We start from the raw sequence: 57,464 nt of genomic DNA, 5'->3' as shown, positions 1-57,464 counted from the left end.
TTCTATCAACCCAAACCTTTCAAATAAAGAAATTATGGATATGATCAAAGGTACCAGCTTGGATCTCGGGAAAGCAGGAAAGGATATTTATTTTGGTGAAGGACTGATTGATATTGTCCAAGCCCTCCAACAAGCAAAACAAGGTGCGGAATCTAAAAGTGGGTAACCCCCACTTTTTCTTTTTTCATTCATATTCCAGATGATTTAGGAAACGATAAAAAAGAAATTGGCATCGTTTATATTGGAGGAAGAAAATTGTCTAATACTGGATCTCTACAACGAAGTGAGTATCGCCTCATCATCGCTGCACTCTTACTCATTGTCATTTTTGTTTCTCCATATTTTATCCTTGGAGAGAATGCTCATTTACGAGTCCATGACAATTTAGACTCAAACCTGGCTTGGTATCGAGTTTTAGCCCAAAGCAATCAAATCCTCGGACCAGTTGATGTGAACATCCCCCAAATAATCAATGGGCAGCTCCAAAGAGGGGCATTTGGAACAGAATATAGTGGAATTGTTTGGTTACATGTTCTTTTTCCACCTATGGTTGCCTATGGGCTAAGCCAATTGATCACTAGAATTTTTGCATTTATCGGGATGTACTTGTTATTAAAAAAACATTTTCTATCAAGTAAGGATTGGTCATGGATTCGAGTTGGAGTTTCATTAGCCTTTTCCCTTACACCTTTTTGGCCATCTGGAATGCTAAGTACCCTTGGGATGCCTTTAGCACTTTGGGCACTGCTTAATATTCGTGCAGGGGAGAAATCATGGGTGAACTGGTTGACATTGACCGTACTCCCATTCTATGCAAGCATCGTTCTTGGTTTTTTCTTTTTTATAAGTGCAATGGGAATCCTTTGGATTGTTGACTTTGTGCGTGGGAAGGGATGGAATCTTCGTTTTTTATGGGCACTCATCTATTTTACCTTGATTTTTATGATGGTTGAATACCGATTAGTGTACTCCTTTCTTTTTATGGACGATCCAAACAGTCGAGATGAATACTTTCATGCGCGCTTATCATTTCTTCGTGCGTTACGACTTTCCTTAAAAAATTACGTCCTGGGTCATACCCATGTCATGAGTGTTCACGGTCTAATCATTTTGCCAGTTACCCTACTTGCATTGAATATTGTGTTGTTAAAGAAAAGCTGGAAACAAGAGAAAGTTTTTCTTTACTTACATCTTTTAAATGCGGTCTTGTCGATTTGGTATGCATTTTGGTTTTATAAAGGCTGGGTTCCTTTAACGGAACGGTTTCACTTTCTAAATACGTTTAATTTTGCAAGATTCCATTTTCTTCGACCAATGGTGATCTACATTTTATTTGCTCTTTCGTTAAAAATTTTGTGGGAATACAAACCGAATTGGAAGCGAGCAAGCTTATTATTCTTGGTTGCCCAATTAGCTGTTGTGGCCTCTTTTAATGAAGAAATTGTTTATAAAAAGAAGCCCTCCTTTCAGCAATTCTTTGCAGAAAAACAATTTGAGGATATCAAAACCTACATAGGAATGCCGCAAGACAAATACCGTGTTGCAAGTATCGGTCTCCATCCTGCCATCGCTCAATTTAACGGGTTTTATACCCTTGATACTTACAATAATTTTTATCCTCTTTCCTATAAACATCAATTTCGAGAAATTATCGCGAAGGAGTTAGAAAAGGATCAAAAATTACGTCAATATTTCGATGAATGGGGCGGACGCTGCTATCTCTTTTTGGATGAACTTGGCAAACACTATATGTTTAAAAAGACCTCCAAAAAAGAAATTAAGAAAATGGAACTCAATATGAAAGCATTTTACGACATGGGAGGCAGGTATATTTTTTCATCCTTGCCTATCAAAAATGCTTCAAAAAATCATCTTGAACTTGAGCAAACCTTCGATTCACCAGAATCTGCTTGGAGGATTTATTTGTATCGAGTGTCGATTGCTCAATAAAAAACTATAAGGGGGATTCATCATGAATGCACCAACACTTGCTATCGTTGTCCCTTGCTACAATGAAGAAGAAGTTCTTCCCGAATCGATGAAGCAGCTTCGAACCCTTTTAGATGAGCTTATTACAGACAAACTGGTTTCAGAAAAAAGTAGACTTTTGTTTGTCGATGACGGCAGCAAGGATCAAACATGGTCCATTATTTATAAAAAAGGGCTGGAAGACAATAAGATTAAAGGGCTTAAACTAGCTCGAAATGTCGGACACCAAAATGCATTACTGGCTGGCCTGTTTGCAGCAAAAGGGCAATCAGATTGTCTTGTTTCGATAGATGCTGATTTGCAGGATGATATCTCTGTCATTCGCGAGTTTCTGAATCGGTATACGGAAGGATATGAAATTGTTTATGGTGTCCGAAAAGAGCGCAAGACAGACACCCTTTTCAAAAAACATACGGCACAAGGATTTTATAAATTGATGCAATTCATGGGTGTGAACCTTGTTTATAACCACGCCGATTACCGGTTAATGAGTAAACGAGCCGTTAAAGTACTTGAACAATTCGATGAGAGCAATCTTTTTTTACGTGGGGTTGTCCCACTTGTTGGCTTTCAATCGACGTCTGTATTTTACGATCGAAAAGAACGAATGGCAGGGGAAACGAAATACCCATTACGGAAAATGCTCTCGTTTGCCCTCGATGGCATTACATCCTTTAGCGTCACACCGATTCGCTTTATTTCCTTAATTGGGTTGCTCTCTTTTTTTGTTAGCCTTTTCTTTGGCGGATATTTCTTTTATTTAAAATTTAGTGGCCAAACCCAAACAGGTTGGACTTCACTGATTACGTCAATTTGGTTAATTGGCGGACTGCAATTGATTGCTTTAGGTTTTATTGGGGAATATATCGGGAAAATCTATAAGGAGACGAAGCGACGTCCGAAGTTTGTTGTGGATATTGATACTTTTAATCTTGCTGTTCCGGCTGACGAGCCTTTTGCTCCGGAAGAGGGTGAACTCTTGATTGATTACAACCCACTTTCTGAAACCAACTAACACCTTTATTCGTTTTTTGCTTGTCGGAGTCATTAATACGCTTGTTGGTCTCTCAAGTATATTTATATTGCTGCATGTAGTCGGTTTTTCCTATTGGCTTGCGACCTTTGTTGGCAATTCGCTTGGAGCCGGAGTCAGCTATATGTTGAACAAACGATTCACTTTTAGTAGCAAAGCAATGTATGGTAAGAGTATTCCATTGTTTGTTTTAGTGATTTTAAGCTGCTACTCTCTTTCTTTTTCGATGAGTAAGCTCGTTGCAGGATTCATTTTTGTGCACTATCCAAACGAGGTGGCTGTTTTACTAGGAACATGCCTTTATACAATGATGAACTATCTCGGGCAAAAATATATTGTATTTTCATAGGATAAGCACTTTGACTTTGGGAAACTCAAATGAGGGCCCCCATTGTAGGAGTGCTTTTTTCATTTTCTTATTACTACCTAAGATAACAACACACCTTAATTTTCTCTAGTAAAATATTGTAAAATGAATCTTTAGCCCCTTTTCGAATATTTAATCCCTTTTACCATTATCTATAGTGATCTTTTATAAACCCTGTTGAATATGAAAGGAACGATGTATTTTTATGAATAATTATCTGATACCAAATAGAAATGGTGTTGGCCTTGTATATAAAAAGGGCGGGGCTGGCTGCCTATATATGGGAGCGGGAGTTGGACTAATCGCCTCTATTGTCGTATTAATCATCGCAGGTACTCTTGGTACATTTAAAGGATTTATTGGGATCATTATTGGTGTAATCGGTGTCCTATTTACAGGCGGTGCCATCCTAAGACTAGTCTCTGTTCTATCAAAAAGTAAAGTCTTAATTAAAGTTGAAGATGGTCATTTAATTAACCTTAAAAATCGTGTACCTTTAGCTGATATTACGGATGTATTTTACGGATGGCATGCTGAAAAGTTAAGCGGTGGCGTATTCCAAAACCTCGTTGTCACCACAACAAATGGAAAAAAACACTACTATTCTTACTATAATTTAATTCCTGATCATGTCATGAAACAATTAGTCGAGGAATATATTCTGCCAAATGCAAATCCTACTTGTAAGAGTGAGAAAAAACGGAAAAATTCTAGTGAGATACTTAAATTATAGAGGGCTAAAAAGAGACGCATCCTATTTTTGTCTAATTTGAAATATGTAACAGATGACTTTATGAAAGTAAAAAAAGCACTTTGGTTAAGTGCTTTTTTTCATGTTTTTTATGGTTTTCTGAAGGAAGATAACACCCATGCTTAAAAAAATGACCATGAGGATTGCCGGTAAATGGTTCTTTTTAGAAAGATTAGCCGGGTCGATGTCAGCACGAGTGCCCATGGCTTCCTTTGGCATATCCATTTTAAGTTGCTTCGCCGCGAGTTGACGCCCATCTTCCCCAAGGACCTGAAGCACTCCTTGGTCATTCATTGCCAGTTGAACGTCTTCATTTTTCTTTTGTGTGTATGGAAGTGGTTTATTGAGACGATAGCTTTCATTCTGCTCACCGTAAAACTTCTCGCTTGAAGCTACCTCTGCTACCTCAAAATTTTCAAAGCCATAGTCTAAAAGTGCCACTGTATCCTCATAGGCGTACTCGTCCCGTTCTGCCTTCAATACAATCGCAATCAAAGATAAATCACCTTGTTCTGCCGATGTTGAAAGAGTGTATCGCGATTCTTGTACAAAACCAGTTTTTCCACCTGTAATTCCTTCATAGGGAATTTCGCCTCTAAGCAATAAATGATGGCTAAAGAGAGTGGTATCCCATGATTCTCCGTCCCACGCTAATTCCTTTGTTCCAAAAATCTCACGGAAAACGGGATTCTTTAACGCATATTTCGTAATTAAAGCAAGGTCATATGCGGTTGTGTAGTGATTTTCATCATAGAGACCGTGTGGGTTTGTAAAATGAGTCTGTTCGACGCCAATTTTTTCTTTTAAATATTGATTGAGTGAGTCTGCAAAAGACTCTATGCTCCCATCAAGATGTTCTGCGATGGCAACTCCGGCATCATTTCCGGAATTAATTAATAAACCTTGAATAAGATGTTTTAATGTCACCTGCTCCCCCTCTTTAAGGTACACGCGAGTACCTTCCGTTTCATAGGCGTTCGCACTGACAGATACAACATCATCTAAATTTCCTTTTTCAATCGCATAGATGGCCGTTGCCATTTTCGTTAAACTTGCAGGATACATTTGTGCATGACTATTTTTCTCATATAGGATAGAACCAGTATTTGCATCTAATAAAATGACTGCATCACTCTTAATTGCAGGTGCCCCATTCTCAGCACCTTCTGCATGAACTTGAAAAGGCGAAAGAGAGGTCATTAGAAATACTAGAACTAAAACAAAATAAAACTGTTTCATTTCTCTTCTCCCCTTGAGACAAAGCTCCTCACTTACGCGTCTCAGCTATGATTTCTCTCATTTGTGGGACAAGGTACCTGTCCCCTAGTCCCACACGATTTTACAATTACAGGTATTCGTTTGTCAAATTGATTTTCTGACGGGAGCTCTGCAGTTCAGCAACCAAGTAGAACCTTCCCAGAGGATTTAGACATAGAAAAGACGTTGGTACGATTTTTACCAGACGTCTACCTTTTCAATTATTTATGGTAAGTGTAAATGGAACTCCACTCATGGATTATATTTGTTGCCAAAAGTGCTTCTTGAGCAAGCTTTTCGGCTTTCTTCATAAGTTTCTTTTCATCTAAATGTCCCTCAAAATTAGGATTTACTTTGTAATACATGAAGGTGTTTGTATCATTTTGACGAAACCGAACAAACCCCACAAAATCCTTTTCTTTATAGACGGAATAAAAATAATCAGTGGACTTTCTAAACAATTCAAAATCAGTCCAATTGATGATCTGATATCCTTCTGCCTCTGTCATTGGGACAAGGTGTAAGTCTATAGTAACATCTGTAAAAATGTCTGTAACTTGAAAGTGTTCCACCACAATGATGGTATCTTCGTTAAGCTCGTATCCATCAATCTCTAGTGGTTTCTCCCAGCTAAAAATATGATCCTCGATAAATTGATCCAAAGTGGAATTTTCCCCTTTTGCAATACGTTCTCCCACTTTACCTTGAATTTCACCAAATCGAATTTCATAAAAATCGGTGATTTTGAGATTTGCTTTATGCTCATTTCGCTTTGTAAACACCTGAATAATATCACCAATTTCACTCTTTTCCTCGTTTGGTAATTGATCATACCAAACTTTTGGAGTACAGGTGACTGTTTTCACACCTCGAAGGACCTCTTCAAGAAGTCTTTCATCATATTCATCTCGACCCCAAAAATCGATTCGTTTCATCCAAATCACCTCTTCCCACTATATTGAATTATATAATGGAAGGTTTGAAAGAAACAACCTAAAAACTTGGTAAGCGCCATGAATATACTTATTTTTAAGGATATTATTAAAAGTTGGTTAAATGTATAGGCATTAGATTATTGCCCACATCCGTTTTTGTAAAAAAATTACACATATAGTTTTTTTTTCATCACATGAGAATGGTCGTTTTTACACAAATTAAGAAAGGATTTTTGAAAGGTGAACACCTTTTGATAATCCAAAAAATTCGTCTGGGAGGTACCACATGCAAAACAACAATCAGCAAATTCCAGCACAGGCTCAATCTGCTTTAAATCAGATTAAACAAACAGCTAAACAATTAGCCCAAACAGAGCAAATGAATGCTCAACAATTCCAACAAAGCTCACCACAAGCACAACAGGCTGCCCCTGGATTTGCAGGACGTGAATTGAATGCTGCTCAGCAATTAAATCAGATAGAGCAGACCGCACAACAGCTCCAACAATCTGTTGGGCAACAACAGTTCACTTCAACTGGTTCCTCTTTCAGTACCGAATTTGCTAGCGAAACAGATGTAGCTGAAGTTCGAAAACAGAACCAGCAATCACAAGCTAACAAAAATCGCTAGTTGCCCTTTTCTATAACACCTCCACACTATGTGGAGGTGTTTTTAAGAATTGTCTAGGCACCACATAAAAGGTTCTAAATGACTCATACTACCAAATGAAAAGTTAAGAATGGAGATGAAGGAATTGGGTAGAACAAAGCGTGGAAATGCAAATGCACAGCGAAATAATAATGTCAAAAAAGGGAACAGAATCAGTGAAGAACTTGTTGAATTTGCATCCTATACAGAAGTAGAAGCAGAAAAACAAAATGTTCAAAAGAAGAAAAAGAAATAGAAGTAAGAAGGTCAAGGGTTCGCCTTGACCTCTTTTTATGTGATTACTGCTATCGCGCAATTATTAAAAATAAAACGCAATTCCTAAAAATAACGCGCAATTCTCGTTTGCTAAAGCGCAATTCCTAAAAATAAAGCGCAATTAGACTAAATTAAAGCGCAATCACGTTAACTGGATCTATAAAATACGGAATTTTTTTCTCGAATCATGCAGGATTGTGGCTTTTTTTATTGAATTAAAACTCTATTCTAATAAAAGGAGCTAAACAAATGAACAAAGAACGAAAAGTTTCTAAGGAAATTGAAAAGTTAAAAGCCATACGAATCCGCATACCAAAATCTCATCCTAAATATGAACTCGTTGAGGAACGCCTACGGATAAGGATGAGCGGATATAAAGGTGAAAAATCATTGGATTACTATTTAAAGTTCCTTCCCGAAAAACAATACAGGATTCTAAACGGACTTCGCCTTCCCGATAAATCAACGAACACCCACTTCGAGATTGATACCCTCCTTCTTTCAAATTCCTTAATTCTTGATCTTGATGCCAAAAATCATAAAGGTGAAATTTATTTTGATCATCAATTTAGCCAGATGCTTCAGACCTATGACAACATAAAAAAAACCTATGCTTGTCCTACTACTCAATTGCACCGTCATCAACTGCAACTAAGGAGACTGTTACAATCTTACAAATTCCCAATTATCCCAATTGAATCGCTAGTTGTATTCACAAATCTTTCGACTACACTTACGTCCTCACCAAATCATCCTTACGCACATAAAATTATCCACAGTGCCAGTCTCCTATCAAAAATAGAACAATTTGAGAAAGAAAACCGAAAAACAATCCTAGAGAATAAACATATCCATAGGTTAACAAAACTATTACTACAGCTAGATACCCCTTTTGATGGAAATATTTTAGATCGATTCGGAATTAAAGAAAGCGAACTCTTAAAAGGAGTACACTGTCCTGTATGTGAAACATTACCTATGGAGAGAACTCCTCGCAAATGGAAGTGTAATAACTGTGGACATTCATCCTATGATGCATATCTTGACTCCATATCACATTATTTTCTTCTCAAAGGAAATACAATCACAAACGAAAAACTACGCGACTTTCTCCTTCTCCCCTCTCGTCATGCAGCAAGAAACATATTAAGATCTTGGAATTTACATCGTGAAGGAAAAACAAAAGGTAGTGTGTATTTTTATGAGGATAAGTGAGATTTTCCTATAAGAGTGATCTATAAAATAAAACCCAAGTTTGTGTGTTGATACCACAACATTCTTGGGTTCTTGACTAATGTCAAATTTAGTTATAACGCAATGATTAAAAATAAAACGCAATTCCTAAAAATAACGCGCAATTCTCGTTTGCTAAAGCGCAATTCCTAAAAATAAAGCGCAATCGGACTAAATTAAAGCGCAATTAGCCCTTAGAAATGCTTTTTATACCACTCAGCTGCTGCTGCAACCTCTGTTCCGGTTAACATATGCCCATGATTTTCCCAGTGAACTTCTACATCCGCATTTGCGTCTTGTAATAGATTTTGAAGATCAACTGTTTCTTGTGCAGGACAGATTGGATCATTTTTACCGGCTGCGATGAATACTGGTGTACTTGTTTGGTCTGGCAATTCAATGTCCCGTCTTGGCACCATTGGATGATGAAGGATTGCTCCTTTTAATGCATCCTTGTAATGGAACAATAGGCTTCCCGCAATATTGGCTCCATTTGAATATCCGATAGCTACTATGTTATTTCGATCGAATGAATACTTTTTTGCAGCTTCATCGAGAAATTCATGTAATTCTTTTGTTCGGAAAATAAGGTCCTCTATGTCAAAAACACCTTCGGCTAAGCGACGGAAAAAACGAGGCATGCCATTTTCAGATACATTTCCACGGACACTTAATATAGACGCAGTTTCATCAATATGTGGAGCCAGCGGCAATAAATCTGATTCAGTTCCACCTGTTCCATGTAACAAAAGTAGGGTTGGTTTTGTTTTATCTTTGCCTTCTTGGAATATATGCTTCATTATAATTACCTCCAAATAATTGGTCATTCTAGTATTTCCTACTTGAAATTTAATTAAAAGATCAAATTAAAGTATCTTAACTTCAAGATAATATACTCGAATCCATTTGTCAATTGTCATATAACTTGGACAAGTCTCATATCCTTTTATATACGTTTTTAGGAGGGTAAGTATGAGTCGAAAAACCATTTTTCTATTTATTTTTCTAACATTTTTAATAGGATGTACTTCTAATTCAAAGACAGCTACAGAACTGTACAGCACCCTTGGTCAAAATCTCTCGCAGAAAGATCTGGCATTATTAGAAAGCCTAGAAAGTCATGTACAAAAGTTCATTCAATTAAATGAAGAACTAGATATGCTTTTAGATGAAATGAAAAAAGAGGATGAACTTGAGGCAGCCATTGAAACAATGCAAATCGCAAACGAAGAGGCAATGTATATTTACAACTTAATTGAGCTTGATGAACAACCAACTAATAAAAATTTGCATGAACTTAGGACCCATGTTCAAGCCTCGATTGAAAAATACATGGAAGCCATGAACTTGCAGCTTGAAGGGATTACGACGGGTGACCCACAGAAGACAGATGAAGCTTATGAAGAAATGAAAATCATTAATGAGGAATTAAATAAATTGTATCGTTCAATGAAAGGATAAAATGATTTAGTGCGTCTCTATGCAAAAGAATAGAATCCGATATTTAACCTATACTACCCATAGATAATATTGGGGGAGGTGGCCTCATGGACAAGCATAATGTTCGCTTATCTAGTGCCGAAATTGGTGGATTATGGACAACCTTTATACAGGGTAGTATGACCGTTTGTTTAATCAAATATTTTCTTTACCATTTACGTGATGAAGACATTAAAACGATTTTGAAAAAGTCTGATCACATCTATAGTGGGCAAATGAAACAAATAAAAGAAATTTTTCTTCAAGAAAAAATCCCAATCCCTGATGCATTTGGCGATGAGGATTTAAACCTGTCTGCCCCACCACTGTTTTACGATCCATTTGCTCTCACATTTGTTTATGCGATGAGTCGTATGAACATGATTAATTTTAGTTTCATTACATCCAATATTGCCAGAGATGATGTGCGATCCTTTTTTTCAAATTGCCTATCTGATGCATTAAAGCAATATAATGAGGCCACACAGTTAATGCTTGAAAAGGGAATGTATGACAGACCACCTATGGTAGTTTATCCTTCTAAAAATGAGTATGTTGAAAAGACTACCTATTTAACAAAGATCATCGGTGAAAAAAGACCGTTAAATGTGCTGGAAATAACCGACATGTTTTTTAATATTGAACGGAATTACTTCGCGATTGTCCTTTGTATGGGGTTTCAACAAGTGGTCCAAGACAAGGAAATCCTGGAATTTATTAAAGACGGAAGAAATATTTCCGAGAAGCAAATCACCTTTATTAATGACTTATTTAAACATGAAAATCTTATGGGTACAACCTCTATCCCTATGGAGGTAACGGGTTCGACCGTTTCTCCATTTTCCGATAAACTTATTCTGACGCTCTTCCATGCTCTAAACAGTATCGATATTACTCTTATTGGTCATGCCCAGGGATTATCGATGAGGACAGATTTAGTTGCTTTCTATACAAAAACAATAGGAGAGATTTTCTTATATGCTGCAAAAGGCTTTAAAATGTTAGTTGAACGAGGATGGATGCAGGAACCTCCTTCAAATCTGGATCGAAATAGATTAAGGAACGAACATAAATAAAAGGCGTGCCATTAAAGGCACGTCGTTTATTTATGGAAAATTTGAAATCGATCCCATACTTCCTCTAAATCAGTAAGATGTTTTTCAATTTCTCCCCGCTTCTTTCGCCCCACTTCCGTTAATAAAGCATTCACTAAACTTAACGGAGCAACAAACGAATCAATATAGGATGGCATTTCACTTGGCGAGAAAAGGGCAATATCGGCATAGGGAATCAAGGGGGAAAGCACCGTGTCTGTAATGGCAATGACATTTGCCCCGCGGTCTTTTGCGAAAGAAACGGCATCGATTGTATTCTTTGTATACCTTGCAAAGCTTAGTCCGATTACTGTATCCTCGTTATTTATTCGGAATAACTTTTCGGAAATACCATTCGGGTTTCTGATTAGTTCCGTATTTTCAAACAATACGTCCAAATAAAACTCTAAAAAGGAACCAAGGGAAACTGCACTTCGATTGGCAACAATAAAAATTCGTTTTGCATCGATAATAGCTTGAACTGCTTGACGGAAGGCAGTTATATCGAATTCGTCTGCCATCTTTTGAATTCGGCTTACTTCCGCCTGAAACATGTCATATACAGCTTTATCCTCTGAATCATAAATATCATCGGAGATTTTTAACCTTTCCACTGTGGTAAGGTGCCTTTTCACAGAATCCTGCATCGCTTTTTGCCACTCCGGATATCCGCTATATCCAAGAAATGTAGAAAAACGAACAACAGTCGCTTCACTAACACCTGCCATTTTCGCAAGCTGTCCTACTGTAAAGAATGGAACAGAGTCTGTATGACCTAATACATACGTCGCAATTTTGCGTTGTGATTTACTCATTTCTGTTAATTTATTTGTAATGATTTGATATACCTCTTGCATTAATTTACTCGATTCCTTTCACTTTCCTAATCGCTTTTTCATGTTTACTGATTGTTTCATTAAGATCTTCTTCCGAATGCACAATAGACATTGAGTAACGATTAAGTGGCTTTGTATAGATTCCAAGCTTCAAAAGCTCATCATCCAATTTTTTACGGAAATTCATATCTGCCTTGATTAAATCACGGTAATTTCGAATCGGATGATTGGCATGCACGATATTAAAAATACTCCCCACCCCAACAGTCTGCATAGGGATCCCGTATGAATTGTAAAGTTTTTCAAGGCTAGAACGAAGATAATCCGTCTTTTGGATTAATTCAGGGTACACATTAGCGCCTTCGAGAACTTTGATGGTTGCTATTCCTGCAGCTAAGACAATGGGATGACCATTATAGGTTCCACTATGAAATAAAACATCTTCTTTCTGCGCAGCCTTTCCACCTGCTGATAAAATATCTCCTCCATTAGAAGGATTCATTATCTCCATAATATCTCGAAGTCCACCAACTGCTCCAATTGGAAAACCGCCACCCAACACTTTTCCCAGTGCTGTAAGATCCGGTTTTATCCCGTAAATGGATTGTGCTCCTCCAAGAGTTAAACGAAATCCGGTCTTAACCTCATCAAAGATTAAAAGTATCCCCAGATCCTTCGTTAGTTTGCGAAGCCCCTCCATAAAACTTTTTTCAGCCGGGATAAATCCACCTTGAATGGGTTCAATGATCACAGCGGCAACTTCATCCTTATATTTTTTTAATAACTGTGCTGTTGATTCTAAATCGTTAAAAGGGAGAATAACTGTATTTTCGACATAGCGCTCTGATATTCCTTTCGATTCTGGTACAGAGTTTGGTCTCTTCTCATGACCAGCCTCATCGATTGTTGGATTTACGCTTAACAAAACTTCATTATAGCCTCCATGATAATGACCTTCAAATTTAGCGAGAGTCGCCTTGCCTGTATACGCTTGTGCAATCCGAATCGCTAATAAAGTTGCCTCCAGACCTGAATTGGTATAGCGAACCATCTCAATACCCGGAAAATAATCAATAAGTTTATTTGCCATTTCTACTTCTAAAACATGCGGTGCTCCAAAAACTGTTGTGCCCGTTGAAGTTAATTGATTATACACGGCTGAAGTAACCTCTGGGTGACCATGACCAAGAAGAAGTGCACCATAGCATAATAAATAATCAAGATATTCATTTCCATCTACATCAACTAAACGGCTCCCATTACCTTTTTCCATAAAAATTGGATGTGGTGAAAAGTATTTAATGTTCGCAGAAACTCCACCAGGAATAACGGATTTCGCATTCAAAAAATAATGTGCTGACCTACTTGTTTTTTCTGAAATAAGACATTGGTCAGAATGAAAGTTTGTCACTCTAAAACACCCCTTTGAAATATACATTTCATTTTAATTACCATTGAAATTTTTATTTCATTATAGAACATGACAAGCATGGGTGTAAATAGGTTTCTCGAATTCATTTTTCATTCTACAAAAACAGTAAAAAACCACCCTTTAAAAAGGGTGGTTGAGCCTTAGCTTAGTGAAACAGTTGGGGACTGAATATGTTCTTTCGGCCGTCGTGATTGGATAAATAAAATGGCCAATAAGGCCAATACACCTGCAGCTCCGAAATAAATACTCGGTGAAACAAGTGAAAGCCCTGCTGCGAATAGAATAATTCGCTCCCAGAAAAATGTTTTTCTTATGAAGAAGCCTACCATTGCGGTACTAATTCCAATCATGCCAATGATCGCAGTTATCACCGATATGGTTAAGAATGGAATCTCATAGTCTATTAAAAGCATTTGTGGGTTGATTACAAAGATAAATGGGATTATATATGCAGCAGTTGCTAGCTTGGTTGCCGTAACTCCCGTCGCAAATGGATTTGCCCTCGCTAAACCTGCACCAGCATAAGCTGCGAGACAAACTGGGGGAGTAATGTCTGCTACAATTCCAAAATAGAACACAAACATATGAGCTGCAAGAACTGGTACATCTAATCCAAGTATTAATGCCGGCGCTGCCATTGTTGCTGTGACAACGTAGTTTGCAGTAGTAGGAAGACCCATACCAAGAATTAAGCAAGCAATCATGGTAAAGAACAACGTAAGAATGAGGCTTCCTCCACCTAATGCAATGATTCCGTCTGCAATACGGCCACCAAGACCTGTTTGAACAACGACTCCAACAATAATACCGGCTGATGCACAAGCTGCAATTACTGGCAAGGCAACTCTTGCACCTTCCTCAAGTGCTCCAATCATGCTTTTTAAAGACATTCTTGTATCTTTCCGGACAAGACTTACTAAGAATGAAACTAATATGGCAAGTAAAGCGGCACGCATTGGCGTTTTGCCTGTTAGCAACGTATAAAAAATAACGATCAGCGGCAATAATAAATACCCTCGCTCAAGCATTAATTTCTTTGCTTTTGGTAAGGTCTCCTTTGGAGCCCCAACAATTCCAATCTTTTTAGATTCAAAATGAACTCCCAAGAATACACCTAAAAAATAGAGGATCGCTGGAATGATGGCAATAATCATGATTTGGCTATACGGGATATTTGTATAAGAAGCCATGATAAATGCGGCTGCCCCCATGATTGGCGGCATAATTTGACCACCTGTTGATGCCGAAGCTTCAGTTGCAGCTGCAAACTCTGGCTTATACCCTGCTTTTTTCATCATCGGAATGGTAAAAGAACCTGAACCCACCGTATTGGCTACTGAGCTACCAGAAACCATTCCTTGCAAAGCACTTGCTACGACCGCTGCTTTTGCTTGACCACCCGTAAACCTGCCTGTAAGGGCAAAGGCAATGTCATTGAAAAACTGCCCAACACCCGTTCGGATTAACATTACACCAAAAAACAAGAATAAAAAGATAAAAGTCGAAGACACTTGAATGGGTGTACTATAGATTCCTTTCGTAGTTAAATACAAATCGGTCACTAATGTATCCCAAGAAAATCCCCGGTGAGCAAATAGTTTCGTAGGAATCAAGTTTCCATACAACGCATAAAGAATCGCCACACTTGAAACAATCACTATTGGGAGTCCAACACATCTTCTAGCTGCTTCAAGAACAAGTAAAACCCCTAATGTTGCTACGATAAAGTCTGGAGTCGTATACCCAAAGACAATTCGCTCCGTTACAAGCTCCTCATAAAATATGACATTATAATAACCGACACCTAACGCAATAATCGCTAAGACTACATCATACCAAGGTATTCCCTTTTGCTTACGATGAAGTCCTTTTTTTATAGGATACAATAAGAAGATTAAGCCAAGCGCTGTTCCTAAATGAATCGGTCCTTGAATACGAGCCTCGAAAGCACCCCGATAACCTGTGAATAAATGAAAGATTGTAAGACCAACCGCCAAAATGAGAACGACCCACTTCCACTTTCCTAAATTTCGTCGGTACGTACTTTCCCGGTCGTATTTTTCAAGTATCTCCTCTGTCGTTAGTTTTTCATCCTGTTGAGTAAGCTTGTTTGAATCGCTCATCTCCTTTTTCTTCCACCATTTCATTATTCTCACCACCTGGTCATAAACTATTGGTAAAAAAAGGGCAAAACACATTGTGTCAAGCCCCTTTTTCTAAGGTTATTAATCTAGTATTCCGATTTCTTTATAATATTTTTCTGCACCTGGATGGATTGGTAAATCTCCTAATCCGCTAAGCGCGTTTTCTTTTGTCATATGCGCTGCCTGTGCATGTGTATTTTCACTTGCTTTTTCAAGCATAACCTTTGCAAGTTGGTATGCTAGTTCATCATCTACTGTATCTGTGTTTGCAACTAGGACTGCATATGCTGAGACAACATTGGCATCCTCTTTTAACCATTCGTATGAGCCAGCCTTAATTGTATAGCCAGTATATCCACTTGTCTCTTCAACCGTTTTTAGCTCATCACCAGTTACCTCTAAGAACTTTACATCTCCTACTGATGCTTGAAGTTCATCTATTCCCGCATCTGGTAATCCTAATAATCCGAATGAAGCATCAATTGTACCATCCTGAAGCTTTGACTTTGCATCACCAAATCCTTCTTGGTACGCCTCATAATCCCCATCATTTATACCATAAGCTGCTAAAACAGCTTTCGTTGCTGTTTGTGTTCCACTTCCAGGAGGTCCAATCGCAATTCGCTTTCCTTTAAGATCAGCGATTGTTTCCACACCAGTGCTTTCACGTGTAATAATTTGAAGAACCTCCGGATAAATATGTCCGATAAAGGCGAAGTTTTCAACCTTCTTACCCTTGAAATCGCCTTCGCCATTAAGTGCATCATATGCTGGTAGATTAACAGTCATCCCAAGGTCAAATTCCCCGTTTGAGATTTTCGCTAGGTTCTCTACAGATGCACCAGACTCTGTTGATGTTACGTTAACGCTTTCAATATTCTTGTTCCAAACATTCGCCATTTCTGCACCAAGTGGGAAATAGGTACCACCTTGGCTACCCGTACCCATGAGAAGATCTACTGTACCGGATTTTCCGCTACCTTCTCCGCCTTCATCCTTGTCCTCACCATTCGTGTTATCACTGCTACAAGCTGCAATGACTAAAACCAATGCTAATAGCAAAGTAAGAAATGAGTACTTCTTTAGCATTTGCATTCCCCCTATTATTCTTTTTTTATGTAGACCCTCAGGAATGAGGTTACTACCAAACTACTATTTTGGATTAAAATGGTATAATTTCCAATTCAACACCTATATTACTAGGTTAACACAAACCAATTGTGATTTGCAAAATTTTTTTAATATTCTCTTAACATATTCGAAATAATTCCCTTTATCATCCTATGGGATGATCATAAAATGTATATCGCATTTTTCTCACCTTTTTTGAAACCTTTTTCCGCCTCCTTTCGTAAATAGGATAATTCCATTTTTGGAGAGGTTTAGGAAAAAAGGATTGCATACTATACACTCTATAGTACAATCAAAAAGAAACATTTTTACGAGGAGGAAACCATCTTATGAAACGTACAGGGGAAATTGTGTTAACGATTATTGGAGCTTGTTTTTTTGCATTAATTAGTTTATTTGGGTTTATGTTTTTAGGTCTTAGTGGCGATAATGCATTTACACAGGAAATGGAGAACATGGCTGCTACAGACCCAGCACTTGAAGGAGTCGATATGGGATTTATGACTGATATGATCGCAGCTGGAGGCTGGTATTTTATCATCGTGGGAATTCTTGCTATTATTCTTGGAATTGTATCACTCGTTCTTTTAAAAGGTGATAAACATCCAAAGGCGGCTGGGATTATTTTGATTATCGTTGCTGTGCTTAGTGCACTCGCAACAGTGCTTATCTCGATTATCTCAAGTATCCTTTACTTAGTTGCAGGTATCCTATGTCTCGTCCGAAAGCAAAAGGAAACATTTAATCCGGAATATTAAACGAATAAAGCTTGAAGGTTTCGCACCTTCAAGCTTTTTATATGATCTATTTTTTTAGTACCTGACTAAACCGTTTCAAGCCTTCTTCCAACAGTGCCCTTGGACAAGCAATGTTGATTCTGGTGAAGCCTTCTCCTTCTTTTCCGAAAATGTACCCTTCATCAAATGCAACTTTCCCCTGTTTTTGGATGACTTCTTCTAATTTTTTTGCATCCATTCCAAGCTCACGGCAATCAAGCCACACAAGATATGTTGCATCTGGTTCAATTACTTTTACCTCTGGGATGTTCGACTTAATATACTCGTTTAGAAAATCAAGATTTCCTTTTAAATAGACAAGGAGTTGATCAAGCCATTCTTCTCCTTTTTCGTATGCTGCAATTAGGGCAGTTACTCCAAATGTGTTGGTCATACCGATAAAACGATCTTCGAGTGCTTTCGTAAATCTTTCACGAAGATCTTGGTTCGGAATAATCATATTGGATGTTTGCAAGCCTGCAAGATTAAAGGTTTTGCTTGGTGCAGTGCAGGTTATCGAATGCCCGGCAAACTCCTCGGAAATCGATGCGAATGGAGTGTGCACATTTCCCTCATATACAAGGTCAAAGTGAATTTCATCTGAAACAACAAGTATATTGTGTTTCAAACAAATTTCTCCTAGTCTTGTGAGCTCATCTTTCGCCCAAACACGGCCGACAGGATTGTGTGGATTTGAAAGAATAATCATTTTTACAGATGGATCAATTTTTTTCTCAAGGTCCTCAAAATCCATGTAATAACGTCCATTTTCAAGTCGTAAAGGATTATTGACAATTTCCCGGCCATTTTTTTCAATTACACTCATAAAGGGATAATAAACGGGTTGTTGAATGATGATCTTATCTCCTGGATTTGTAAAATTTTGGACAATTATACCAAGTGCGGGTACGACACCAGGCGTAAAGATAATCCAATCCTTTTCTATCGTCCAATTATGACGACGCTGCATCCACCCCACTGTTGCTTCATAATAGGAATCAGGTCTTGTTGTATATCCGTAAATTCCGTGATCCGCTCTCTCTTTTAAAGCGTCAATGACCGGCTGCGGTGATTTGAAATCCATATCAGCCACCCACATCGGAAGGATTTCTTTGTCCCCAAACAAGTTTTCTACCTCATCCCATTTCACTGAGTTCGTCTGTAATCGATTAATCGATTCATCAAAATTATATTTCAAAGCCAAACCCCTCCATTTATTATTAATATAAACTTTTTATTGCTACATTTTCTGGTAACTTAAATGGATTCTCTTTGTTGATATGATCGTAAAACATGATTCCGTTCAAATGGTCCATTTCATGTTGAAATACGATGGAGGCATACCCTTTTAATCGAAGCGAAATCTCTTGTCCATTGATATCGAATGCTTTTATTTTAATTTTTTCATATCTTGGAACATAGCCTTCTACTGGGCGATCAACTGAAAGACATCCTTCCCCTTCAGGCAAATACGTCATCGATACAGAATGGCTGATAATTTTCGGATTGACGATATGATACTCATATAATGTATCATCAAAGTCTGTAAAATAAGTGACAAACATACGCTTATCCAGACCGACTTGGTTTGCAGATAAACCAACTCCTGGTCGTAAGCCGTATTTTTTTGCAAGCTCAGGGTCTTGACTATTTTTCAAATAATTCATCATGCTCGTCAAGGATTCTTTGTCTTCTTCAGATAATGGCACAGGAACCTCTTTCGTTTTTTGTGCTAAAATCGGTTGCCCCTCACGAACAATATCCTTCATCGTAATCACATAATCAGATTTATAGTACATTTTTTTCATCTACCTTTTCTCTTTTTCATCTACTCAAATGCGCCTTGGCGTATTTGCGCCCAGATTTTTTAGGCCTACACGAGGTGGGTCACAAAGACGAAGACATCAGGACGTGGCGTTCTTAGTCTTTGATCTTATGCTCGAAAAGTTTCCTTTGAAAATCGCATGTCTCCGCCGGAGGCTTTAACTATATTGAGTCGGGGTTAAAGACCCCACTCAATATAGTTAATCTTAGCTTTCTCTTACGTTTATGTCCATTGATATACAGTGTTTTCACAATACACAAGATGTATTCTATGTGAAATAGAAAAAAATGCCTCCGGAACTGGAAGCATTTTAAATCGGTGCGTTTTTTAATAATGAATTAAAAACTTCATTACTCATTGTCTTATAACCTTCACCTGTCAAATGAATGCCATCATCACTTATAAAATCATGTAAGTTCCCTGTATGTTTCATAGCTGAACGAACATCAATCTTTAGCACATTTAATTGCTCAGCTAAGCTATTAATGCTGCGATTATAAAGGCCATGCCAGTGCTCAATTCCTCCTTGAAGGCTGATCCAATGACTAATGGAGCTTCCATATTTTTCGGCAAGCAACTTGTAATAGCGAATAGGATCAAGGGGTGGCAATGTCATCAAAATAGGTGTACTATTCGAATCTTGGATTTTATGAATCAATTGTTTTAGATTTTCGATATATCGTTCAATCGGGACAATGGGTTGATGCTCGGCTTCGGGTTTTTCAGCCACTTCATCCCATTTAAAATTGCAGTCATTACCGCCAATATTAATAATCACGTAGTCCGGATGTTCGGCAATTACATCTTTCTCAACACGGGACAATAATAAATCAGAGTTATCATTAAAAACACCTTTATTCATAACTGTAAAATGATCAGAAGCGAATTGCTGTAAAAATGCTGGATAATTCTCTTTTAAAATTCGCATGCGACCTTTCACAAAAGAAACACCTCTTGTTAAACTATCACCAAAACATACAATTTTCATATATATCCCCGCTTATCATTATTATTTTCACGTTACTACCATATGTGGTTTTCAATACTACATATAATCATATACCCATCATATCATATAGTCAAGATTTACTTCTTGGTAGTTATAAGGTAAACTAAATAACAAATTAATGGAAAAATGAGGTTGTTTAAGTGGAGATTGAGAAGGATTTGCTCAACGTGTTAGAAATTGACAAAAATATCTTTTTAGAGGATATTCCACAAATTGATTTATATATGGATCAAGTCATCCAACTCTTTGAAAATACGTTTACCACGACAAAAAGAAACGAGGACGAAAAGATCCTCACGAAAACCATGATCAATAATTACGCAAAAGGAAAATTGCTGATACCGATTAAAAACAAAAAATATTCAAGGGAGCACTTGATCTTACTTAGTTTGATTTATCAACTTAAAAGTGGAATATCCATCAATGATATAAAAGCGACACTTTATCCTGTGAACCAACGGATTATGGATGATAATGCGTTTAACCTTGAGGACTTTTATAAGAGTTATCTTTCCCTATTTGGTAAAAATGGGGATGAGTTCAAAAAGGACGTTGAGACCAAAATGAAGGATGTAGCAGAAGAGATGGGCTCTAATGCGGATGAACAATTAAAAAAAGTACTTTTGATTTTATCCTTTATTACAGCTAGTCAATTTTACCGTCGTGCTGCAGAAACATTGGTAGATGAGTTAATAAGTGAACAGGGCGAAAAAAAAGAAAAGTGATTGGCTCACTTTTCTTATTCCGCTATTTAACGCTATTGATTAACCCGTTCATCATTTCTTTATCCATCGGCCCTACAATTTTTTTCCGAACAACGCCTTTGGTATCAATTAAATAACTCGTTGGAATGGCGTAAGCCTGATAGGTTTGTCCGATATCCCCTTTTTCATCAAGCATGACAGGAAAGGTGAGCTCGTAGTCCTCTACAAACTTCGCTACATCCGAACCCTTCTTCTCCGCAGTTGTTAAATTAACGGATAAAAGAACTACATTGGATTCTTTGTTTTCTTCATAAAACTCCTGCATATGTGGCATTTCTGCTTTACAAGGCGGACACCAGCTCGCCCAATAGTTTAAAATGACTTTCTTTCCCCTAAATGCCGAAAGCTTCATTTCTTCTCCATTTATTGTTTTTAGGGTAAAATCAGGTGCCAGTTGACCATCGGAGATTCCAACTTTTTGTTCGACTGTTTCTGCCTCTTCTTTTGGTATTGCGAATGAAATATTGCTATTGATGGTCCATACAATAAGCCCTGTTAAACCCACAATGAGTGCTGTCTTTTTAAACAAATGAAACACTTCCTTTTTCTGTTGTCTTCTATAATAGAATGTCAACAATAACAGAAAGAATGCACTCATTGATTTTATAAAATGGAGAACTATCTGTTCCTGCAACCAAAATAATGCCAGTAAATCATAGATCATCAAAGTTGTGAAGGTCGTAATTAGAATCGAACGAATAAGAAGGATTGGGTGAACAGTACCCTTTTTCATATAATACAGTAAATTGAGTAATGTAATTACGAATGCAATTACAAGACCTTTCGTACCACCTGTAAAATACAGTAAGGACATTGGACTTTTCATAACGAGTTTTGGTTCAAGAAGGATTAAACTCCCTTTCCACGATAAAAAACCAATTAAAATACCGTTAGTGAGTAGGTTTAGAACTGTCTTGGTTATTTCTTTTGGTTGTGTTTTAGATAACCAGAAACGTGCAACAAGTAGTCCTGCTATTAATCCTATTCCAAGTATGATCCATTTTGTCATAATGGCTAAAGAACCAATTTGTATAAAATGCATGCTTGTCCTCCGTCGTGATTTAGTACAACTATTATACAATGTAAATCATATTAATTTCTTAAAATGCTTAGTGACAGTAAATTTTAGATAGTGACAGTATTATTCTGATAGTGACAGTATTTTTTAAATAGTGACAGTAAACATAACAATGAGTTAAATTTTCCGCTAAAAAATAATGAGACCCCACAATTGGAGCCTCATTTTCGTTAATTTGTTGGTCGTTTGAACGGCCACCAGTTGGCAATGCCAAAGTTTTTGACCATAACTGGAATAAATAATGGCAGAATCACAAATGCGTATAACATAAGTCCGACGAGTGTAATCGACGCAATTTGCAGCAACGATAGCATTCCAGAAGGCATCATCGCGGCAAACGTTCCTCCGAGAATAATGGCCGCTGAAATAATAACAGTTCCCATCTTCTTCATGGAAAGAAGCATTGCGTCTGCTACTGAGATATCGCGGAATTCGTTAAAGCGATCCATTAAGAAGATACTGTAGTCAACCCCGAGTGCGACGAGGATAACAAATCCAAAGAATGGAACGGCCCAGCTAATTCCGGTGTATCCAAGAATATTAACAAAAATTACTTCATTAATTGCCATTGATGTGTAATAGGTTAAAATCAATGAACCGATGATATAAATAGGCATGATTAATGAACGGAATAAGAAAATTAATATAAGCGCAATCCCGATAAACATCAAGACAATTGTTCGAGAATAGTCCTGCTCTGACATTTTGCTTAAATCCGTATTCGTGCTCGTGATACCACCTAGTGCAACATCGGCATTTTCAAGCTTTGTACCTTTCGTGGCTCTTTCAACAGCAGCCTTGATTTCGTCAATTTGAGCCATTGCTTCATTCGAATATGGGTTTGCTTTAAAAATGACATCCAATGTCATGATTTTATGGTCTTTAGACATGTATACATCTAGAACCTGTGCAAAATCGTCACTTTCCAGCACTTCTTCTGGCATGTAAAAAGCATTTAAATCTTCAGAGTTTGAAAGGTCAGATAAATAGTCTTGAGCAGAACCTAAACCATCTGAAACCTGTCTAAGCCCCTCGGCACTTTGCGTGAGTCCATCTGTTAATTGGGTGATTTGACCACCAAGGCTTCCGAACCCATCAAGAAGTTGCTTTTGGCCGTCATTAATACCGGTTAAACCATTTGTGATTTGTGGCATTCCTTGAACAATTTGACCTTGCCCATTTGCCGCTTGAAGAAGTCCTCCTTTCAGTTTTTCAAGACCAGCAATTAGCTGTTCAAAACCTGCTGGCAGTGCTGCCTGCTCCTTCAGTAATCGCTCGAAACCAGCGTTAGCTTCTATTAATCCATCATTTGCCACTGAAAGATGACCATTTAATGTCTTTATACCACCAGATATGGCAGGGATTCCTTGTTGTAAGGTAAGAATGCTTTCTTTAACACCACCGTAAAATGGATCCCCGGTAACCCCTTGATACCTGCCCTCAAAATCTATAAACCCTTGTTCGTTAAATAGATTTATTTGTGTTGATAGTTGATCTAGCTGTAAAGCCACTCCTGAGTACTGTTCAAGTAATGTAGCAATACCACCTTGAGCATCCCTATACCCAGCTAAAAGATTATTATAATAGGTTCCTAATTCTTCCGCGCCGGCTTTTGCCTTATCAACCTCGGCAATCATCGTATCGATGCCAGCTGTTCCACTACGGATGCCAGACTCGATTTTCGAAAGATTGGTTTGGATTTCGGTAAGACCCGTTTTGACTTGGTTTGTACCTGTGATTAACTCACCAATTCCATCCGTAGCCGTTTTAAGCTCCGGCTCTGATTTTGAGAGCTCACTACCTGCTTCCTCTAAGCCTTCCTTAATTTGAGTGAGTCCATCTTTCCCTTCACCAAGACCTTCCTCAAGTGTTTTCGCTTGGTTTGCCACAAATAGATCTTCGATTGGTTCGCCGGTTGGTCGTGTAACAGAACGAACGGTGTCAACTAAGTCTACCTTTTCCACTTCTTGGCTGATTCTTTCTGCCAGTTCGATATATTCGGTGGAGTCCATCGCCTCATCATTTTTTAACACGATTTGAGTGGGCATGGATTCACCTGGTCCGAAGCTGCCTGCGATAGCGTTGAAGGCTTTGATTGAATTTACATCACCACTTAATTCCTCTAATGAATCATAGGAGATGTCACCATCATATACAAATAAAAATGGAGCAACGATTGCAGCTACAACTAATAACGATAACAATGGACGACCTAATGAGAATCGACCAGCTACTCCCCAAATCTTGCTGTCCCCATGTTCCAAGTTTTTCTTAGAAGGCCAGAATAGTTTTTTCCCTAAAACAGCCATAAAGAATGGAACGACAGTAAACAAGGCACCTAATAAAAGGGCTACCCCAACTGCTACAGCGACAGCAGATTGATATAAAATAAATTGTGAAAACCCGATTGCCGAAAAACCAATCATGACCGCAATTCCACTAAAAAGTACAGTGCGTCCTGCGTTTTTATATGTTTCAATAATCGCTTCTGTTAAGCTCTCTCGATGGGAAAGCTCCTCTTTAAAGCGGCTTAATAGTAAGATACAGTAGTCTGTTCCAATACCAAATAAAACAGCAACTAAGAAAATTTGAGTGTAGGTTGATATTGGAAAGTTAAATTGAGCAACAAGCATCGCAACAATCGATTGTGAAGCAAGATAAGCAAAACCTACTGTCACAAGTGGAATAATAGGTGCTATTAATGATCTAAATACTAGTAAAAGAACGACGAGAATGAAGACAACTGTAATACCTTCTGTCTTTTTCAAGCCTTCTTGGGCACTCGTCATCAGGTCCTCGGTAATAAGCCATTCACTTGTGTAATAGTGATCAACCTTAACTTCTTTAATTGCCTGATATAAAGCCTCGCCAACTTCTTTTGGTTCACGATCGTTCCAGCTCACTGTTACAGATGCCAGGATTGATTTTCCATCCTCTGAAACAAGCTGTTCCTTCAATGTATCTTCGTTAAAATGAGTTAGGATTTCCGTAATTCCGATCTCGTCTTTCTTTTCTTCAAGAAGCCGAATTGCCCGTTCAGCTTCTTTGATTTCGTCTTCTGTTAGCTTCTTTTCATCGTGAAACACAAGTGCAACCTGTGTTTCGTTTCCTCCACCCTCTTGGGATTGGGCATCGTTTAAGATTTTCCCTGCAATGGAGGATGAGTATTCGTCTGGAACAGTGATTTGGCCTTTTTCACGGACAAGGTCCGCCATATTCGGAGCTGCAAGAAATAACCCAGCAACGACCACAATCCATGCAATTAGGACAAACCACTTCCGTTTAATGATAAAACTCATGCTTAATCCACCACCCTGTTATTTTTTATTTGTTGTAGGATTCCATTTAGCTTTTCATAGGTTTTTAGAAATTGAACAATTTCCTCTTCAGAAAATTCACCAATGATCGATTCGACGAGCTTATGAACCCGCTCCTCTGTCTTCGAAAATAGTTCATTTCCTTTGTTTGACAATGTTAAGTAAACAATTCTCCGGTCATTTTCATCCCGTGTTCTTTGAATCAAACCTTTTTCAAATAGTCGATTAATGATGGCAGTAATCGCGCTCTTTTTCACTTCAAAAACATCTGCAAGTTCTGTTGATGTACACGAACCAACCTTATTTATGTAGCGAAGGGTATAATGCTGTTCATTTGTAAGGTCACTTCCGATTTGTTCCTTCACGAGCGACTCCGCGGTCGTATTTACTGAAAAAGATACATCTATATAAGAATCAACTAAATCCTTAATGTTTGTTATAGTCATTGTTTGAAATCACCTCACATTATAAAAATAATAGTTAAACTATTTAACTATTAACATTGTTAACTATAATTCGCACCATATTAAATGTCAATAAAAACATCCCTCTAAAAAGAAGAGAGATGTTGATTCATTTTTCCGCTATTCAATTACCTCAATATCCTTCAATTCAATGTCTGTTTCCTTTTCGAATGAGACATAATACTTTACATATCCAGTATCATCTTTTATATATTCGGCATTAGAGTCATCAATGATGTTCCCGTTAATAGTGACATCTGCGTAGGAATAGTGATTGTCATTAAGAACCTCCTGAATGACTTGGGCATCCGTTAAAACATCTTCCTTTGTTGATTGGGTTGAATCCAACACAATATGCATACTGATGGGCTTTTCTAGTTTCATATCCTTGTTCCATGTTGTATTCGAGTCATAATTACCTTTTTGAACCTCTAAAGAAACCCCAATTCCTTTCACGGTCGGAACGGATTGCATCAATATCTCCATTATTTCGGTTTGAGCTTCCGCACTTAATTTTTCCATTAGCGGCTCATCTAAATTCTCTGTGTAAATGGAATCTAAAATAACATAAGGCTTTAACAATCCTCTAACGTTAAATTCATATGTCTTTGGTCCGTTCTCATTAGGAGCAGTCGCACCAATTTCAATTACATTAAAATCATAGCTTGAAAACTTAAAATTATAGAACCCCTCCTCAACCCGGAACTCGCGGTCAGGGTACGTCTCCTCTAAATAATTTTCAAGAATTTTTGTCGAATATAGTTTACTCACTGGATTTCCATTAAATTCGTTATAGATATATAGGACGAACAAAACGAGCAATCCAAGTAGAATGCTATACAGTATTTTTCGTTTTTTCATTTATCCTCACCAATCCTTATTTTTAGATATAAAAATCCAATCATGCTGCCGATGAAAGCAAATAAATAATGAATCAAGGTTACCAGGATGGATCCCATAACGGATTGCAGAAAAAACTGCCCGAAGGAAACTGTGGAACCCATGTCCCCTTGTAAAAAATCACCTATATTCCCACCAAGTGACCAAATAAAGATTGGGATAAAAGAGATGTAAAAAACAATTTTCATATCTTTGTAAAATAGGTAAGTGAGTAATCCAAGTACTGCATACCATAATATAAAACCAAAGCTTTCATTGAGCATGGATGTTTGAATGGCAAGGAAAAAGGATAACCCAATAAAAATGAGTTGATAGAGTGCGAGCCTCCTTTTGATGGTTATGATCATTTTATCGTGCTGAACAGGCGATTCGATTTTATCCTTTTCGAGCGGCGTCATTGCTTGGTCCATGAGCTTTTGTAGTTCTTGGTTATCTTGTATTTGTTCCTCTAGCCATGCGGTCGTTTCTGGACTCAACAGTCCTTCATTGTAGAGAGGAAGCAAATCCTCAATAATTGCTTGTTTACGTTTATCCATGATATCCCTCCATTTCCTTATGAAGCTTAAGTTTCGCCCGATGAAATGTGACTCTGGCAAAGTTTTCACTTTTTCCTAGCAAGCTGCCAATCTCTTTAAACGATAACTCTCCGTATATTCTTAGTGTTACAACTTCTTTTGAAATATCATCTAACCGGTTGATATGCTCGATTAAATTTTGTTTCACTTCCCGTTTTAGTACTTCCTCTTCCGGTGTAGTCGATTCCCCTTTTTCTTTTTTAAGCAACTCGTTTAGCTGCGTCTTATATTTTTTGGAGCGATAATACTTTAACAATCGATTTTTCGCAATGGAGAATAACCACGTCTTGATTGATGATTGCTGTGAAAAGGTATGAATGCTTTTAAGCGCTTCATAGAAAACCTCTTGCGTTAAGTCTTCCGCAATCTCCTTGCTAGAGGTTTTGATAAAGAAAAAAGCATATATTCGTGGTTGTACTTCTTTATATAGCTCCTCTAGCTCCATTTTCCTCTCCCTATCATGTTTGATTTTTGTTCATACATTGTATTAGTACCTTGTAATCCGTTTTCGTTACAACTAATTTTAATATACTAATCTCCCAAAGCTTAATCCATGGGCTGTCCTATGTAAATGAAAAAATAAGCAAGTTTGTCCGACTTTACGCATATGATTTTATTACTTGCTTAGGGGAGGACATTTTAGGAAAGTAGGGGGAATGTGAATGTTTTTCGGTCTATTAGTGATTTTAATCCTTGTCTTGCTTTTACCATTTTCAGTTAAGCTGATCGAAAAAAATTTAGAAGTCTTTCTCTTTTTCATGGGGCTTCTTGCTGCGGTGGTAGGTGGTGTATTTAACAGCCAGCTTTTTGTACGAGCATCCGTGGACCCAATTAAGATTACACTAGCTGTTCTAATTGCGGGGCTACTATTTAAATGGTTTCATACACCCTTGGAAAGAACAATTGTTGGAATGAGTCGCAAAATTCCATTTCGCTTTTTTTTGGGGATGGTTGTCATCTTTTTAGGGCTGATTTCAAGTGTCATAACAGCCATCATTGCGGCACTTGTACTTGTATTGATTGTAACTTCACTTAAGCTTGAGCGTGGGTCTGCCATCCGTTTCGTCGTGATTGCGTGTTTTTCAATTGGTTTAGGCGCAGCGCTGACCCCAATCGGAGAACCCTTATCAACGATTGCCATCAGCAAGCTTAACGAAGATTTTTTCTTTTTAATCGATTTAATTGGTCCACAAATATTTGCTTCATTCCTTCTTTTTGGTTTGTTGGCAACCTTTGTAGTTGAACCACCAAAACGGAAAAAAGAATCAATTGAAAAAGAATCAAATCGTGAGACCTATGAGGAAATTTTCGTACGAGCCCTGAAGATTTATTTTTTCGTAATGGGGTTAACTTTATTAGGTTCAGGCTTTGAGCCAATGATCAATCGTTATTTCATCGGACTTGATCCATTGTTACTATACTGGTTAAATATGATTTCCGCGATTCTTGATAACGCCACTTTGGCAGCTGCAGAAATTAGTCCGGCGATGGACCATTTTACGATTCAATCGATTTTGCTAGGTTTAATGATTAGTGGAGGAATGCTGATTCCAGGGAACATTCCGAATATCATTGCAGCAGGAAAACTGGACATTACCAGTAAAGAATGGGCGAAGTTTGGCGTACCATTGGGGCTTTGTGTCATGCTCGGATATTTCTTGATTATTTATTTGATTTAAAAAATGCCTATTCCTAGGCATTTTTTAATTGACTTCTCGCAGTCCTTTTCCATCAAGAATTTCTTGTACTCCTTCCTCACAAACACCATATGAACGCCATGAACAGGATTCGCAGACTGTTTGAATATCGGATGGCACGACATCCCTTTGGATTCGTGCTTCGACGTCCTCCCACCTTAAAATTTGTCCAATTCGGAGACCCATTTTTTCTAGAATTTGAACATCCCTTTCATAGATGGAATTGTCTTCACAATGGTATTTCCCATTGTTTGGATACTTCTCACATAAATGATCCGTTCCTTTTACAATCTGAACTAATGTTTTTGGGTTCTTTCTAAGGGTTTGATGGACAATCGTCATATTTTCCACGTATTCCTGAGAATAGCCCATTCCCCGGTAACCCAAAAGGCAAAATAAATGATGACCGCGCAGTTTGTACATAATTGCCCCCTTTGTTAACTACAGTTAATTTTTAGTTTACATATATTTTATCTTAAAACTTCAAAAATTTGTTTAACTTTTTCTATTTTCTTACCAATGACCGGAAAAATATGGTACCCTTTTTATTGAGTCCCTGAAAATGATTGTTGTTTGTCGCAAAAGCCAATTGGAATTTAAAACAAGGAGTTTTTCCATGCACATCGTAACGAACATAAATGATAGAATAGATGAATTTTGTAATCAAAGTAATTTCTCTGGAATAACCCTTGTCATTCCATCCAATCAGTCGTATGGACCACATGATGTAACAGATGTATTTGAGGAAAACATGTAAAAAAATGAGGTCAGGAGTAGTCCTGGCCTCATTTTATTTATTAGTCTTGGTCATCGTCATCACGGTCATCTTTTTTTAAAAAGTCAAAGTTTTTCCGACTCTGATAGGTGTTACCGTGTTTGTCGTCCGAATCCTCCGTAAGACCTCAATGCCCAATAATCCAATCCCAACTACTCCCACCCCAAAAAGAAAAGTACCAATCACCACAGTTGCTTATACCTATGGTGGCAGGTACTTTTGAATAGTCTATTCTTCTTCAATTTCTTCCTCTTGAGATCTTGGTCTTCTTCCCCAAAAGAATTCCCATGCATCCACTCGTTGAGTTTCTTGTTCTTCACGGTTTTCCATTTCTTTGTTATCAGCCAAAATCGGCACCTCCCCAATCTAATACTCGTTTATATCCTATTCAAAGATGTGGGTTCTGTTTGGGAAATTGCCCATAAACTTGAAAAATTCGCGATGGAAACTTACGGACAAACGATGTATACTGAAGATGTAAATATTTTGAAGAGGTGATGAAAATGGCAAAATCAAACGCACGGAAAAAGCGTGAAAAACTTGTACGTGAAGGAAAGCGAAATCCCGAAAACGGAAGAAGTCCCTTTGCATTAATCGATATGCAATCAAGAATGACAAAAACGAAAAAAGATCACTTATACCGTACCAAATATAAGAACCAATCATTCACTAATGGAAATGATGGTTCTTTTTATTTTTGTGGGTAATTGAGAACACTACCATCCCCTAAAAAACACTGACACTACAGTGTCAGCATTTTTCGTTTCCTTTATGATAAAATCCGTTTTTCTCCTTCTATTTCCTGAATGGGTGCTATATTTTGCGAGAATTCCATTGTTCCGATATACTCTCCATCCTCGTCCCGAACGGCAAAATACCGGATATACACGTATTTCCCTTTTACTTTAATCCAGAAATCTTCAACATCTTTTCTTCCTGATTTGAAGTCTTCAAGTAATTCTTCCACAACGTGAACACTTCTTGGTGGGTGACAGTTTTGAACCGTTCTCCCAATAACTGCTTTTGTCCTTGCAAAAATACGCTCTTTTCCTTTTGAAAAATAACGAACGACGTCATCCTTATCGATAAACGTAATATCAACCGGTAAATGGTTTAACAGTAATTCAAGCTGTTTTAAAGATAAAATCCCTGTTTCCATCTTAATAAATCCTTTTGTTGCGATGTCTGCATCTTCAATGACATTTCGTGCCGGTTTCCAATCCTCAGGTGAAATTAAACAAAATCCAATTTCATCACTTTCATTTGCAATTTTCATCCATTCATCTTCTGTTAAATTATTTAAGGACATTGGGAAAAGAATATTTTCTTCCCGATAAATCATCTCATTTACTTGGTCAATAAAAAATTGAATAACATCAACGAGAGACTGCCTATCCCCCTCGTAATTTGTCAGCATTTTTTTAGCATCTTTGATTGCATCCTGTATAAAGTCATCGATTTTCCACATCATATTGGTCGGTCCATAAATTCCGTATTTTTCAAGATATGGAAAAAGGAGTTGCTCTTTTCTTTCATAATGCTTACCAATATCCAATAAAAGGTTGCAATCCTCAAGTAACTTCAATCGGTTCTCTTCATGATCCTCTTGTTCAAAAGTTTGCAAATGCGGCTTGATTCTATCGTTTACTAGCTTTTCTAATTCTCTATTTTCAAGCTTAAATGTGTGCACTGGGTGCCCAGGTTGCTCTTCAGGATGAGTAGCCATGGTTTCTTCTATTAAATCTTTAAAAATCTCCCGATGCTGTAAACAAATTTCTGTTGCTTCACCTGCAGGAATGTTCTTTTCTTCCACTAATACATGCTGTAGTCTAGAGATCTCTCCTATCGTAATATAACCAACCTTATTTGCTAAACGGGATTTAATCTCTTCTACCGATTTCCCATTATGTAAATCCAAAAAGCTTTGTTTGATCATACGTTCTCTCTCTATATCACTGATTTTATATTGTTCTCGGTTATTAATAAGTTCACTCACACAAATTTCTCCTTTCAAACTATGTGAAAACACTTGCTATGATGAAAGTAACATAGTTTAAGGAAAAGGTTCGTGATTCGAATCACATTACAAAATAAAAAGACCCACAAACGTGAGTCCTAACTAGCTTATCTATGGTTTTGGATATTGATACTCCAATTCATCTTTATCTGGATTATAATCAACGATCAGATTATGACCATTAAAAAACCAAATGTCATCATCTTCTACATAGAACATGATATCCTCGACTTTTTGACTTGTATGAATTTGAATCGGTTCGTCATGTGTAGAAAAAGCTAGTGAATATTTTTCCTGTACGGGGCTAGTTCCGTAAAACATTGGATAGAAACGAACGGAATCACCTTGTTTGACACTTACGTCCTCTTTAAACCACCTTAAAGCTGCATCACTTATAGTCATTTCCATATGTATTGAACCTCCCTGGCTGTCCTTCTGATATTTTGTGCAGAAATATGGACTTTATTATCTTATAGTACTAAAGATTTCAAGCTTTTGAAACCAACTAATTTGTGAAATGTTTCTCAAACAAAAAAAGCACGCAATCATTTGACTGCGTGCAATTATTCTTATAAAAGGACAAAGACAATTGTAGCACCAACAATAACGGCTACGCTCACAATTTTGCCCCAAACGGGAACTTTGTCATTGGTATTTTGATTGACCTTCTTCTCTTGATCCTCGACTACCTTCCGATACTCAGGACTGCAGCACCCCATTAAGATACCTTCTTGTAGTGAGAAATATCTACTTCTAGTGGAAGATTTGCTGCACGAGCTTTATTAGCTTGACGGAAGAATAATGCGACAAGGATGATTGTTCCTGTAAAACCACCGTACCATGCAATATTCATCGGTAATCTGAAACCAATTTGAGCATTCAGGATATACGTAATAACCATGCAAAGCATGAATGTTCCAGGAATTAATGAAATCCAGTAATTCTTTTTCGCAATGTATAAGTACATTGCACCTACGAATAAAGCGATAACAGCTGTTGCTTGGTTCGCCCAGCTAAAATATCTCCAAAGAATATTAAAATCGATTTGAGTAAGAACAACAGAGATTGCGAATAATGGAACGGCAATCCATAGACGACTTGACATTTTCTTTTGAGCCAAGTTTAGATATTCAGCAATAATCATACGCGCACTACGGAATGCAGTATCACCAGAAGTGATTGGTAACACGATAACACCTAATACTGCAAGTGTTCCACCAATTGCACCAAGCATTAATGTTGAAACTTCACTTACAATGGCTCCTGGACCACCAGCTGCAAGAAGTTCTTGTAAGCCGCCGTAACCATCAAATAAGCTCATAGCTGCTGCTGCCCAGATCATCGCGATGATACCTTCAGCAATCATCATACCGTAGAAAATTTTACGCCCTTGGCTTTCCTTTTGTGTCGTACGTGAAATAATTGGCGTTTGTGTTGCATGGAATCCAGATAAAGCACCACAAGTGATTGTAAAGAATAATAATGGGAAAATTGGTGCATTATCAGGATGGAAATTTGATAATGAAAGTTCTGGGATTGGAGCACCTTTCACGATTAAACCAACACCGATTCCAACAGCACTGATTAGAAGGATTGCTCCAAAATAAGGATAAAGACGACCGATAATTTTATCAACAGGCAATAAAGTAGCCAAGATGTAGTAAATGAAAATAACTGCGATTAGAATACCTAAAGCCACTTTTCCATCTAATAATAGATTTAAAAGTGAAGCTGGAGTAGAAACGAATACTGTACCAACTAATAATAGTAGTAAAACAGCAAATGCGTTAACCACGTGCTTCATTGCTTTACCTAAAAACTTCGTTGCAAGCTCTGGTAAGTGAGCTCCTTTGTTACGAATGGAAATCATTCCGGTTAAATAGTCGTGAACGGCACCTGCGAAAATACATCCAACAACGATCCAAATGAAAGCAACTGGTCCGTAAAGCGCTCCCATAATTGGTCCAAATACAGGTCCAGTCCCCGCAATATTCAGAAGCTGAATCATAGAGTTTTTCTTGGTACTCATTGGAATATAGTCGACACCGTCGGCATTTACATAAGCTGGAGTAGTACGTTCTTCCTTAACACCGAATACTTTTTCAATGTATTTACCATACGTAAAGTATCCAATGATTAACAAAACAATACTCGCTAAAAATGTAATCATGTTATTTCCCCCTTATTTGCTTTATTAAATTTATGAATGCGTTTACATTTATTATAGTAGATAAATGGATGTTTAGAAGATTTTGAGATTAAAAGGTAGAAATTTGACGATAACGTGTCAAAATTGTGAACTAAAACGCAAAATTCTACCTTCAATTGTTTAAATTTCTAATTGTGCACGCAACGCTTTGACATAATTACGGCTAACTGAGAGCTGTTCTTCTCTTCCTTCAATTTCTAATTGGTAGGCTCCATTAAACCAAGGAGTAAGTCGAGTAACATATTTTAAATTAACGAGGAAGCTTTTATGAATCCGAAAAAACCCGTATGATTCAAGCCTGTTTTCCAATTCCTTTAACTGAGTTTTTGTCTCATACTCACCCAGTTTTGTCACAAGCTTCGTTACTTTCTCATCTTTAACAATATATAAAATATCCATTGGTTCCAGGTAGATAATCTCCCCACTAGAATCGATCGCCAGCTTCCCTGTTTGTTTTCCTTTTTCCTTTTCTTCAGGTGTGTGAAGAAGTTTTTCAATCCGTTTAACCGTTTCCTTAAGCTGTTCCTCATCAAACGGCTTTAATAAATAGTCGATCGCATTAAAACGAAAGGCTTCCACGGCGAACTCCGGGTATGCCGTTGCAAACACGATAAGTGGCGGCTTTTTTAATTCCAAGAGAGCTTTTGCAGCGTCCATCCCATTTAATTTAGGCATTTCCACATCTAAGAAGACAACATCCGGTTGGAGCTGAATGGCTTTTAAAATGGCTGACTCTCCTGAATCAGCTTCTCCAACTATTTGAATGGTTGGATCGGCTTCCAATAAATGAGAGAGCTCATCACGACTATATAATTCATCATCAACAATAAGAGTTTTAATTTTTGATTCCATTTTATACAGCCTCCGTTAGTGGAATTGAAAAGGCAATCTCAGTTCCTTTATTTTCTTCACTTTTAATGGCTAATGCAGACTTTTCACCAAATAACATGGTAAGGCGCCGATTGACATTATATAAAGCAACTCCACTACCTTTTTCTGACTTGATTGGGGTAATGCAAATTTCCTTCGCCCGTTCTTCATTCATTCCCATACCATTATCCTCAACCTTTACATACACACAATCATTCTCTTTTTGAATCGAAATCATGATATGGAAATCACCATCTTGATTCTTCATCCCGTGTTTGATTGCATTTTCAACAATCGGCTGGAGGGTTAGTGGTGGGATAAACTGATATAACGCAGCCTCCTCAACCTTATAAAATACTTTTAGTTTATCTACAAATCTTGTTCCCTCTATTTCTAAATAGGCTTTCACTTGCCTTAGCTCCTGTTCCAGGGTTGTTACATTTTGTGTGGTAACAGACAGGTTTTGACGTAAGAAATGTGATAGGGAAACGAGTAGTTTCCTAGCTTTTGTTGGGTCTCTTCTTACCAAAGAGAGAATCGTATTCAGCGTGTTAAACAGAAAATGCGGACTTATTTGAGCTTGAAGCACTTTAATTTCCGCTTCTTTTGCAAGCTGAAAGGCTTTATCGGCTTCCGCAATTTCAAGCTGATTACTTAAAAGGGAGCTCAAACCTGAAATTAGTTCTGTCACAACAGGTGTAATTTCTTTCTCAGAACGAAAATAAAATTTTAGCGTCCCGATCGTTTCATCTCTCCGTTTTAATGGTGCAATCACAGCCGCACCAAGCGGACAATCCTCATCTCGACACTGAATCATCTTTTTGTTGGCGATTACAATTTTCCCATTATGAATAACATCCATTGTAATTTGCGTTTGGATTGGCATTTGCGAACGATGATGGTCATGCCCTAATCCCACATGTGCTAAAATTTCTTGGGTATTGGTCATCGCCACAGCTGTTGCTTGAATTTCATCCTGTATGATATGACAAACCGCTTGTGCCGTCTCTCGATTCAACCCGTTTCGTAAATGGACAAGCGTCTTGTCTGCAATACGTAGCGTTTTTTGAGCTTGAACTGCACCAGCTCGCTCACCCTCATTAATTACACTCTTTATGATCATGAGAAATAAGGCACACCCTAGACCATTTGCGACAATCATCGGAATGCCAATAATTTCAACTAAAGCCCACGCTTTTTCAAAAGGACGCGAGAACAGCAAAATAACAAGCATTTGAAGTGCTTCGGCGGAGGCCGCAATAATAAACGCTGTACTTAATTTCACATGCTTATTTTTCTTATAAAAGTAACCTGATATAAAACCTGCGATAATGGATGCGAAGCCACAGGAAAAAGCGGTAAACCCACCAAGTGTAAAACGATGGATACCAGCAATAAGCCCCGCACCTAACCCAACCTTGTAACCACCTAGTAGACCAGCAAGTACCACACCTATCACGCGTGAATTTGCTAACGCTTCATCAGGAGTCAAACCAGATGCCCAGCGGTTAAATTGTAGGCTCTCTGTATTAAGGCTAAGGCCCGTATACGTACCGATGATTCCAAAAAAACCAAAGAAGACGATTGCCACAAGCTTCTGCAAACGATTCAGCTCATCCTGGTACATCATCCCTCTGAAAAACTTCAATCTCGTTAAAATAAAAGCGATTGCAACAATAATCCCTAACCGCTCTAACATTGTAATTAAAAGTTCAAACATTGGACATGCTCCTTTTTTAGGACATGATTGGGTCACGGGGACAGGTTCATTGTCCCTCAGTTATCTTTATTGTAACAAGATTTTGAGGGTTTGGGTTAGTTTTTTGAAGGGGAGATGTTGGAAGATTGGTAGAAAAAAAGCCCCTCATCGTAAATGGAGGGCTTAGATCTCGTAAAATGATGGTGCGCAATGAAACCATTCTTTGGGTACTATAAATCTTCCACCAACATATATACCGCCTTCACTGGTCCATGCACCCCAACAACAAGGTTCATTTCAATATCTGCTGAATTACTTGGCCCTGTGATAAAGTTGATCGCAGAAGGAACCTGCTCACCGTTTTTGAGTTTTTCACGGATAAACTTGGCAGCCTGGGTCATTCGTGGGACGATTGTGCTTTTTGGGACAATTACGATTGAGTGGGTCGGTAGGAAGCTGATGGTTCTTCCACGATTTGGACCACTGTATAGCACAACAGTACCTGACTCAGCTAATGTAATTTCGCTGATGGTAATTCCGATGTTTGCTTGTTCTGCCTTTGCGATGTTTTCTTTTCCTAAGTTAGGATCCCATTCAAATACATCCTCTTGCACAGAAGGGAGTTTTTCTGTTAGTAATGACTGAATACCAAATTGTTCGTAACGTTCGTCCTTCCAGGTGACGATTGGACCGCTACCGAATTCTTTGATTTTCTTTTCTAGGTCTACTGAAAGCTCGGATTTTGATGTCATGATGAGCTCCGTATGGATTTTTGTACATTGTAGCTTTAAAACGTCGACTAACTCATCCAAGGTTGCATCCTTTAACACTTCCTCCTGTGGGTTATGCTTCCACACAGGTGGTGTTAACGTTGTTTTTCGCTCACGACCAAGCTGTTTCGCAATTTGATCGAGGAAGGCGTCACGGTTTTGGATGGATCCCTTCATTACTCTTCACCTCCTGTTTCTCGATTTTTAAACCAATCTCTGAATCTTTCTTTGTTGGGTGCTGGGAAATCACGTACATCGGTCCATTCTTTTAGCATACCGACTCCCTTTGTAATTTTGTCACCATGAGTAAGTGGCTTTGTTAATGTTGGTGCGAGTTTTGAACCCATTTGGTAAAAAGATGGTGAAGATGCTCCGAAACCAAATGCCTTCATTAATAGTTTTTCAGAGATAGGTGCACGCCCTTCCTTCTCCACAATCACCTCACGATGTTTATGAATCAATTGATGAAGTGGGATTTTGACTGGACAAGCATCCGTACAGGCACCACAAAGGGTTGAGGCATATGGTAATTCCTTGTGATCATCATAGCCGCCTAGCAACGGCGTTAATACAACCCCGATTGGACCTGGATAAATCGATCCATAAGTATGACCTCCAACATGACGATAGACCGGGCACACATTAATACAAGCCGCACAACGAATACATTGTAGAACAGATTGAAATTCCGTGCCTAGAATATTGGAACGTCCATTGTCAACAATCACTAGATGAAAGTCTTCTGGTCCATCGACATCGCCTTCTTCACGAGGTCCTGTTAATGTCGTGATATAGCTTGTTAATTTTTGACCGACAGCACTTCTGGTTAACATTCCAACTAATACTTCCATTTCTTCAAAGGTTGGAACAAGACGCTCCATCCCCATTACGACAACCTGTGTTTTTGGAAGGGCAGCGACAAGATCGGCATTTCCTTCGTTAGTTACGAGGGTAATCGAACCTGTTTCTGCAACTGCGAAATTACATCCTGTAATCCCCAGATCTGCCTGTAAAAACTCCTGTCTTAATGATTCCCTCGCAAACAAGGCTAGTTCTTCTGGTTTTTCCGAATTCTTATAGTCCATTTTGTTCGCGAAAACATCGCGAATTTGTTCTTTGTTTTTATGCAGTGCCGGTACGACGATATGGGATGGTGGATCATGATCATCCATTTGCAGGATGTATTCACCAAGGTCTGTTTCAATGACTTGGCAACCAACATCCTCAAGCTTTTGATTTAAGCTGATTTCTTCTGTCACCATTGATTTTGCTTTAACTATTTTTTTCGCTTCCTTCTTTTTTGCGAGATCACTGATGTATGTACTTGCTTCTTCGGCCGTTTGAGCAAAGAATACATGTCCACCTCGGTTTGAAACTTGCTCACTTAATTGAAAGAGGTAATAATCTAAGTTTTCAAGGACGTGTTGGCGGATTTCTTCACCATGGTTACGCCATTCCTCCCAATTCCCCAATTCGTCCGTAACCGTTTGCTTTCTTTCCTGAATGGTTTCCTGGGCTTTTAATACCGCACCTCTCATGAAGGTGTTTTGAACTTCCTTTTGAACACGTGTCTTAAACTTTTCGGTGCTTGTTTTTAGCGCCACTCTTTCTCCCTCCTTTAGCTCCGGTAGTTTAATACTTCTGCGATATGTAAAACTTCAATTGGTTTACCTTGTCTGTTAATTCTTCCGCCAATATTCATGAGGCAGCCCGCGTCTGCTCCAATAAGATAGTCGGCTTCTGTCGTTTCAACACATTGTACTTTTTCATCCACCATTTTCTCCGAGATTTGCCCCATTTTTACAGAGAAGGTTCCCCCGAAGCCACAGCAATTCTCCTTACCTGGAAGCTCGACATATTCAACACCGTCTATATTTTTTAATAGTTTAATAGGTGGTTCCTTTACTCCTAGAAGTCGCGTCATATGACAGGATGTATGAAAGGTTACCTTCCCTTTGAAAGTTGAACCAACATCTGTAATACCTAAAACGTCTACAATGAATTGAGTGAGTTCGTACGTTTTCTTTGCCAGTTCGATTGCTTTTGGTTCCCATACAGGGTCACCTTTAAAAATATCCTTGTATTCGTGGAACATGTTTGTACAGGATCCTGAAGGACATACAACGTACTCCGCATCTTCAAAGGTTTCAATCATCTTTTTCATGGCTTTTTTTGTTTCTTCTACATATCCACTATTATAAGCAGGCTGTCCACAGCAAACCTGCGCTTCTGGAAACTCTACTTCACAGCCGAGATGCTCTAATAGCTCAACCGTTGCTTTCCCCACATTTGTTTGAAACATGTCAACAAGACAGGTAGCAAATAAAGTGACTTTCATCTTTGTTTCCTCCTTCAGTAAAGCAAGTGAACAGGTCATCTGATGACCTTATTATTAAAAACTATGTTACTACTTTTTTTCATGTTATGGAAGGTTATTTTTGAGTTTCTTCAAAAAAATTCTCTAATGTTTCCTCAACATTGTTAAGATGTAATAGCATTGCACTTCTTGCAGCTTCTTCATTTCTCGTTACAATTGCTTCATAGATTGCAAGATGTTCGTTGTATAATCGCTCTGTTGTTTTTTCTTTTGAAAATAAGGTAATTCTTCGTGTTTCCTTCATCGTTTCTTGCATAAGGTCGGACACCTGCAATAATAAATTCGTTAACATCGGGTTTTGGGTTGCTTCTGAAACGGCAAGATGGAACTGGAGGTCTGAAGTTTCTCCTAACTCCTCATTTCCTAATGCTATCTTCATACCATTTAATGCAGCTTCCATTTTTATTAAATTTTCCGGAGTATGCTTTTTCGCTGCCGTTGCGGCTGCCCCTGTTTCAATAATTTTTCGAACCTCAAGAAGATGCATGACATCCTGTTGATTCATTAACATAGCGGTTGCGATTTGGAAATTAAGGTCCTCTGCTTGAAATTCCTTTACATACGTTCCTTCTCCTTGACGCATTTCAATTAAGCCCATCGCTTTTAATGCAGTTAATGCTTCGCGAATTGCAGAACGACCGACTTGAAAGCTTTCTGCTAACTGTTGAACGGACTCAAGCTTTGTTCCAGGTTTTAGCTTCCCTGAACGAATAGCTTCCTGTAATGCATCCGTAACCTCTTCATAGATTTTTTTCGGTTTGATTTTTTTGTATTCCATGGTTGTCCTCCGTAATGATGATATCAATTTGATTATACTTTGATTCACAATAAATTGAAAAATAAATTCTAAAAAAAAGAAAGCAAGCTAATCCGCTTTGCTTTCTTTACACTTTGTTTATCTCACTGTCTTCAACGCCTTCCCCCAAGAAACAACTTGATCTAACAGCATGTTCATATTATCATCGTGTATGTTTTGAGGCTTAAAATCAGTACCATTTTCAAAGTCTAGGAATAGCGATAGTGTTGGATGGGTGCGGACATCTGCTATGTTTAATTCAGCACAGATTCCACGGAGATGTTCCGCTGCGCGTGCACCGCCAGTTGAACCATAGCTGACGATTCCTGCTGATTTGTTGTACCAAGCTTCACGTGCTGAATCCATTGCATTTTTTAATGCTCCCGTGATGCTGTGATTGTATTCTGCCACAACAAATATAAATCCATCGAGACTTGCTAATTTCTCATTCCATTTCGCAATTCCAGGTGAATCCGCTGTACCTAAAAACGGTAAGTCGTAATCTTTGATATCAACGATTTCGTAATTTGCATTCCCCTTCTTGTCGCCATAGCCCTTCACCCATTCGCCAACCTGTGGGCTTACACGTCCTTCACGAGTACTACTTAAAATAATCCCAATGTTTAATTTTTCTTCAGCCATTTTTGTATCCTCCGTTGCTGTATTTTTGCCAAACAATTTGTCTAAAAATCCCATACTTACCACCACCTATGTAGTTAAGTAAAGCAATACACTATTAATTTCCTGCTATTCAACAAAATTTATACGCCTTATTAGGTTGGGTTCAAAATTCGTTGTAAAAATCGTTTCGTCCGCTCTTCTTTCGGATTTTTCAGTACTTCATCTGGGTTTCCTTGCTCGATTATGTACCCGCCGTCCATAAATAAGACTTTGTCGGATACCTCAGCCGCAAATTGAATTTCATGGGTCACAATAATCATGGTCCAATTTTCATTGGCTAAATCCTTCATCACCTTTAAAACGTCTCCAATCAGTTCAGGGTCTAATGCAGAGGTGGGCTCATCGAATAGGAGAAGTTCCGGTTTCAGTGCTAATGCTCTTGCAATCCCAACCCGCTGCTGCTGTCCACCTGAAAGTTGATGAGGGTATAAATCTATTTTTTCTTGCAGTCCGACTTTTTCAAGCAGCTCTACTGCTTCATTTCTAGCTTCGGTTTTATTTCGTCTTTGAACAATCACTGGTCCCTCCATTACATTTTGAAGGGCTGTTTTATGTGGAAAAAGGTTGTAGGATTGAAAGACCATCCCCGATTTTCTACTCAATCGAAGGATGTCCTGTTTCCTTACTTTTTCAGCAAAAGTAAGTGAAAACCCATCTTCAAACTGATAGATTCCTTTATCCGGTTGTTCCAATCCATTAAAACAGCGGAGCATGGTTGTTTTTCCAGAACCGGATGGACCAATTATAGAAACGACCTCACCTTTTTTTACATCAAAATCGATATTTTTTAACACTTCATTTTCACCAAAAGATTTCGCCAAACCCGATACTGATAAAAACATACTCTCACCTCTCTATCTTGCCACATATCGGCTTAATCTCCGTTCTAATCCTGCTTGAATGAGGGATAAAATGAAACAAATCACCCAGTAGATTAGGGCGGCTTCTATATATAATAGAAGGAAATCATATGTCCTTGCTGCGATTTCCTGTGCCTTGCGGAATAATTCAGCGACCAATACCAATGAAGCAAGGGAGGTATCTTTTACAAGACTAATAAAGGAATTGGACAACGGGGGTACGGAGACCCTTGCCGCCTGTGGAAGAATGATCCGCCTTAGTGCTGTCCTTCTTGTCATACCAATGGTAAATGCCGCCTCCCATTGTCCCTTTGGAATCGATAAAATGGACGCACGAATAATTTCAGATGCATAGGCCCCAACATTTAAAATAAACGCAATCGTTGCACTTGGAAAAGGATCAATATTTACCCCGATGTTGGGCAATCCATAGAATATAATAAATAATTGCACTAGCAGGGGGGTTCCGCGAATCGCTGAAACATAGAAAATAGCGGGAGCTTGAATGAGTCTTGATTTTGACAGTCGCATCATCGCTGTAAGCAACGCAAGAAAGAGTCCACCGATAAATGAAATAAGTGTCAGGGGAATCGTATACCGAATCGCCCCTGACAGCATCGAAGGAAGGGAGTTCATGAATAGCTCCCATCCCTCCATATTTGCAGTAATGGTTAATAATACTCTATTTTGTAGAAACATCTTCACCAAACCATTCCTGAGAGATTTTTGCTAACGTCCCATCCTCCCTCATTGCAGCCAATTGTTCATTAACAGCCTTTACTAAGTCTTCATTCCCTTTGTTAAAAGTAAATGCCATCTCTGAAACATCATCTGAACTAGCTGCAATTTTGATACTCTCGTCGCCTTGTGATTTTATATAATCGAGCACTGCAAGCTTATCGTTCACCGTAGCTTCGGCACGTCCTTGCTTGATTAATTCAATCGACTGTGCAAGCCCTTCTACACCTACGATTTCCGCACCATTCTCTTGAGCGATTGCACCGTAGTTACTGGTCAAGGATTGCGCAGCTTTTCTTCCTTTTAAATCCGCAAATGTTTTAATATCACTATTATCTTTTGGGACAACAAGGACAGCTGAGGAGTAGGTATACGGTTCAGAGAAATCATAATTGGCGAGACGATCCTCATTAATTCCCACTTGGTTCGCAATTAAATCAAAACGCTTTGAATTAAGACCAGCAAACATGGAGTCCCATTGGGTTTCCATAAACTCAACCTCAAGATCCATGCGCTTGGCGACCTCTTTAATCACTTCCACATCATAGCCAGTTAATTGATCCTCTTCGTTGTGGAAAGTATATGGAGCATATGTACCTTCTGTTCCAACCGTTATAACACCCTTTTCCTTAATGTCATCAAATAGGGAACCCGTTTGTTTCGTATCATTGTTTTCATCGTTACCTGCATTGTTATCTTCATCTGTTCCACCGCATCCTGTTAAGGTAAAAGCAATGGCAAATATAAATGAAAAAAGAAAAAGGAATTTCTTCATGATGAATACCCCCAGTTTAGTTTTTATTCTTAGTAGTAGATTTTACAAGTTAACCTATTCTCATTCACTGGGTTTACTTCATAAAAAATAAGCCAGCAACTATTTGCTGACTTTAGGCCTTCACACATTATTTTGTTAATTAAATTTTCAACTTTAAAACCAACACCTGTATGTAAGTCTTCCACACCCTTAGCTTTTTAAATACGGCGCCACCTTATTTAGTACAGCCTGAAGCTTTTCGCTATTCTTCTGATACATTTCTTTTGCGGATTGGTTATTTGTTTGTAAGGCGAACAATTCTAAATCCGCCTGGCATTTTTTTATCGTGGCGAGAAGTAATGGTTTTTCCTGTGGAGATGGGACCTTAATCTTATCATCAAATAGATCGACAGTTAGTTGTCCATAGGAATCAACCTGCCCTAAGAACACATTTTCAATGCTGACGCCCATTTTATCAAGTTCCGTTTCAAGCCAATTCTGACTGTGACCAGATGAAGATAAAGGTTCATGCATGATTTCTCCATCCATTATGACTGTTTGCGGTTCTTTTATTGGAGCAACAGCGAGATTTAGAACTTTTGCGGTTACTGGTTGATTTTCCTTTTTTAATAAGACACTTAAGCTTCCATCTGTTTCTAATACGGCGAACTCGACATCTGCTACCTGAAAGACATTCTTATTTCGTAGTTTAGCTAGTAATTCATCAATGGTATATTTTTCTTTTTTTAAATTATCTTCCATTACCTTTCCATCTTGAATAAAAACGGTTCCTTTTCCTTCCGCAAAGTCTCTTACTATTTTACTATTTAATGAAATGAAACCCATGATAAACGGAATAGCGAACCAGACACCCATGCCTATTAATCCATGACTGACATGTCGATCCAGTCCTGTTGAGATTTCAGCAGCAATACTACCTATTGTAATTCCATTAATATACTCGAAATAGGATAGCTGAGAAATTTGCTTCTTCCCTAACCATTTCGTAAAAAAAAACAAGGCAATAAGTAAGACTAGTGATCGTATGGCAATACTTAACCAATCTGGCATAATCGTAACTCCTTACCAATGATTTAAAAACCTTTGTATTGATCTTCCTCACGCTCTATTTCACTAACTCGTATTTTTAAGTCATTCTTTATTTCGTCCATGATCATCATGGTTTCGTGAAAATTTCGTTTCGCTTCTGTGTCTTGCGTACGTAATGCCAAACTTGAAAACATCGCCTCAATACTTTTTATACTAGAAAGGCACTGTTTCACCTGTGAACCAACTGTCATCCTTCATTCTCCTTTATCCTTTTGGTTTAAAAAGTAATGCTCCAATCATCCCGAAAATGATGGCAGCCGATATTCCTGCACTTGTCACTTCAAACATCCCAGTGACCACTCCAACCAGTCCATGTTTTTCCGCTTCGTTCATTGCACCATGAAAAAGGGAGTTACCGAAACTAGTAATCGGAACAGTTGCCCCAGCACCTGCAAAGTCAATGAACGGTTCATATAAACCAAACGCGTCCAAAAGTGCTCCAAGTACGACAAACGTACATAATGTATGAGCAGGAGTGAGTTTAAAAACGTCAAACATGATTTGACCGATCACACAAATAAGTCCGCCTATGACAAAAGCCCAAAAGAAAATCATGGCTGATCTTCACCTCCATTCTCTATTGATACCGCATGAGCAATACAAGGAATCGTTTCTTTCTGCTGAAAACTAAGTGGCGAAAGTAAGGCACCAGTTGCAACGACTAGGACCCGATTCAATTCCCCTTTTTTCATTCGGTTTAAAATATGTCCGTAAACAACTGTTGCTGAACAACCGGCTCCACTTGCACCTGAAAGTACCGGTTGTCCTTCCCGATAAATGATGAGACCACAATCCTGATAATTTTCTTCCTTAATTGGTGTGCCATGCTTTTTAAATAAATCAAGAGATACCTCTCGACCGATATGTCCTAGATCCCCTGTCACGATCAAATCATAATAAGATGGATCGACATTTCTTTCTTTTAAATGGGCCTCGATTGTATCAACGGCAGCTGGTGCCATCGCACCTCCCATATTAAATGGATCAGTTAACCCCATGTCCACAATTTTGCCGATAGTTGCTGAAGTTACTTGTGGACCAGATCCCGTTGAACTGACTAATGCTACACCCGCACCTGTAACAGTCCATTGTGCGGTTGGGGGCTTTTGGCCACCATACTCAGTTGGATAACGAAATTGCTTTTCAACAGCCGCATTATGACTGGACGCACCAGTTAATATGTATTTTGCACCGTTATAATTTACTAAAAATGCAGATAGCGCTAATCCCTCCATAGAAGTCGAACAAGCCCCGAACAAGCCTAAGTAAGGACTCCCTAATGTTCTAGTAGCAAAGCTTGTTGGAGTGATTTGATTGATGAGATCGCCGCCAAGAAAAAACTGTATCTGATCCTTTTGTAGATTGGCTTTTTCGATTGCCTTTTGGCAAGCTTCTTCTAGCATCACTTGATGTGCTTTTTCAAACGAATCTTGATTAAGCCATATTTCCCCATGAATCAAGTCAAAATCTTGTGGGATTTTACCCTTTGCTTCGAATGGTCCAACGACTGTTCCCGTTGAAATAATGACTGGCTTTTGATCAAATATCCATGTTCGATGACCAATCAGCATTACAGTCCCCCCCACGTAATAAGAATTGTCTTAATGGTAGCGAGAATGAAGGCGGAAAAAACACCAAATAAAATGACTGAACCTGCCAACTTAAACATATTCCCACCAACACCTAGTACAAATCACTCTGTCCGATGTTCAATCGCTGCAGAAATTACTGCATTTCCAAACCCAGTCACAGGAACGGCGGAACCAGCCCCACCAAATTGGGCAATTCTGTCATAAACTCCAAATCCCGTGAAGAGCATGGAAATAAAAATGAGTGTAGCAACCGTTGGGTTTCCGGCTGTTTGATCTGTAAAATCAAAAAAATATATGTAAAAGGTCTGTATCCCTTGTCCAATTAGACATATGATGCCACCCGTTAAAAATGCATTGATACAATTTTTAAATAAGGGGCGTTTTGTCTCCCTTTGTTTTTGAAAATCTTGATATTCCTGTTGTACTGGAGTTAATTTTTTCTTCTTTTTATTTGCCATAAGCTACCCTCACTCATTATCATGCTTCCTCTTTCATAAGACGTTTTATATTCCCAAATTCCTTTTTTAGCCCTTTTTCCCCAGCCTTCCCTTCTTCAAGCTTTCTCTCCAATATATCTAATTCTAAAAAGATTTTTTGATCGGTTGATACTTCAATTTTGTAATCGGGGTATTTCTTTTTTAACTCTTCTTTCACATTCTTTTCAATGGTTTTCAGTTGAAATCTATCTATTTGTGGTACTGTTATTGCGATAAGCAGTTCTTTATCGGTATTGACCCCACGAACTCCAGTGACGTCATCCCTTTTGATGACTAACTCTTTAGCTTGGTTCGCCGTTGATTGATTTGTTGACTTTTTTGCACTTATGTTGGTTATCGATGTGCTTTGATTTTTGACAGAATCAATATTTTCTTTGCACCCGGTTAATAACCCAAAGACTAAAAATATAAAAACACCATAACAAAAGAAGTACTTTTTCATTTATACCAATCCCATCCCATAGCATTCCAATTCAAGAAAAGGTTGGTTCCATTAACCAACCTTGATTTTAGACCTATTCTTGTTGATATTGTGGTTCTTCCGCATCTAATTCTTGTAAACGCGGGTTAAGACTATCCACAATCATTTGGGTTTGCTGTGCAGCAGTTTGATACATTTGTTTTGCTTGTTGGTTTTGAGTTTGAAGAGAAAATTGTTCAAGGCTTGCTTGTGCACTTTTCAAACCTGCGATTGTTTGTTTGACTTGACTTTTAACTGTCATATCCTTTCCTCCACATTTTCTGACGTTTCGTAAACACCTATAGAATTTGTAATATAAGGTCATTTTATATAAACCATTTTTTTACAATTTAACAGGGCGTTCATAATTTAAAATAATTGTGGGACACAGCAAGTCTCTGCATCTCTAGTAGGATTAAAATAAGACATCAATTTTTCCAAAGTGGATAATTGATGTCTTTTGATTTTTCTATTTCGTTGTCAGTGGAATATTTAAAATATCTTCTTTTGACCCATCTTTTGCGGAATAAACAAATAGTTCGATTCTCACTTCATTTTTAGGTTGAGCAATAGTTGTTTTATCAATCTTGATCTCAAAATCCCCCCAAGAAGGTGCTCCTACCGTCTGGTAGTGGTCTTCAAGTACCTTTTCTTCACCATCAAAAAGAGCATAGTCAAAAACACCCTCAAAAACTTGAGCTTTTCCGGTTATGACGATTTGGTTATCCGTCTCGGAAACCTTTACATCTTTGAAAATTTTGTTTTGGTATACCTTTTCTTCCGAATCCGGTGCTACATCATTTTCCGTATTTTGTTCAGTGTCATCTACATTATCCTCTTCTTGGGTTGTTTCTTCATTATTGTTTTCAGCAGGCTGTTCCGTTTCATTCACCTGCTCATTATCATCTGGCTGATTTGATTGGTCGTTTTGACTACATGAGGCTAAGATCGTGGCAATGCTAAACACAATAATATAGAATAGAATTTTTTTCATATAAAAACCCCTCCTCAATAAATTTTTATCTCTCTTTATTATTCTGTGTATTTGAAGGAAAAAAATACCTTGGAGAAGGAAGAAGTGAGAACTCCCTTTGAATTCGTTTTATCTTGAACTAAAAGTTGTCCAGATTGTTACGTTTTTTGCATATAAATAAAACACGTTACTTAGACAGGAGAGTATTTTTTATATGACATTTTTTATGAAAGCAGTTGCTATACTAGTAGGTAGCATTACAATCGCAATGGGGATAAACCTTTTTTTAATCCCAAACAAAGTTTTAGACGGCGGGATTATTGGTTTAGGTTTGATTATTAGTTATCTATTTCATACAAATGCTGGGTTCTCGATTATGATGTTGAGCATTCCTATTTTTGCGATCTCATGGTTTAAATATCGTTCCTATTTTTTTAATAGCTTGCATGGTATGCTTTTGTCTTCATTATTCATTGACCTTTTTCACAATTTAAATCAAATGCGCATCCATATTTCACCGATTCTTAGCTCAATGACTGGTGGAATTTTGATTGGGTTTGGTATTGGGCTTATGCTTCGGTTTGAGACTAGTACTGGTGGGACTGATTTATTAGCTCAGTTCCTCTCAGAAATCGTAAAAATGAATGTAGGAATCATCATTCTTATTATAGATATTTTTGTTATTTGTCTAGGAGGTTTATTCGTTTCGAGTGAAACTTTCTTCCTTTCGGCAATCACTATTTTGGCTGGCGGCATAACCACAAGTGTTTGTACATGGAATTTGAAAGGCAATCATTAACAATAGATTTACAATAAAAAGCACAAGCTTTCCAAATGGAAAACTTATGCTTTTTCCTATAATGGTATTAAATTTTCAACTGTTTTAAAGCGATAATTCTTGTAGCAATGAGTGTACCCATGTCGGAAATTTACCTTTGTAGTCCCTTCAGTATATGTATCATTATAATTGTATACTTTCTCCTGCCACATATCGATTACGTCCCGCACCAACACCGGCTATTGTCATCAATATTGAAATCGCAATAAAAATGACTAATGGCATTAACCATGATTGTGTATAATCGAATAGAAATCCAACTAGTGTAGGGCCAATGGCAGCTAATAAATATCCGATGGACTGGGCCATACCAGATAAATTTGCGGCTTGTCTTGAGTCTTTTGTACGTAGTCCAATCATTGTGAGTGCTAAGCTAATACTTGCACCTTGGGCTGCTCCAATACAAATAATAAATATAATCAGAAGGATATTTGTTTGCGCAAACATAAGCCCCATTATCCCAGTAAGGTATACGATTCCAATTACACATACCATCATTTTTTGGCTTTTTAATCGGTTTGCAACGACAGGTGCTAGGAACGTAGTTGGTAGGCCAACTAGTTGCATTAATGAAACCATCCAACCCGCAATCGATAACTGCATTCCATGACTTTCTAAAATTTCCGGCAACCATGCAACTGTACAATAAAATAAAAAAGATTGTAATCCCATAAACAATGTTACTTGCCAAGCAATCGGTGAACGCCACATTACGCCATTTGAGGATGGACCACTATAAGAAGCTGATATTTTATGGTTGTTACGTAATTGAGGTAACCAAATAATCATAGCGATAACTGCAAGTACTGTCCAAAAGGCCAATGCCCATTTCCAACCTAGGGATTGACCCTTGGCTAAAGGGATACTGACTCCCGAACCGAAGGCAGCGAAGGTATTCATCGCTGTTGTGTAAATACTTGTAATGATTCCAACTTTTAATGGGAAATGAAGCTTTACAATACTTGGTATGAGGACATTGCCAATTGCGACACCAACTCCTACAAGTAACGTGCCTAAAAAGAGCGTCGGTGTAAAGCCTAAAGATCGCGTGATAATGCCAATGCACAAGACCATTAATCCTAGAAAAATAGTTCTCTCATTTCCTATCATTTGTCCAAGCTTAGGCGCAAGAATGGAAAGGATCGCAAAGGAGATTAATGGAAGTGTTGTGATGAAACCCGCTACCCCATTAGAAATACCTAAATCAGAACGAATTAATTCAATTATGGGCCCGACTGATGTAATTGCTGGGCGCAAATTAAAAGCTACGAAAATAATCCCTATTATAAGTAAAGCTTTAGAGATGTTTGCATTTTTAGAAACCATCTACACCACCACTCCGCTTCTACAACGATATCGGTCATTAAGGAAGACTGCTAGAAAAAGAATTTTTCGTGTGAGCAATTCCTAATAATCATAGCCTTTTTATTATAATATGAAAACTGTTTTTATTATAAAGCATGATTTGGCACAAGAACTTCTTACACAAACAATATGGAAATGGAACTGTAGTATTCGGGTTCTTGAAAACTATAATAATGTTACTCCACGAAATGGAAAATACAGTCCGGAAATATTAAAAAAGAAAATCAGATTTGAAGAATACTTTTTCAAAATGTAAAAACGGACTCACCATAATCGATGAGTCCGTGTCTATTGAGTATTTAACCACCAAGTATATGTATTTGGTGGAGACGGTGGGACGTGCTTTTCCATGCTTTCGTCATGGCACTGACTATATCTTGAACCTGAAAGTTTCAGGTCCTCCGGCGTCTTATACGAAATATATTTTGTACCTGTTCAGGTAGAATTTCGCATCCTAGTACTACCATGATTTCATGGCAGCCTATAAGTCGATACACGGCTGTTAGATTGCTCTACATACCGCTCGGCATTGCCTTATCGCATCAAGTACGACTTAGGTTTCACCGATAAAGCCGGATTATCACTTATGTGTTACCACATAAGGCGACTAATTACTAATCGAACCCACGTCCAAAGATATTGGCACTTAAGCATCTACGAGTGTAGTCGATATATTAGCGTTTCGCTCACCTCTAGGCCTATCGACAGGCTTCCAAGCAGCTAGTCTGGTTGTTCTCTTCCTTTGTCCTCAGACGGCGAACTCCGGCGTAGCCCACTTAAAGTGAGTCCCTGACCCTACCACATGGGCGATGGAGGGAGGAACCGCTATAGACTGTTATTAAGCAGCTAAAGCGAGGTTGTTGTTTTCTTTGCCAGTTATTGGCTTTGACGTTTTAACGAGGCCGATCCCCTCGACTCGCAACTTAAGCTCAAACTACCCCTGTCGAATCCGTAGCGTCCCCATTATAAAATGATAATGATGAACTTAATCATCAGTTATCTGGGTGTATCGGATGAAGTGTTCTTGCTTACGTTGACTATTCAATTGTCAACCACATGTCTTATTATAACACATGTCCTCACAATTTCAATTGTAAGTTATTGTAAGAAGTGGCAGATTACATTTTCTGTCTTTCTCTAAAGGCACGCTCGATGTCACGTTTTGCTTCTTTTTTCTTGAGGTCTTCACGTTTGTCATACTTTTTCTTACCTTTACCAAGACCTAATAAAAGCTTTGCATAGCCATTTTTTAAATAGATCTTAATTGGAACAAGTGCATAGCCTTCTTCTTTTGTCAGTCCAATCAATTTGTTGATTTCTTTTCGATGAAGTAGTAGCTTACGTGTCCGCAGTGGATCATGATTATATCGGTTACCTTGCTCATAAGGGCTAATATGCATGTTATACAGGTATACTTCACCATTATGAACGCGTGCGTATGAATCCTTTAAGTTTGCACGACCATTTCGCAGGGATTTGATTTCTGTCCCTTGAAGCACGATTCCTGTTTCATAGGTTTCTTCGATAAAATAATCATGATTTGCTTTTTTGTTTTGTGCGATTACCTTGCCTGCACCTTTTGGCATATTGATTTCCCCCTTAAGACGGTACCTTCTATTTTAGCAAATAATGGACAACATCTCAAGGAAAGGCTTATTGATTGCAAGGTAAACTTGCTTCTTGATCACTTTCAACAAACCAAGATATGATGGTCGTGCTGTCTCTTACGTTATGCGATTGGATTTTCTTTAATAATGCTTGAACCGCATATTCATTTGAGCGGTCTAAAAATTCTTTCTGTACCTTTTCAGGATGATTATAAGGTAAACCAGGACATTCAATTAATCCATCTGTCGTTAAAAATAAATGGTTATTGCCTTTCCTTAGTTCCTTTCGTCCTGAACTGTAGCATGGGACAGGCAGTTCGAAGGTGTTCACCTGGCCGATCCATTCAAAAAAACGTCGTTGATTCACTTGATATTGTCCGAGTTTCGCAAGCTCTGGATGGAACAAATACAAAATACAATCGCCAACTGAAAACCACCAAATGTATTTATCTTTTCTTAGGACAATTAGGCAGGAGGTGGATCCATTCACTTTCCTGCACGAAGCTAGGAATTCGGGATTTTGAAAAATTTGAAGGATCCTATCTTCAATATTCTTAAAGGCTTCTTTAGGTGACCCTGATAACAAAGATTTTAGTGAACCTTTTCGTTTCGAAAATTCCTGTACAATCAATTTTGCACTTTCAGCGGTGTGATGTGCATCAAGGAGAATCACGAACTCCCAATCTTCCTGTTCATTCTGCCAGATAAGGCACCCATCTTCATTTTTCACTTGACCGGCTAAAGAATTGCCACCGAATCGGCCTATGGTTATGTTCCCTTGTTTTTGAACCGATAATGTATCCATGAAATGATTCTCTGAACCAACCCAATAATATTCATTCATCGCTATCACTTCCCCCATAATTCATACAAGTATAAGTCATTCAGTTTAAAAATGGAATATTTTTCATATAAAAAGATCCAGTGCACGAAAGCAACTGGTGATTCCTACAAGGAAATTAAATTACTTGTTCGAAAGGCAATAATTACCCCAAACCCAATAATTTATAAGGACTCCAATTATTTGTTCCAGTACAAAAAAGTACTCCACCTTAGTGAAGTACTCTTACCTTATCTTTTCTTTTTCCGTTTCTTGCTTTTTTGTGGTGGTACATTATCATACTTTTTCTTTTTCTTTCGAGGCTTCCGCGTTGACCATTCGCCGTCTTTGTCACTTCCGCGTTTCTTGTCATCCTCATTTGGTTTGCGACGATTTCTGCCTTTTTCAGACTTAATGATTGTCGGCTGTTCCTTTGAAAACTTGCGGCGACTGCCTTTCATGCCGACAACCTCAAAGTCAACTGAGCGCTCGTCTTTATTGACATTGATCACTCGAACCGTAATTTCATCCCCAATTCGGAATATATTCCCGGTCCGTTCTCCAATCATTGCATAACTTCTCTCATCATATCGATAGTAATCATCGGTAAGATAGCTGACGTGAACAAGTCCTTCAATGGTGTTCGGTAGTTCAACAAACATGCCAAAGTTCGTCACTGAACTAATGATGCCATCGTATTCCTCACCGATTTTATCCATCATATACTCTGCCTTTTTCATGCTATCTGTTTCACGCTCAGCTTCAACCGCACGGCGTTCCATATTTGAAGAATGCTCTGCAATTTCCGGGAGTTTTTCTCTCCATTTATCCTGGGTCGCATTGTCGAGCTTTCCTTGAATCAAATAGGTACGAATTAATCGATGGACGATTAAGTCTGGATAACGTCTAATGGGTGACGTGAAATGCGTGTAAAAATCCGTTGAAAGCCCAAAGTGTCCGACACTTTCTGGATCGTACTTTGCTTGCTTCATTGAGCGCAGCATGACAGTTGAAACCACCATTTCCTCTGGCTTCCCTTGGACGGCTTCAATTACTTCCTGCAAGGCACGAGGGTGAATCGAATTTCCAGCACCCCTTACAATATAACCAAAGTTCGTGATAAACTCTAAGAATCGTCTGAGCTTTTCTTCATTCGGATCTTCGTGAATCCGATAAATAAACGGAACGTTCATCCAGTGGAAATGCTCCGCAACCGTTTCGTTGGCAAGCAACATGAATTCTTCAATTAAACGTTCACCAACTGAGCGCTCCCGTAAGACCACATCGTATGGTGCACCCTCATCATCGACAAGAACTTTTGCCTCTTTAAAATCAAAGTCAATTGCACCGCGCTTCATTCGTTTTTCGCGAAGGATCGCAGCTAGTCTTTCCATATCTTCAAACATTGGAACAAGTGGTTCGTAGCGCGTTCTGAGTTCTTCATCCTTATCGGCCAAAATGCTGTTTACATCCGCATATGTCATTCGTTCCGTTGTTTTTATCACACTTTGAAAAATATCATGCTTCACAACGGTACCGTTCCCATCAACTTCCATCTCACAGGACAGCGTTAAACGGTCCACTTTTGGATTTAAGGAACAAATGCCATTTGAAAGACGATGTGGAATCATCGGAATTACGCGGTCAACAAGATAAATACTTGTTCCACGGTCACTTGCTTCTTTATCGATAGGAGAACCTTCTGTCACATAATGTGTGACGTCCGCAATATGTACACCAAGCTTGTAATTCCCATTTTCAAGCTTCGTAACCGTTACGGCGTCATCCAAATCTTTTGCATCAGCGCCATCAATCGTCACGATAACTTCATTTCGTAAGTCGCGTCGATTTTCAAGCTCTTTTGGATCGATGGAGTCAGGCGTATTATTCGCTTGCTCCAATACTTCTCCCGGAAATTCCTCTGGGAGTCCGTGCTTATGAATGACAGAAAGAATATCAATTCCAGGGTCATTTTTATGACCTAAAATTTGAATAACTTCACCTTCTGCACTCATTCGTCCTTCAGGATAGGTTACAAGCTGTACAACTACTTTATGGCCTTCAATCGCACCATTTGACGCTTGCTTTGGAATAAAAATATCATTGGCAATTTTTTTATCATCTGGAATGACGAAGCCGAAGTTTTTACTCTCGGTGTATGTACCAACAATTGTTTTGATGCCATGTTCAATAATCCGGACAACCGTACCTTCTTTCCGTTGACCGGAAGATTCAGAGTTGATCCGAACAAGCACAGTATCGCCATGCATTGCATTTTTTAACTCATTTGGTGGAATGAATACGTCATCCATTGTTTTGTCATCCGGCACGACAAAGGCAAAGCCCTTTGCATGCCCTGTGAGTGTTCCACGGACAAGGTTCATTTTTTCCGGAAGACCGTAGCGATTACTACGTGTTCGGACGACTAACCCCTGTTCCTCCATTACGACAAGGGCTTTGACAAACTCTTTAAAATCCTCAGACCCTGAGATACCAAATGCCACCTCAAGCTCTTGGACGGTTAACGGTTTGTATGCTTCTTCCTTCATAAAGTCTAATAATTTATTAATATGCTCTTGGATTTCCTGTTCCATTTTTTATCCCTCCCGTTACCAATCTAACTGCTCTAAAAATGCATAGACATCTTCATGCAGCTGGTCACGTTCTTTATCTAGGGTGATGACATGTCCTGATTCCTCATACCATTTGATCTTTTTAAAATCATTTTCAATTGCTTCATATATAATATTCGCACTGTCAGGATTTATCATTTTATCATGACGTGCTTGCGCAACAAAGGTCGGAGAATAAATCATATCGACATTGTTACGTACTTCTGCAATTAGATTCTGTAGTGCTTTTAACGTATTCATTGGGGTCTTCTTGAATTCTTCGATTTCCTTGTCGATTTGCTCAGGAGATTTCCCCTCAAATCGTTTGTATTCACGTGCAAATTCAACAACACCCTCATACATAACTTCCTCACTTTTTAGATACATGGGAGCACACATTGTCACAATCCCTTTTATAGGTACAGTGTAACCCAATTTTAGGGAAAATACCCCGCCAAGTGACAATCCGGCTACTGCAATTTTTTCGTATCCTTTATTTTTTAAAAATTGGTAGGCGTTCGTGACATCTTCCCACCAATCCTCAGGACCGGTATGCACCAATTCTTCCGGTGGGACACCATGGCCTTTATAAATAGGTGCATGACACGTATAGCCTCTATTCTCAAGGAACCTCCCCAGCATCCTTACGTCTGCTGAATTTCCAGTGAAACCATGTAGTAATAAAACCGCTCTTTCTCCTCCTTCAAAAAAGAAAGGCTGAGGTAATTTGATCTTCATTATGTATAACTCCTTTATAATGACTTCCTTATTTTTATTTTGCGCTTTTTTCGGTATTCTACTATCGTACCGGAAAGTACGTTTTAAGCGCAATAAAAAAGGCTAGACATCACCTGTCTAACCCTCTTTTCAAAAAATTTTATAGTTCAAAGTAAGATACCGCAATTGTAAGAACAAAGAATAATACCGCTAGGACTACTGTGATACGCTGTAAAACCGCATCAAGGCCACGAGCCTTTTGTTTTCCAAATAATTGCTCAGCCCCACCAGAGATAGCCCCAGATAACCCTGCGCTTTTACCAGATTGTAATAACACCACTACGATTAACCCGATACATACGATTACGAGTAATGTAACAAAAATTCCATGCAACATATAAAACGACACCTCCTGAACAAGAACGCATATGACGTTAAAATAAATGTACCATAAAAGTCCCATGTGGACAATACTGCATTTTCTGACAGAATTCAAATAAATGAAAAAGGGATTATGGATTGATTTATCATCTGGCTTATGAAGTGCTTTTCTCTGTCCAAGTTCTTGGTTCGAGTTTTCATCTCGCTTATGATGACCTTTTCGTTTGCCTGAGCTCTCGGTTTGGGTCTTCATCTTGCTTGTGATAACCATTTCGTTAGCCCGAGCTCTCTATTTTTGTCTTCATCTTGCTTATGATAACCTTTTCGTTTGCCCGAGCTCTCTATTTTTGTCTTCATCTTGCTTATGATAACCTTTTCGTTTGCCCGGGCTCTCTATTTTGGTCTTCATCTTGCTTATGATAACCTTTTCGTTTGCCCGAGCTCTCTATTTTGGTCTTCATCTTGCTTATGATAACCATTTCATGCGTATGGGCTCTCGGTTCAGGTCTTCATCCCGTTTATGATGACCTTTTCGTCGATCCAGGATCTCATTTTGGTTCTTCATAAAGTTAAGGTTTTCCCCATCACCTAATTTCCAACGATTCACTTCATGATTTCCTTTAGAAACGTCCATATTAAAATTGACTATCTTGAAAGGAATGATGAGAAGTGATCAACTTGGATTTTGATGCGTTTATTAAAGAGCAGAAAAAGCACAAAACGAATTACTTAGGCGAGAATACGCAACAAGGTAAGCAAAAGAAGCAGCAGGTGAAGAAAGAGAAGTAGGTATTGCATTCAACCTAGTGGAATTGCGCTTTATTTTTCGGAATTGCGCTTTAATCTGCCGGAATTGCGTTTTAATGTAACTGAATTGCGCGTTAATCTGTATAATTGCGCTTTAGCCCACCGGAATTGCGTTTTAACCAAAGCCG

61 protein-coding genes, 1 other RNA gene and 1 pseudogene (1 of these 63 only partly in view) are annotated in these 57,464 nt (G+C 38.3%); 16 read left to right on the top strand and 47 right to left on the bottom strand.

Annotation, left to right across the window (positions count from 1 at the left end; genetic code table 11):
- The 5 genes from E1I69_RS05055 to E1I69_RS05035 form a co-directional block, all read left to right on the top strand.
- Window positions 1-166 carry the 3' portion of a S8 family peptidase gene (locus E1I69_RS05055; RefSeq protein WP_136378510.1) on the top strand. 1,214 nt of this gene lie to the left of the window's left edge, so only the last 166 of its 1,380 coding nucleotides appear in the window; the start codon falls outside the window, past its left edge; it ends in the stop codon at window positions 164-166.
- A 131-nt stretch (window positions 167-297) separates the two neighbouring features.
- Complete coding sequence (locus E1I69_RS05050) at window positions 298-1,950, top strand: DUF6044 family protein (protein ID WP_431731861.1); 1,653 nt, start codon at window positions 298-300, stop codon at window positions 1,948-1,950.
- A 22-nt stretch (window positions 1,951-1,972) separates the two neighbouring features.
- Window positions 1,973-3,004, top strand: a complete 1,032-nt coding sequence (locus tag E1I69_RS05045) for a glycosyltransferase family 2 protein (protein ID WP_136378508.1) — start codon at window positions 1,973-1,975, stop codon at window positions 3,002-3,004.
- Window positions 2,973-3,371 (top strand): GtrA family protein, encoded by a 399-nt coding sequence (locus tag E1I69_RS05040; protein WP_136378507.1) that lies wholly within the window; start codon window positions 2,973-2,975, stop codon window positions 3,369-3,371. Before E1I69_RS05045 ends, E1I69_RS05040 begins: the two co-directional genes overlap by 32 nt.
- Before the next feature lie 223 nt (window positions 3,372-3,594).
- The gene (locus tag E1I69_RS05035) at window positions 3,595-4,122 is read left to right on the top strand and encodes a DUF5381 family protein (RefSeq protein WP_136378506.1); all 528 of its coding nucleotides are present in this window, start codon (window positions 3,595-3,597) and stop codon (window positions 4,120-4,122) included.
- Between the two features lie 84 nt (window positions 4,123-4,206).
- Here the strand turns inward: E1I69_RS05035 and E1I69_RS05030 are convergent, their stop codons facing one another.
- Together E1I69_RS05030 and E1I69_RS05025 are read right to left on the bottom strand one after the other, a co-directional pair.
- Window positions 4,207-5,379, bottom strand: a complete 1,173-nt coding sequence (locus E1I69_RS05030) for a D-alanyl-D-alanine carboxypeptidase family protein (protein WP_136378505.1) — start codon at window positions 5,377-5,379, stop codon at window positions 4,207-4,209.
- Window positions 5,380-5,618: 239 nt separating this feature from the next.
- Window positions 5,619-6,332, bottom strand: a complete 714-nt coding sequence (locus E1I69_RS05025) for an ASCH domain-containing protein (RefSeq protein WP_136378504.1) — start codon at window positions 6,330-6,332, stop codon at window positions 5,619-5,621.
- Between the two features lie 286 nt (window positions 6,333-6,618).
- On the opposite strand from E1I69_RS05025, the gene E1I69_RS05020 reads away from it, so the two are divergent.
- The 3 genes from E1I69_RS05020 (at window position 6,619) to E1I69_RS05015 (ending at window position 8,472) form a co-directional block, all read left to right on the top strand.
- Entirely contained in the window at window positions 6,619-6,963 is a 345-nt protein-coding gene (locus E1I69_RS05020; protein ID WP_136378503.1) for a gamma-type small acid-soluble spore protein, read from the top strand.
- 124 nt (window positions 6,964-7,087) lie between these two features.
- Entirely contained in the window at window positions 7,088-7,237 is a 150-nt protein-coding gene (locus E1I69_RS24665; protein ID WP_165439141.1) for a hypothetical protein, read from the top strand.
- A gap of 269 nt (window positions 7,238-7,506) precedes the next feature.
- Entirely contained in the window at window positions 7,507-8,472 is a 966-nt protein-coding gene (locus E1I69_RS05015; RefSeq protein ID WP_136378502.1) for a nuclease-related domain-containing protein, read from the top strand.
- Window positions 8,473-8,684: 212 nt separating this feature from the next.
- On the opposite strand, the gene E1I69_RS05010 is transcribed toward E1I69_RS05015, so the two are convergent.
- On the bottom strand, window positions 8,685-9,290 hold the full coding sequence (locus tag E1I69_RS05010) for an alpha/beta hydrolase (protein WP_136378501.1): 606 nt from the start codon (window positions 9,288-9,290) through the stop codon (window positions 8,685-8,687).
- A gap of 172 nt (window positions 9,291-9,462) precedes the next feature.
- Between E1I69_RS05010 and E1I69_RS05005 the strand changes: the two genes are divergently transcribed.
- Window positions 9,463-9,951: a hypothetical protein gene (locus E1I69_RS05005; protein ID WP_136378500.1), complete on the top strand. Its 489-nt coding sequence runs from the start codon at window positions 9,463-9,465 to the stop codon at window positions 9,949-9,951.
- Window positions 9,952-10,037: 86 nt separating this feature from the next.
- Window positions 10,038-11,045: a DUF3231 family protein gene (locus E1I69_RS05000; protein WP_136378499.1), complete on the top strand. Its 1,008-nt coding sequence runs from the start codon at window positions 10,038-10,040 to the stop codon at window positions 11,043-11,045.
- Between the two features lie 26 nt (window positions 11,046-11,071).
- On the opposite strand, the gene E1I69_RS04995 is transcribed toward E1I69_RS05000, so the two are convergent.
- The 4 genes from E1I69_RS04995 to E1I69_RS04980 form a co-directional block, all read right to left on the bottom strand.
- Window positions 11,072-11,920 carry a MurR/RpiR family transcriptional regulator gene (locus E1I69_RS04995; protein WP_136378498.1) on the bottom strand — a complete coding sequence of 283 codons (849 nt, stop codon included), beginning with the start codon at window positions 11,918-11,920 and terminating at the stop codon, window positions 11,072-11,074.
- Window positions 11,921-11,924: 4 nt separating this feature from the next.
- On the bottom strand, window positions 11,925-13,310 hold the full coding sequence (locus E1I69_RS04990; RefSeq protein ID WP_242634533.1) for an aspartate aminotransferase family protein: 1,386 nt from the start codon (window positions 13,308-13,310) through the stop codon (window positions 11,925-11,927).
- A 161-nt stretch (window positions 13,311-13,471) separates the two neighbouring features.
- Window positions 13,472-15,478 (bottom strand): TRAP transporter permease, encoded by a 2,007-nt coding sequence (locus E1I69_RS04985; protein WP_136378496.1) that lies wholly within the window; start codon window positions 15,476-15,478, stop codon window positions 13,472-13,474.
- A 78-nt stretch (window positions 15,479-15,556) separates the two neighbouring features.
- A complete protein-coding gene (locus E1I69_RS04980; protein ID WP_136378495.1) occupies window positions 15,557-16,564 on the bottom strand; it encodes a TAXI family TRAP transporter solute-binding subunit in 1,008 nt (335 codons plus the stop codon).
- A 371-nt stretch (window positions 16,565-16,935) separates the two neighbouring features.
- On the opposite strand from E1I69_RS04980, the gene E1I69_RS04975 reads away from it, so the two are divergent.
- On the top strand, window positions 16,936-17,364 hold the full coding sequence (locus E1I69_RS04975) for a DUF4064 domain-containing protein (RefSeq protein ID WP_136378494.1): 429 nt from the start codon (window positions 16,936-16,938) through the stop codon (window positions 17,362-17,364).
- 46 nt (window positions 17,365-17,410) lie between these two features.
- Here the strand turns inward: E1I69_RS04975 and E1I69_RS04970 are convergent, their stop codons facing one another.
- The 3 genes from E1I69_RS04970 to E1I69_RS04960 form a co-directional block, all read right to left on the bottom strand.
- Window positions 17,411-18,580, bottom strand: a complete 1,170-nt coding sequence (locus tag E1I69_RS04970) for a MalY/PatB family protein (RefSeq protein WP_136378493.1) — start codon at window positions 18,578-18,580, stop codon at window positions 17,411-17,413.
- 22 nt (window positions 18,581-18,602) lie between these two features.
- Window positions 18,603-19,190 (bottom strand): peptide deformylase, encoded by a 588-nt coding sequence (gene def, locus E1I69_RS04965; protein ID WP_136378492.1) that lies wholly within the window; start codon window positions 19,188-19,190, stop codon window positions 18,603-18,605.
- Window positions 19,191-19,517: 327 nt separating this feature from the next.
- Window positions 19,518-20,195: an SGNH/GDSL hydrolase family protein gene (locus tag E1I69_RS04960; RefSeq protein WP_136378491.1), complete on the bottom strand. Its 678-nt coding sequence runs from the start codon at window positions 20,193-20,195 to the stop codon at window positions 19,518-19,520.
- Window positions 20,196-20,356: 161 nt separating this feature from the next.
- Between E1I69_RS04960 and E1I69_RS04955 the strand changes: the two genes are divergently transcribed.
- Window positions 20,357-20,941 carry a DUF1836 domain-containing protein gene (locus E1I69_RS04955; RefSeq protein WP_136378490.1) on the top strand — a complete coding sequence of 195 codons (585 nt, stop codon included), beginning with the start codon at window positions 20,357-20,359 and terminating at the stop codon, window positions 20,939-20,941.
- Between the two features lie 22 nt (window positions 20,942-20,963).
- On the opposite strand, the gene E1I69_RS24775 is transcribed toward E1I69_RS04955, so the two are convergent.
- The 6 genes from E1I69_RS24775 to E1I69_RS04925 form a co-directional block, all read right to left on the bottom strand.
- On the bottom strand, window positions 20,964-22,022 hold the full coding sequence (locus E1I69_RS24775) for a peroxiredoxin family protein (RefSeq protein ID WP_207308507.1): 1,059 nt from the start codon (window positions 22,020-22,022) through the stop codon (window positions 20,964-20,966).
- 206 nt (window positions 22,023-22,228) lie between these two features.
- On the bottom strand, window positions 22,229-25,357 hold the full coding sequence (locus tag E1I69_RS04945) for an MMPL family transporter (protein WP_136378489.1): 3,129 nt from the start codon (window positions 25,355-25,357) through the stop codon (window positions 22,229-22,231).
- A gap of 2 nt (window positions 25,358-25,359) precedes the next feature.
- On the bottom strand, window positions 25,360-25,821 hold the full coding sequence (locus tag E1I69_RS04940; protein ID WP_136378488.1) for a MarR family winged helix-turn-helix transcriptional regulator: 462 nt from the start codon (window positions 25,819-25,821) through the stop codon (window positions 25,360-25,362).
- A gap of 138 nt (window positions 25,822-25,959) precedes the next feature.
- Window positions 25,960-26,700: a hypothetical protein gene (locus E1I69_RS04935; protein WP_136378487.1), complete on the bottom strand. Its 741-nt coding sequence runs from the start codon at window positions 26,698-26,700 to the stop codon at window positions 25,960-25,962.
- Window positions 26,697-27,275 carry a hypothetical protein gene (locus E1I69_RS04930; RefSeq protein WP_136378486.1) on the bottom strand — a complete coding sequence of 193 codons (579 nt, stop codon included), beginning with the start codon at window positions 27,273-27,275 and terminating at the stop codon, window positions 26,697-26,699. Before E1I69_RS04930 ends, E1I69_RS04935 begins: the two co-directional genes overlap by 4 nt.
- Complete coding sequence (locus E1I69_RS04925; protein WP_136378485.1) at window positions 27,268-27,759, bottom strand: RNA polymerase sigma factor; 492 nt, start codon at window positions 27,757-27,759, stop codon at window positions 27,268-27,270. The genes E1I69_RS04930 and E1I69_RS04925 overlap by 8 nt, the downstream gene beginning before the upstream one ends.
- Before the next feature lie 217 nt (window positions 27,760-27,976).
- Between E1I69_RS04925 and E1I69_RS04920 the strand changes: the two genes are divergently transcribed.
- Window positions 27,977-28,993, top strand: a complete 1,017-nt coding sequence (locus E1I69_RS04920) for a DUF1646 family protein (protein ID WP_136378484.1) — start codon at window positions 27,977-27,979, stop codon at window positions 28,991-28,993.
- 24 nt (window positions 28,994-29,017) lie between these two features.
- On the opposite strand, the gene E1I69_RS04915 is transcribed toward E1I69_RS04920, so the two are convergent.
- Window positions 29,018-29,434, bottom strand: coding sequence for a DUF1284 domain-containing protein (locus E1I69_RS04915; RefSeq protein WP_136378483.1), 417 nt, complete (start codon window positions 29,432-29,434; stop codon window positions 29,018-29,020).
- Between the two features lie 193 nt (window positions 29,435-29,627).
- On the opposite strand from E1I69_RS04915, the gene E1I69_RS24595 reads away from it, so the two are divergent.
- Together E1I69_RS24595 and E1I69_RS04910 are read left to right on the top strand one after the other, a co-directional pair.
- A complete protein-coding gene (locus tag E1I69_RS24595) occupies window positions 29,628-29,768 on the top strand; it encodes a hypothetical protein (RefSeq protein WP_154670396.1) in 141 nt (46 codons plus the stop codon).
- Window positions 29,769-30,289: 521 nt separating this feature from the next.
- Complete coding sequence (locus E1I69_RS04910) at window positions 30,290-30,493, top strand: hypothetical protein (RefSeq protein WP_136378482.1); 204 nt, start codon at window positions 30,290-30,292, stop codon at window positions 30,491-30,493.
- A 62-nt stretch (window positions 30,494-30,555) separates the two neighbouring features.
- Here the strand turns inward: E1I69_RS04910 and E1I69_RS04905 are convergent, their stop codons facing one another.
- From E1I69_RS04905 to E1I69_RS04805, 22 genes and pseudogenes are all read right to left on the bottom strand, one after another.
- A complete protein-coding gene (locus E1I69_RS04905) occupies window positions 30,556-31,782 on the bottom strand; it encodes a DUF438 domain-containing protein (RefSeq protein ID WP_136378481.1) in 1,227 nt (408 codons plus the stop codon).
- Window positions 31,783-31,914: 132 nt separating this feature from the next.
- Window positions 31,915-32,211, bottom strand: a complete 297-nt coding sequence (locus tag E1I69_RS04900; RefSeq protein ID WP_136378480.1) for a HesB/YadR/YfhF family protein — start codon at window positions 32,209-32,211, stop codon at window positions 31,915-31,917.
- A 161-nt stretch (window positions 32,212-32,372) separates the two neighbouring features.
- A complete protein-coding gene (locus E1I69_RS24660; RefSeq protein WP_165439140.1) occupies window positions 32,373-32,522 on the bottom strand; it encodes a hypothetical protein in 150 nt (49 codons plus the stop codon).
- A complete protein-coding gene (locus E1I69_RS04895; RefSeq protein ID WP_136378479.1) occupies window positions 32,522-33,973 on the bottom strand; it encodes a carbon starvation CstA family protein in 1,452 nt (483 codons plus the stop codon). The genes E1I69_RS24660 and E1I69_RS04895 overlap by 1 nt, the downstream gene beginning before the upstream one ends.
- A gap of 159 nt (window positions 33,974-34,132) precedes the next feature.
- Window positions 34,133-34,864, bottom strand: coding sequence for a LytR/AlgR family response regulator transcription factor (locus tag E1I69_RS04890; RefSeq protein WP_136378478.1), 732 nt, complete (start codon window positions 34,862-34,864; stop codon window positions 34,133-34,135).
- A gap of 1 nt (window position 34,865) precedes the next feature.
- Window positions 34,866-36,602 (bottom strand): sensor histidine kinase, encoded by a 1,737-nt coding sequence (locus tag E1I69_RS04885; protein ID WP_136378477.1) that lies wholly within the window; start codon window positions 36,600-36,602, stop codon window positions 34,866-34,868.
- A 209-nt stretch (window positions 36,603-36,811) separates the two neighbouring features.
- Complete coding sequence (locus E1I69_RS04880; protein WP_136378476.1) at window positions 36,812-37,528, bottom strand: LutC/YkgG family protein; 717 nt, start codon at window positions 37,526-37,528, stop codon at window positions 36,812-36,814.
- Window positions 37,528-38,955 carry a LutB/LldF family L-lactate oxidation iron-sulfur protein gene (locus E1I69_RS04875; protein WP_136378475.1) on the bottom strand — a complete coding sequence of 476 codons (1,428 nt, stop codon included), beginning with the start codon at window positions 38,953-38,955 and terminating at the stop codon, window positions 37,528-37,530. Before E1I69_RS04875 ends, E1I69_RS04880 begins: the two co-directional genes overlap by 1 nt.
- A gap of 14 nt (window positions 38,956-38,969) precedes the next feature.
- Window positions 38,970-39,689: a (Fe-S)-binding protein gene (locus E1I69_RS04870; protein ID WP_136378474.1), complete on the bottom strand. Its 720-nt coding sequence runs from the start codon at window positions 39,687-39,689 to the stop codon at window positions 38,970-38,972.
- A 94-nt stretch (window positions 39,690-39,783) separates the two neighbouring features.
- Window positions 39,784-40,506, bottom strand: a complete 723-nt coding sequence (locus E1I69_RS04865; RefSeq protein ID WP_136378473.1) for a FadR/GntR family transcriptional regulator — start codon at window positions 40,504-40,506, stop codon at window positions 39,784-39,786.
- A 117-nt stretch (window positions 40,507-40,623) separates the two neighbouring features.
- Window positions 40,624-41,220 (bottom strand): NADPH-dependent FMN reductase, encoded by a 597-nt coding sequence (locus E1I69_RS04860; protein WP_136378472.1) that lies wholly within the window; start codon window positions 41,218-41,220, stop codon window positions 40,624-40,626.
- A gap of 77 nt (window positions 41,221-41,297) precedes the next feature.
- Window positions 41,298-42,047 carry an amino acid ABC transporter ATP-binding protein gene (locus E1I69_RS04855; protein WP_136378471.1) on the bottom strand — a complete coding sequence of 250 codons (750 nt, stop codon included), beginning with the start codon at window positions 42,045-42,047 and terminating at the stop codon, window positions 41,298-41,300.
- Window positions 42,048-42,059: 12 nt separating this feature from the next.
- The gene (locus E1I69_RS04850; protein ID WP_136378470.1) at window positions 42,060-42,764 is read right to left on the bottom strand and encodes an amino acid ABC transporter permease; all 705 of its coding nucleotides are present in this window, start codon (window positions 42,762-42,764) and stop codon (window positions 42,060-42,062) included.
- The gene (locus E1I69_RS04845; protein ID WP_136378469.1) at window positions 42,748-43,578 is read right to left on the bottom strand and encodes an amino acid ABC transporter substrate-binding protein; all 831 of its coding nucleotides are present in this window, start codon (window positions 43,576-43,578) and stop codon (window positions 42,748-42,750) included. Before E1I69_RS04845 ends, E1I69_RS04850 begins: the two co-directional genes overlap by 17 nt.
- Before the next feature lie 189 nt (window positions 43,579-43,767).
- Entirely contained in the window at window positions 43,768-44,628 is an 861-nt protein-coding gene (locus E1I69_RS04840; protein WP_136378468.1) for a DUF421 domain-containing protein, read from the bottom strand.
- Between the two features lie 23 nt (window positions 44,629-44,651).
- The gene (locus tag E1I69_RS04835; RefSeq protein WP_136378467.1) at window positions 44,652-44,858 is read right to left on the bottom strand and encodes a DUF1657 domain-containing protein; all 207 of its coding nucleotides are present in this window, start codon (window positions 44,856-44,858) and stop codon (window positions 44,652-44,654) included.
- A 13-nt stretch (window positions 44,859-44,871) separates the two neighbouring features.
- On the bottom strand, window positions 44,872-45,222 hold the full coding sequence (gene spoVAE, locus E1I69_RS04830; RefSeq protein ID WP_116352846.1) for a stage V sporulation protein AE: 351 nt from the start codon (window positions 45,220-45,222) through the stop codon (window positions 44,872-44,874).
- On the bottom strand, window positions 45,219-46,238 hold the full coding sequence (gene spoVAD, locus E1I69_RS04825; protein ID WP_136378466.1) for a stage V sporulation protein AD: 1,020 nt from the start codon (window positions 46,236-46,238) through the stop codon (window positions 45,219-45,221). Before spoVAD ends, spoVAE begins: the two co-directional genes overlap by 4 nt.
- Window positions 46,238-46,717: pseudogene (gene spoVAC, locus E1I69_RS04820) on the bottom strand (stage V sporulation protein AC). The gene spoVAD and the pseudogene spoVAC overlap by 1 nt, the downstream one beginning before the upstream one ends.
- Before the next feature lie 19 nt (window positions 46,718-46,736).
- A complete protein-coding gene (locus E1I69_RS04815; protein WP_136378465.1) occupies window positions 46,737-47,198 on the bottom strand; it encodes a YhcN/YlaJ family sporulation lipoprotein in 462 nt (153 codons plus the stop codon).
- A gap of 73 nt (window positions 47,199-47,271) precedes the next feature.
- The gene (locus E1I69_RS04810; protein WP_116352842.1) at window positions 47,272-47,478 is read right to left on the bottom strand and encodes a DUF1657 domain-containing protein; all 207 of its coding nucleotides are present in this window, start codon (window positions 47,476-47,478) and stop codon (window positions 47,272-47,274) included.
- A 207-nt stretch (window positions 47,479-47,685) separates the two neighbouring features.
- Window positions 47,686-48,210, bottom strand: coding sequence for a Gmad2 immunoglobulin-like domain-containing protein (locus E1I69_RS04805; protein WP_136378464.1), 525 nt, complete (start codon window positions 48,208-48,210; stop codon window positions 47,686-47,688).
- Window positions 48,211-48,403: 193 nt separating this feature from the next.
- Between E1I69_RS04805 and E1I69_RS04800 the strand changes: the two genes are divergently transcribed.
- Window positions 48,404-48,988: a YitT family protein gene (locus tag E1I69_RS04800; protein ID WP_136378463.1), complete on the top strand. Its 585-nt coding sequence runs from the start codon at window positions 48,404-48,406 to the stop codon at window positions 48,986-48,988.
- 162 nt (window positions 48,989-49,150) lie between these two features.
- On the opposite strand, the gene E1I69_RS04795 is transcribed toward E1I69_RS04800, so the two are convergent.
- The 8 genes from E1I69_RS04795 to E1I69_RS24345 form a co-directional block, all read right to left on the bottom strand.
- Window positions 49,151-50,353, bottom strand: a complete 1,203-nt coding sequence (locus E1I69_RS04795; RefSeq protein ID WP_136378462.1) for a CynX/NimT family MFS transporter — start codon at window positions 50,351-50,353, stop codon at window positions 49,151-49,153.
- 654 nt (window positions 50,354-51,007) lie between these two features.
- Window positions 51,008-51,346, bottom strand: a transfer-messenger RNA (tmRNA) gene (gene ssrA, locus E1I69_RS04790).
- A gap of 164 nt (window positions 51,347-51,510) precedes the next feature.
- A complete protein-coding gene (smpB, locus tag E1I69_RS04785) occupies window positions 51,511-51,978 on the bottom strand; it encodes an SsrA-binding protein SmpB (protein ID WP_136378461.1) in 468 nt (155 codons plus the stop codon).
- A gap of 67 nt (window positions 51,979-52,045) precedes the next feature.
- On the bottom strand, window positions 52,046-52,843 hold the full coding sequence (locus tag E1I69_RS04780) for a protein phosphatase 2C domain-containing protein (RefSeq protein WP_136378460.1): 798 nt from the start codon (window positions 52,841-52,843) through the stop codon (window positions 52,046-52,048).
- A 227-nt stretch (window positions 52,844-53,070) separates the two neighbouring features.
- Window positions 53,071-55,413, bottom strand: a complete 2,343-nt coding sequence (rnr, locus tag E1I69_RS04775) for a ribonuclease R (protein WP_136378459.1) — start codon at window positions 55,411-55,413, stop codon at window positions 53,071-53,073.
- Between the two features lie 15 nt (window positions 55,414-55,428).
- Window positions 55,429-56,169 carry an alpha/beta hydrolase gene (locus tag E1I69_RS04770; protein WP_136378458.1) on the bottom strand — a complete coding sequence of 247 codons (741 nt, stop codon included), beginning with the start codon at window positions 56,167-56,169 and terminating at the stop codon, window positions 55,429-55,431.
- A 139-nt stretch (window positions 56,170-56,308) separates the two neighbouring features.
- On the bottom strand, window positions 56,309-56,545 hold the full coding sequence (gene secG / locus E1I69_RS04765; protein WP_431731857.1) for a preprotein translocase subunit SecG: 237 nt from the start codon (window positions 56,543-56,545) through the stop codon (window positions 56,309-56,311).
- A 450-nt stretch (window positions 56,546-56,995) separates the two neighbouring features.
- Complete coding sequence (locus E1I69_RS24345; RefSeq protein WP_154670395.1) at window positions 56,996-57,136, bottom strand: hypothetical protein; 141 nt, start codon at window positions 57,134-57,136, stop codon at window positions 56,996-56,998.
- Window positions 57,137-57,464 lie beyond the last annotated feature (328 nt).

Source organism: Bacillus timonensis (assembly GCF_004799755.1).
Taxonomy (GTDB): Bacteria; Bacillota; Bacilli; order Bacillales; family Bacillaceae_L; genus Ferdinandcohnia; species Ferdinandcohnia timonensis_A.
This window is presented reverse-complemented; position numbering and strand designations above follow the sequence as displayed.

Bases quoted from the DNA above. Each gene is read 5' to 3' on its own strand.
- E1I69_RS05035 (WP_136378506.1), top strand. From the start codon at position 3,595: ATGAATAATTATCTGATACCAAATAGAAATGGTGTTGGCCTTGTATAT.
- E1I69_RS04845 (WP_136378469.1), bottom strand. From the start codon at position 43,578: ATGAAGAAATTCCTTTTTCTTTTTTCATTTATATTTGCCATTGCTTTT.
- E1I69_RS24775 (WP_207308507.1), bottom strand. From the start codon at position 22,022: ATGCATTTTATACAAATTGGTTCTTTAGCCATTATGACAAAATGGATC.
- rnr (WP_136378459.1), bottom strand. From the start codon at position 55,413: ATGGAACAGGAAATCCAAGAGCATATTAATAAATTATTAGACTTTATG.
- secG (WP_431731857.1), bottom strand. From the start codon at position 56,545: ATGTTGCATGGAATTTTTGTTACATTACTCGTAATCGTATGTATCGGG.
- smpB (WP_136378461.1), bottom strand. From the start codon at position 51,978: ATGCCAAAAGGTGCAGGCAAGGTAATCGCACAAAACAAAAAAGCAAAT.
- E1I69_RS04780 (WP_136378460.1), bottom strand. From the start codon at position 52,843: ATGAATGAATATTATTGGGTTGGTTCAGAGAATCATTTCATGGATACA.
- E1I69_RS04840 (WP_136378468.1), bottom strand. From the start codon at position 44,628: ATGCCAGATTGGTTAAGTATTGCCATACGATCACTAGTCTTACTTATT.
- E1I69_RS04810 (WP_116352842.1), bottom strand. From the start codon at position 47,478: ATGACAGTTAAAAGTCAAGTCAAACAAACAATCGCAGGTTTGAAAAGT.
- E1I69_RS05020 (WP_136378503.1), top strand. From the start codon at position 6,619: ATGCAAAACAACAATCAGCAAATTCCAGCACAGGCTCAATCTGCTTTA.
- E1I69_RS04860 (WP_136378472.1), bottom strand. From the start codon at position 41,220: ATGGGATTTTTAGACAAATTGTTTGGCAAAAATACAGCAACGGAGGAT.
- E1I69_RS04770 (WP_136378458.1), bottom strand. From the start codon at position 56,169: ATGAAGATCAAATTACCTCAGCCTTTCTTTTTTGAAGGAGGAGAAAGA.
- E1I69_RS04960 (WP_136378491.1), bottom strand. From the start codon at position 20,195: ATGAAAATTGTATGTTTTGGTGATAGTTTAACAAGAGGTGTTTCTTTT.
- E1I69_RS24660 (WP_165439140.1), bottom strand. From the start codon at position 32,522: ATGGGGTGCTGCAGTCCTGAGTATCGGAAGGTAGTCGAGGATCAAGAG.
- E1I69_RS05000 (WP_136378499.1), top strand. From the start codon at position 10,038: ATGGACAAGCATAATGTTCGCTTATCTAGTGCCGAAATTGGTGGATTA.
- E1I69_RS04925 (WP_136378485.1), bottom strand. From the start codon at position 27,759: ATGGAGCTAGAGGAGCTATATAAAGAAGTACAACCACGAATATATGCT.
- E1I69_RS04930 (WP_136378486.1), bottom strand. From the start codon at position 27,275: ATGGATAAACGTAAACAAGCAATTATTGAGGATTTGCTTCCTCTCTAC.
- E1I69_RS05045 (WP_136378508.1), top strand. From the start codon at position 1,973: ATGAATGCACCAACACTTGCTATCGTTGTCCCTTGCTACAATGAAGAA.
- E1I69_RS04880 (WP_136378476.1), bottom strand. From the start codon at position 37,528: ATGAAGGGATCCATCCAAAACCGTGACGCCTTCCTCGATCAAATTGCG.
- E1I69_RS05010 (WP_136378501.1), bottom strand. From the start codon at position 9,290: ATGAAGCATATATTCCAAGAAGGCAAAGATAAAACAAAACCAACCCTA.
- E1I69_RS04815 (WP_136378465.1), bottom strand. From the start codon at position 47,198: ATGAAAAAGTACTTCTTTTGTTATGGTGTTTTTATATTTTTAGTCTTT.
- E1I69_RS24595 (WP_154670396.1), top strand. From the start codon at position 29,628: ATGCACATCGTAACGAACATAAATGATAGAATAGATGAATTTTGTAAT.
- E1I69_RS04805 (WP_136378464.1), bottom strand. From the start codon at position 48,210: ATGAAAAAAATTCTATTCTATATTATTGTGTTTAGCATTGCCACGATC.
- E1I69_RS04800 (WP_136378463.1), top strand. From the start codon at position 48,404: ATGACATTTTTTATGAAAGCAGTTGCTATACTAGTAGGTAGCATTACA.
- E1I69_RS04985 (WP_136378496.1), bottom strand. From the start codon at position 15,478: ATGAAATGGTGGAAGAAAAAGGAGATGAGCGATTCAAACAAGCTTACT.
- E1I69_RS04870 (WP_136378474.1), bottom strand. From the start codon at position 39,689: ATGAAAGTCACTTTATTTGCTACCTGTCTTGTTGACATGTTTCAAACA.
- E1I69_RS05005 (WP_136378500.1), top strand. From the start codon at position 9,463: ATGAGTCGAAAAACCATTTTTCTATTTATTTTTCTAACATTTTTAATA.
- E1I69_RS05030 (WP_136378505.1), bottom strand. From the start codon at position 5,379: ATGAAACAGTTTTATTTTGTTTTAGTTCTAGTATTTCTAATGACCTCT.
- E1I69_RS04940 (WP_136378488.1), bottom strand. From the start codon at position 25,821: ATGACTATAACAAACATTAAGGATTTAGTTGATTCTTATATAGATGTA.
- spoVAD (WP_136378466.1), bottom strand. From the start codon at position 46,238: ATGCTGATTGGTCATCGAACATGGATATTTGATCAAAAGCCAGTCATT.
- E1I69_RS04920 (WP_136378484.1), top strand. From the start codon at position 27,977: ATGTTTTTCGGTCTATTAGTGATTTTAATCCTTGTCTTGCTTTTACCA.
- spoVAE (WP_116352846.1), bottom strand. From the start codon at position 45,222: ATGATTTTCTTTTGGGCTTTTGTCATAGGCGGACTTATTTGTGTGATC.
- E1I69_RS04855 (WP_136378471.1), bottom strand. From the start codon at position 42,047: ATGTTTTTATCAGTATCGGGTTTGGCGAAATCTTTTGGTGAAAATGAA.
- E1I69_RS04980 (WP_136378495.1), bottom strand. From the start codon at position 16,564: ATGCTAAAGAAGTACTCATTTCTTACTTTGCTATTAGCATTGGTTTTA.
- E1I69_RS05025 (WP_136378504.1), bottom strand. From the start codon at position 6,332: ATGAAACGAATCGATTTTTGGGGTCGAGATGAATATGATGAAAGACTT.
- E1I69_RS04865 (WP_136378473.1), bottom strand. From the start codon at position 40,506: ATGGAATACAAAAAAATCAAACCGAAAAAAATCTATGAAGAGGTTACG.
- E1I69_RS04995 (WP_136378498.1), bottom strand. From the start codon at position 11,920: ATGCAAGAGGTATATCAAATCATTACAAATAAATTAACAGAAATGAGT.
- E1I69_RS04910 (WP_136378482.1), top strand. From the start codon at position 30,290: ATGGCAAAATCAAACGCACGGAAAAAGCGTGAAAAACTTGTACGTGAA.
- E1I69_RS04915 (WP_136378483.1), bottom strand. From the start codon at position 29,434: ATGTACAAACTGCGCGGTCATCATTTATTTTGCCTTTTGGGTTACCGG.
- E1I69_RS04895 (WP_136378479.1), bottom strand. From the start codon at position 33,973: ATGATTACATTTTTAGCGAGTATTGTTTTGTTAATCATTGGATACTTT.
- E1I69_RS04850 (WP_136378470.1), bottom strand. From the start codon at position 42,764: ATGTTTCTACAAAATAGAGTATTATTAACCATTACTGCAAATATGGAG.
- E1I69_RS04890 (WP_136378478.1), bottom strand. From the start codon at position 34,864: ATGGAATCAAAAATTAAAACTCTTATTGTTGATGATGAATTATATAGT.
- E1I69_RS04795 (WP_136378462.1), bottom strand. From the start codon at position 50,353: ATGGTTTCTAAAAATGCAAACATCTCTAAAGCTTTACTTATAATAGGG.
- E1I69_RS04885 (WP_136378477.1), bottom strand. From the start codon at position 36,602: ATGTTTGAACTTTTAATTACAATGTTAGAGCGGTTAGGGATTATTGTT.
- E1I69_RS04900 (WP_136378480.1), bottom strand. From the start codon at position 32,211: ATGGAAATGACTATAAGTGATGCAGCTTTAAGGTGGTTTAAAGAGGAC.
- E1I69_RS05015 (WP_136378502.1), top strand. From the start codon at position 7,507: ATGAACAAAGAACGAAAAGTTTCTAAGGAAATTGAAAAGTTAAAAGCC.
- E1I69_RS04935 (WP_136378487.1), bottom strand. From the start codon at position 26,700: ATGAAAAAACGAAAAATACTGTATAGCATTCTACTTGGATTGCTCGTT.
- def (WP_136378492.1), bottom strand. From the start codon at position 19,190: ATGAAAAAAATGTACTATAAATCTGATTATGTGATTACGATGAAGGAT.
- E1I69_RS04945 (WP_136378489.1), bottom strand. From the start codon at position 25,357: ATGAGTTTTATCATTAAACGGAAGTGGTTTGTCCTAATTGCATGGATT.
- E1I69_RS04835 (WP_136378467.1), bottom strand. From the start codon at position 44,858: ATGACAGTTGGTTCACAGGTGAAACAGTGCCTTTCTAGTATAAAAAGT.
- E1I69_RS04975 (WP_136378494.1), top strand. From the start codon at position 16,936: ATGAAACGTACAGGGGAAATTGTGTTAACGATTATTGGAGCTTGTTTT.